The sequence below is a fragment of the Lelliottia nimipressuralis genome, assembly GCF_004115925.1.
Lineage (GTDB): Bacteria > Pseudomonadota > Gammaproteobacteria > Enterobacterales > Enterobacteriaceae > Enterobacter > Enterobacter nimipressuralis.
Window position 1 is genome coordinate 112,745 of record NZ_SDDX01000004.1, and the last position, 57,671, is coordinate 170,415.

Annotated in this window: 46 protein-coding genes and 2 pseudogenes (2 of these 48 running past the window's edge); 29 read left to right on the top strand and 19 right to left on the bottom strand. The window is 56.6% G+C overall.

Features of this window, described 5'->3' with window-relative positions:
• Positions 1 to 79: the 3' portion of a sn-glycerol-3-phosphate import ATP-binding protein UgpC gene (locus ETG88_RS04380; RefSeq protein ID WP_123429800.1), read on the top strand. The gene continues 992 nt to the left of window position 1, outside the view; 79 of the gene's 1,071 nt are visible here — the last part of the coding sequence; its start codon lies beyond the left edge, outside the window; the stop codon is at positions 77 to 79.
• The gene (gene ugpQ / locus ETG88_RS04385) at positions 76 to 825 is read left to right on the top strand and encodes a glycerophosphodiester phosphodiesterase (RefSeq protein WP_129034769.1); all 750 of its coding nucleotides are present in this window, start codon (positions 76 to 78) and stop codon (positions 823 to 825) included. Before ETG88_RS04380 ends, ugpQ begins: the two co-directional genes overlap by 4 nt.
• On the opposite strand, the gene ETG88_RS04390 is transcribed toward ugpQ, so the two are convergent.
• Complete coding sequence (locus tag ETG88_RS04390) at positions 806 to 1,186, bottom strand: DUF2756 family protein (RefSeq protein WP_102105319.1); 381 nt, start codon at positions 1,184 to 1,186, stop codon at positions 806 to 808. The genes ugpQ and ETG88_RS04390 overlap by 20 nt on opposite strands.
• A gap of 121 nt (positions 1,187 to 1,307) precedes the next feature.
• Between ETG88_RS04390 and ggt the strand changes: the two genes are divergently transcribed.
• A complete protein-coding gene (gene ggt / locus ETG88_RS04395; protein WP_187469901.1) occupies positions 1,308 to 3,053 on the top strand; it encodes a gamma-glutamyltransferase in 1,746 nt (581 codons plus the stop codon).
• Positions 3,054 to 3,093: 40 nt separating this feature from the next.
• Here the strand turns inward: ggt and yhhY are convergent, their stop codons facing one another.
• Positions 3,094 to 3,582 carry an N-acetyltransferase gene (yhhY, locus tag ETG88_RS04400; RefSeq protein ID WP_129034770.1) on the bottom strand — a complete coding sequence of 163 codons (489 nt, stop codon included), beginning with the start codon at positions 3,580 to 3,582 and terminating at the stop codon, positions 3,094 to 3,096.
• Positions 3,583 to 3,938: 356 nt separating this feature from the next.
• Here yhhY and ETG88_RS04405 point away from each other — a divergent pair, with 356 nt between their 5' ends.
• The 5 genes from ETG88_RS04405 to gntU all read left to right on the top strand — a co-directional run bounded on the left by ETG88_RS04405 (position 3,939) and on the right by gntU (position 8,893).
• On the top strand, positions 3,939 to 4,976 hold the full coding sequence (locus tag ETG88_RS04405) for an oxidoreductase (RefSeq protein ID WP_129034771.1): 1,038 nt from the start codon (positions 3,939 to 3,941) through the stop codon (positions 4,974 to 4,976).
• Positions 4,977 to 5,099: 123 nt separating this feature from the next.
• On the top strand, positions 5,100 to 5,795 hold the full coding sequence (locus tag ETG88_RS04410) for a pirin family protein (protein ID WP_129034772.1): 696 nt from the start codon (positions 5,100 to 5,102) through the stop codon (positions 5,793 to 5,795).
• 104 nt (positions 5,796 to 5,899) lie between these two features.
• Positions 5,900 to 6,895 (top strand): gluconate operon transcriptional repressor GntR, encoded by a 996-nt coding sequence (gene gntR, locus ETG88_RS04415; protein ID WP_129034773.1) that lies wholly within the window; start codon positions 5,900 to 5,902, stop codon positions 6,893 to 6,895.
• A 126-nt stretch (positions 6,896 to 7,021) separates the two neighbouring features.
• Positions 7,022 to 7,549, top strand: coding sequence for a gluconokinase (gene gntK / locus ETG88_RS04420; RefSeq protein ID WP_100778572.1), 528 nt, complete (start codon positions 7,022 to 7,024; stop codon positions 7,547 to 7,549).
• 3 nt (positions 7,550 to 7,552) lie between these two features.
• Positions 7,553 to 8,893 (top strand): gluconate transporter, encoded by a 1,341-nt coding sequence (gene gntU / locus ETG88_RS04425; protein WP_129034774.1) that lies wholly within the window; start codon positions 7,553 to 7,555, stop codon positions 8,891 to 8,893.
• 166 nt (positions 8,894 to 9,059) lie between these two features.
• Here gntU and yhgN read toward each other — a convergent pair whose 3' ends face one another.
• Positions 9,060 to 9,653, bottom strand: coding sequence for an NAAT family transporter YhgN (gene yhgN / locus ETG88_RS04430; RefSeq protein WP_015960802.1), 594 nt, complete (start codon positions 9,651 to 9,653; stop codon positions 9,060 to 9,062).
• 176 nt (positions 9,654 to 9,829) lie between these two features.
• Between yhgN and asd the strand changes: the two genes are divergently transcribed.
• The 6 genes and pseudogenes from asd (at position 9,830) to glgP (ending at position 20,550) form a co-directional block, all read left to right on the top strand.
• Positions 9,830 to 10,936 (top strand): aspartate-semialdehyde dehydrogenase, encoded by a 1,107-nt coding sequence (asd, locus tag ETG88_RS04435; RefSeq protein ID WP_129034775.1) that lies wholly within the window; start codon positions 9,830 to 9,832, stop codon positions 10,934 to 10,936.
• 246 nt (positions 10,937 to 11,182) lie between these two features.
• Positions 11,183 to 13,369, top strand: coding sequence for a 1,4-alpha-glucan branching enzyme (glgB, locus tag ETG88_RS04440; RefSeq protein WP_100778575.1), 2,187 nt, complete (start codon positions 11,183 to 11,185; stop codon positions 13,367 to 13,369).
• A pseudogene (gene glgX / locus ETG88_RS04445) lies at positions 13,366 to 15,338 on the top strand (glycogen debranching protein GlgX). Before glgB ends, glgX begins: the two are co-directional and overlap by 4 nt.
• Before the next feature lie 17 nt (positions 15,339 to 15,355).
• On the top strand, positions 15,356 to 16,651 hold the full coding sequence (gene glgC / locus ETG88_RS04450; protein WP_102105323.1) for a glucose-1-phosphate adenylyltransferase: 1,296 nt from the start codon (positions 15,356 to 15,358) through the stop codon (positions 16,649 to 16,651).
• Positions 16,651 to 18,087, top strand: coding sequence for a glycogen synthase GlgA (gene glgA / locus ETG88_RS04455; protein WP_100778578.1), 1,437 nt, complete (start codon positions 16,651 to 16,653; stop codon positions 18,085 to 18,087). The genes glgC and glgA overlap by 1 nt, the downstream gene beginning before the upstream one ends.
• A 15-nt stretch (positions 18,088 to 18,102) precedes the next feature.
• A complete protein-coding gene (gene glgP / locus ETG88_RS04460; RefSeq protein WP_100778579.1) occupies positions 18,103 to 20,550 on the top strand; it encodes a glycogen phosphorylase in 2,448 nt (815 codons plus the stop codon).
• A 69-nt stretch (positions 20,551 to 20,619) separates the two neighbouring features.
• On the opposite strand, the gene glpD is transcribed toward glgP, so the two are convergent.
• On the bottom strand, positions 20,620 to 22,128 hold the full coding sequence (glpD, locus tag ETG88_RS04465; RefSeq protein WP_129034776.1) for a glycerol-3-phosphate dehydrogenase: 1,509 nt from the start codon (positions 22,126 to 22,128) through the stop codon (positions 20,620 to 20,622).
• Between the two features lie 215 nt (positions 22,129 to 22,343).
• On the opposite strand from glpD, the gene glpE reads away from it, so the two are divergent.
• Genes glpE through ETG88_RS04480 form a run of 3 tightly spaced genes read left to right on the top strand, consistent with a single transcriptional unit; the run spans position 22,344 to position 24,329 of the window.
• A complete protein-coding gene (gene glpE / locus ETG88_RS04470; RefSeq protein ID WP_100778581.1) occupies positions 22,344 to 22,676 on the top strand; it encodes a thiosulfate sulfurtransferase GlpE in 333 nt (110 codons plus the stop codon).
• A gap of 47 nt (positions 22,677 to 22,723) precedes the next feature.
• A complete protein-coding gene (glpG, locus tag ETG88_RS04475) occupies positions 22,724 to 23,554 on the top strand; it encodes a rhomboid family intramembrane serine protease GlpG (protein ID WP_100778582.1) in 831 nt (276 codons plus the stop codon).
• A gap of 16 nt (positions 23,555 to 23,570) precedes the next feature.
• Entirely contained in the window at positions 23,571 to 24,329 is a 759-nt protein-coding gene (locus ETG88_RS04480) for a DeoR/GlpR family transcriptional regulator (protein WP_100778583.1), read from the top strand.
• Positions 24,330 to 24,404: 75 nt separating this feature from the next.
• Here the strand turns inward: ETG88_RS04480 and malT are convergent, their stop codons facing one another.
• Positions 24,405 to 27,110, bottom strand: a complete 2,706-nt coding sequence (malT, locus tag ETG88_RS04485; protein WP_100778584.1) for an HTH-type transcriptional regulator MalT — start codon at positions 27,108 to 27,110, stop codon at positions 24,405 to 24,407.
• Positions 27,111 to 27,699: 589 nt separating this feature from the next.
• Between malT and malP the strand changes: the two genes are divergently transcribed.
• Complete coding sequence (gene malP / locus ETG88_RS04490; protein WP_129034777.1) at positions 27,700 to 30,093, top strand: maltodextrin phosphorylase; 2,394 nt, start codon at positions 27,700 to 27,702, stop codon at positions 30,091 to 30,093.
• Between the two features lie 9 nt (positions 30,094 to 30,102).
• Entirely contained in the window at positions 30,103 to 32,181 is a 2,079-nt protein-coding gene (gene malQ / locus ETG88_RS04495) for a 4-alpha-glucanotransferase (protein WP_129034778.1), read from the top strand.
• An 89-nt stretch (positions 32,182 to 32,270) separates the two neighbouring features.
• On the opposite strand, the pseudogene gntT reads toward malQ, so the two are convergent.
• The 3 genes and pseudogenes from gntT to gntX form a co-directional block, all read right to left on the bottom strand.
• A pseudogene (gene gntT, locus ETG88_RS04500) lies at positions 32,271 to 33,586 on the bottom strand (gluconate transporter).
• A gap of 352 nt (positions 33,587 to 33,938) precedes the next feature.
• On the bottom strand, positions 33,939 to 34,514 hold the full coding sequence (gene nfuA / locus ETG88_RS04505) for a Fe-S biogenesis protein NfuA (RefSeq protein ID WP_100778588.1): 576 nt from the start codon (positions 34,512 to 34,514) through the stop codon (positions 33,939 to 33,941).
• 61 nt (positions 34,515 to 34,575) lie between these two features.
• Positions 34,576 to 35,259, bottom strand: coding sequence for a DNA utilization protein GntX (gene gntX, locus ETG88_RS04510; protein ID WP_129034779.1), 684 nt, complete (start codon positions 35,257 to 35,259; stop codon positions 34,576 to 34,578).
• Between the two features lie 36 nt (positions 35,260 to 35,295).
• On the opposite strand from gntX, the gene bioH reads away from it, so the two are divergent.
• Together bioH and ETG88_RS04520 are read left to right on the top strand one after the other, a co-directional pair.
• Positions 35,296 to 36,069 carry a pimeloyl-ACP methyl ester esterase BioH gene (gene bioH / locus ETG88_RS04515; protein ID WP_129034780.1) on the top strand — a complete coding sequence of 258 codons (774 nt, stop codon included), beginning with the start codon at positions 35,296 to 35,298 and terminating at the stop codon, positions 36,067 to 36,069.
• Between the two features lie 112 nt (positions 36,070 to 36,181).
• Positions 36,182 to 36,451 carry a YdgH/BhsA/McbA-like domain containing protein gene (locus ETG88_RS04520; protein WP_100780800.1) on the top strand — a complete coding sequence of 90 codons (270 nt, stop codon included), beginning with the start codon at positions 36,182 to 36,184 and terminating at the stop codon, positions 36,449 to 36,451.
• Between the two features lie 39 nt (positions 36,452 to 36,490).
• On the opposite strand, the gene feoC is transcribed toward ETG88_RS04520, so the two are convergent.
• The 5 genes from feoC to greB all read right to left on the bottom strand — a co-directional run bounded on the left by feoC (position 36,491) and on the right by greB (position 42,546).
• Positions 36,491 to 36,727, bottom strand: coding sequence for a [Fe-S]-dependent transcriptional repressor FeoC (gene feoC / locus ETG88_RS04525; protein WP_100778591.1), 237 nt, complete (start codon positions 36,725 to 36,727; stop codon positions 36,491 to 36,493).
• Between the two features lie 11 nt (positions 36,728 to 36,738).
• Positions 36,739 to 39,057: a Fe(2+) transporter permease subunit FeoB gene (gene feoB, locus ETG88_RS04530; protein WP_129034781.1), complete on the bottom strand. Its 2,319-nt coding sequence runs from the start codon at positions 39,055 to 39,057 to the stop codon at positions 36,739 to 36,741.
• Between the two features lie 30 nt (positions 39,058 to 39,087).
• Positions 39,088 to 39,315: a ferrous iron transporter A gene (gene feoA / locus ETG88_RS04535; protein ID WP_100778593.1), complete on the bottom strand. Its 228-nt coding sequence runs from the start codon at positions 39,313 to 39,315 to the stop codon at positions 39,088 to 39,090.
• Positions 39,316 to 39,658: 343 nt separating this feature from the next.
• Positions 39,659 to 41,986 (bottom strand): Tex family protein, encoded by a 2,328-nt coding sequence (locus ETG88_RS04540; RefSeq protein WP_129034782.1) that lies wholly within the window; start codon positions 41,984 to 41,986, stop codon positions 39,659 to 39,661.
• A gap of 86 nt (positions 41,987 to 42,072) precedes the next feature.
• Positions 42,073 to 42,546 carry a transcription elongation factor GreB gene (greB, locus tag ETG88_RS04545; RefSeq protein ID WP_100778595.1) on the bottom strand — a complete coding sequence of 158 codons (474 nt, stop codon included), beginning with the start codon at positions 42,544 to 42,546 and terminating at the stop codon, positions 42,073 to 42,075.
• A 232-nt stretch (positions 42,547 to 42,778) separates the two neighbouring features.
• Here greB and ompR point away from each other — a divergent pair, with 232 nt between their 5' ends.
• Positions 42,779 to 43,498 (top strand): osmolarity response regulator transcription factor OmpR, encoded by a 720-nt coding sequence (gene ompR / locus ETG88_RS04550; RefSeq protein ID WP_001157751.1) that lies wholly within the window; start codon positions 42,779 to 42,781, stop codon positions 43,496 to 43,498.
• Entirely contained in the window at positions 43,495 to 44,841 is a 1,347-nt protein-coding gene (envZ, locus tag ETG88_RS04555; protein ID WP_129034783.1) for a two-component system sensor histidine kinase EnvZ, read from the top strand. The genes ompR and envZ overlap by 4 nt, the downstream gene beginning before the upstream one ends.
• Positions 44,842 to 44,929: 88 nt before the next feature.
• On the opposite strand, the gene pckA is transcribed toward envZ, so the two are convergent.
• The 5 genes from pckA to ETG88_RS04580 all read right to left on the bottom strand — a co-directional run bounded on the left by pckA (position 44,930) and on the right by ETG88_RS04580 (position 51,067).
• On the bottom strand, positions 44,930 to 46,549 hold the full coding sequence (pckA, locus tag ETG88_RS04560; RefSeq protein ID WP_129034784.1) for a phosphoenolpyruvate carboxykinase (ATP): 1,620 nt from the start codon (positions 46,547 to 46,549) through the stop codon (positions 44,930 to 44,932).
• Positions 46,550 to 46,880: 331 nt separating this feature from the next.
• Positions 46,881 to 47,759: an Hsp33 family molecular chaperone HslO gene (hslO, locus tag ETG88_RS04565; RefSeq protein WP_100778598.1), complete on the bottom strand. Its 879-nt coding sequence runs from the start codon at positions 47,757 to 47,759 to the stop codon at positions 46,881 to 46,883.
• 23 nt (positions 47,760 to 47,782) lie between these two features.
• On the bottom strand, positions 47,783 to 48,184 hold the full coding sequence (gene hslR, locus ETG88_RS04570) for a ribosome-associated heat shock protein Hsp15 (protein ID WP_100778599.1): 402 nt from the start codon (positions 48,182 to 48,184) through the stop codon (positions 47,783 to 47,785).
• Positions 48,181 to 48,864: a GMP/IMP nucleotidase gene (gene yrfG / locus ETG88_RS04575; protein WP_102105332.1), complete on the bottom strand. Its 684-nt coding sequence runs from the start codon at positions 48,862 to 48,864 to the stop codon at positions 48,181 to 48,183. Before yrfG ends, hslR begins: the two co-directional genes overlap by 4 nt.
• A 64-nt stretch (positions 48,865 to 48,928) precedes the next feature.
• Positions 48,929 to 51,067, bottom strand: coding sequence for an intracellular growth attenuator family protein (locus tag ETG88_RS04580; protein ID WP_100778601.1), 2,139 nt, complete (start codon positions 51,065 to 51,067; stop codon positions 48,929 to 48,931).
• 321 nt (positions 51,068 to 51,388) lie between these two features.
• Between ETG88_RS04580 and nudE the strand changes: the two genes are divergently transcribed.
• Positions 51,389 to 51,949, top strand: a complete 561-nt coding sequence (gene nudE / locus ETG88_RS04590) for an ADP compounds hydrolase NudE (RefSeq protein ID WP_100778602.1) — start codon at positions 51,389 to 51,391, stop codon at positions 51,947 to 51,949.
• Between the two features lie 88 nt (positions 51,950 to 52,037).
• Here the strand turns inward: nudE and mrcA are convergent, their stop codons facing one another.
• On the bottom strand, positions 52,038 to 54,590 hold the full coding sequence (gene mrcA / locus ETG88_RS04595) for a peptidoglycan glycosyltransferase/peptidoglycan DD-transpeptidase MrcA (protein WP_102105333.1): 2,553 nt from the start codon (positions 54,588 to 54,590) through the stop codon (positions 52,038 to 52,040).
• Positions 54,591 to 54,709: 119 nt separating this feature from the next.
• Here mrcA and ETG88_RS04600 point away from each other — a divergent pair, with 119 nt between their 5' ends.
• The 5 genes in view from ETG88_RS04600 to hofQ are tightly spaced (at most 3 nt apart) and all read left to right on the top strand, a layout consistent with a single transcriptional unit that may run on beyond the window.
• Positions 54,710 to 55,492: a type IV pilus biogenesis protein PilM gene (locus tag ETG88_RS04600; protein WP_129034786.1), complete on the top strand. Its 783-nt coding sequence runs from the start codon at positions 54,710 to 54,712 to the stop codon at positions 55,490 to 55,492.
• Entirely contained in the window at positions 55,489 to 56,007 is a 519-nt protein-coding gene (locus ETG88_RS04605) for a PilN domain-containing protein (protein ID WP_129034787.1), read from the top strand. Before ETG88_RS04600 ends, ETG88_RS04605 begins: the two co-directional genes overlap by 4 nt.
• 3 nt (positions 56,008 to 56,010) lie before the next feature.
• Complete coding sequence (locus tag ETG88_RS04610) at positions 56,011 to 56,472, top strand: HofO family protein (protein WP_129034788.1); 462 nt, start codon at positions 56,011 to 56,013, stop codon at positions 56,470 to 56,472.
• Complete coding sequence (locus ETG88_RS04615; protein ID WP_129034789.1) at positions 56,462 to 56,866, top strand: HofP DNA utilization family protein; 405 nt, start codon at positions 56,462 to 56,464, stop codon at positions 56,864 to 56,866. The genes ETG88_RS04610 and ETG88_RS04615 overlap by 11 nt, the downstream gene beginning before the upstream one ends.
• On the top strand, positions 56,775 to 57,671 hold the 5' portion of the coding sequence (gene hofQ, locus ETG88_RS04620; protein ID WP_100778608.1) for a DNA uptake porin HofQ. The gene runs 345 nt beyond the window's last position; 897 of the gene's 1,242 nt are visible here — the first part of the coding sequence; its start codon is at positions 56,775 to 56,777; the stop codon falls past the right edge of the window. The genes ETG88_RS04615 and hofQ overlap by 92 nt, the downstream gene beginning before the upstream one ends.

A 57,671-nucleotide genomic window follows, 5' to 3' on the forward strand; every position in this document is an offset into this window, starting at 1 on the left:
GGCGGGCAGCACGCTGTGGCTGCATCTGCCGGAAAATCATCTGCACTTATTTGATGGTGAAACAGGACAACGCGTATGAGTAACTGGCCATATCCTCACATCGTCGCCCACCGAGGCGGCGGGAAACGGGCACCAGAAAACACCCTGGCGGCCATTGATAAGGGCGCGTATTACGGTCATTCAATGATCGAATTCGACGCCAAGCTGTCGAAAGATGGCGAAATTTTCCTGCTGCATGACGATAACCTCGAGCGCACCAGCAACGGCTGGGGCGTGGCGGGCGACTTGCCGTGGCGCGATCTGCTGAACGTAGACGCCGGAAGCTGGTTCAGCAGCGAATTCAAAGGCGAGCCGTTGCCGCTGCTGGCGGAAGTGGCCGATCGCTGTCGCCAGCACGGGATGATGGCCAATATCGAAATTAAACCGACGACCGGCACCGGGCCGCTCACCGGAAAAGTGATTGCCCTCGCCGCGCGTGAACTGTGGGAAGGAATGACCGCTCCGCTGCTGTCGTCGTTTGACATTGACGCGCTGGAAGCCGCACAAGCCGCCGCACCGGAACTGCCTCGGGGATTATTGCTGGACGAGTGGCGTGACGACTGGCGCGAGCTGACCACTGACTTAGGGTGTGTGTCGATCCATCTCAATCATCGCCTGCTGGATGAGGCGCGCGTGAGGATGCTCAAAGACGCCGGGCTGCACATCCTGGTTTATACGGTCAACAAACCCCAGCGAGCGGCAGAGCTGCTGCGCTGGGGCGTGGACTGCATCTGTACCGATGCGATTGACGTGATTGGCCCGAACTTTAATTCTGTGGATTATTAAGCATATCGCCATTCGAACGCGGCGGCAGCATATGCTGCTGACCGCTGCTCGGGCTTGTTCCCCCGCTTAACATGCCGCCGCTGGTATTCGGCAGCGGCTGCTCCCGCACCTGGCCCTGCTGAATCATCTGCGTATTGTTGTTCATCTGCGTTTGCAGGTGCTGCTGCTGAATCTGCGTCTGGGTGTGCAGCTGTTGATTGAGCATCCCTTTTTGCTGCTGCTGTTGGCCCATCATCTGGGTCTGCATCCGCTGCTGGCTGGGGATTTCATAGCCCGGCTGGTTCGGGTTATTCAGGGTATTCAGTGGCTGTGCGAGCACGGCGAACGGGAGCAGTGCCGTTAAGATTAGTAGTCGTTTCATTCTCATTTCCTCCTTCTGAGGCCTCTCTTAAGTTTACCCCGAATCTGCCACAACGATGATTTTTTAGGAGTTGTGAACCAGGCTTAAACGGGAATCTGGATCCCTCACCTGGAGAACAACAATGATAAAACCAACGTTTTTGCGCTGGGTAGCGATCGCTGCGCTGATGGCCGGCGGGACATTTACCGTGGCGGCGAACCCGCCTGCTGCACCGCCAGTCTCCTACGGCGTGGAAGAGGATGTCTTCCATCCCGTCAGGGCGAAGCAGGGGATGGTGGCGTCCGTGGACGCGATGGCCACCCAGGTCGGCGTGGATATCCTCAAGCAGGGCGGTAATGCAGTTGATGCGGCGGTGGCCGTGGGTTATGCCCTGGCGGTAACCCATCCGCAGGCGGGGAATCTTGGCGGCGGGGGCTTTATGCTGCTGCGCACCAAAGACGGCAATACCACGGCCATCGACTTCCGCGAAATGGCGCCAAATCAGGCATCGCGCGATATGTTCCTCGACGATCAGGGGAATCCGGACAGTAAAAAATCCCTCACATCCCATCTGGCAAGCGGCACGCCGGGCACCGTCGCCGGGTTCTCTCTGGCGCTGGAAAAATACGGGACCTTACCGCTGAACAAAGTGGTGCAGCCAGCCATCAAACTGGCGCGCGACGGGTTTGTGGTCAATGACGCGCTGGCGGACGATCTCAAAACCTACGGCAGCGAAGTGATTCCGAACCATGAGAACAGTAAAGCGATCTTCTGGAAGGACGGCGAGCCGCTGAAAAAAGGCGACAAGCTGGTGCAGACAAATCTTGCGAAAAGCCTGGAGCTGATTGCGGAAAACGGCCCGGATGCCTTCTACAAAGGGGCGATTGCCGATCAGATTGCCGACGAGATGCAAAAGAACGGCGGGCTGATTACCAAGGCGGATTTGGCGGAGTACAAAGCGGTTGAGCGCACACCGATAAGCGGTGACTATCGCGGGTATCAGGTGTTCTCAATGCCTCCACCGTCCTCCGGCGGGATCCACATCGTGCAGATCCTCAACATTCTTGAAAACTTCGATATGCACAAATTTGGCTTCGGTAGCGCCGATGCGATGCAGGTGATGGCGGAGGCAGAAAAATTTGCCTATGCCGACCGCTCGGAGTATCTCGGCGATCCGGATTTTGTCAAAGTGCCCTGGCAGGCGCTAACCAACAAAGCCTATGCCAAATCGCTGGCGGATCAGATTGATATCAACAAAGCGAAACCGTCCAGCCAGATCCGCCCCGGCAAACTGGCGCCGTACGAGAGCAATCAGACCACCCATTTCTCGGTGGTGGATAAGGACGGCAACGCAGTGGCGGTGACGTACACGCTGAACACGGTGTTTGGCACCGGGATTGTGGCGGGTAACAGCGGCATTCTGCTAAACAACGAAATGGATGACTTCTCCGCCAAACCGGGCGTGCCGAACGTTTACGGGCTGGTGGGCGGCGATGCCAACGCCGTTGGGCCGAAGAAACGCCCGCTGTCCTCCATGTCTCCGACCATCGTGGTGAAAGACGGCAAAACCTGGCTGGTGACGGGTAGCCCAGGCGGAAGCCGAATTATCACCACCGTGCTGCAAATGGTGGTCAACAGTATCGATTTCGGGATGAACGTGGCCGAAGCGACCAACGCGCCGCGCTTCCACCATCAGTGGCTGCCGGACGAACTGCGCGTGGAAAAAGGCTTTAGCCCGGACACTATCAAACTGCTGGAACAGCGCGGGCAGAAAGTGGTGGTGAAAGAGGCGATGGGGAGCACGCAGAGCATTGTGGTGGCGCCCGACGGTTCCCTTTCCGGGGCATCCGATCCACGGTCGGTGGATGATTTGACGGCAGGGTACTGATACGTTGTCGCCCGGCAGCGCAGCGCTACCGGGCAATTTTTCACTTCATCCGCGCCATATAATAGGCATCCACAAACTCGCCATTACGCAGGGCGAATCTCTTTCCGGTGCCTTCGATTTCAAAGCCAAACTTCTTGTACAGCGCCAGCGCAGGAGGATTATCGGCAAAAACCGTGAGTTCGATACGTTCGATGCGCATCCAGTTGTCGCACAGGTTGATCATCTCACGCATGAGTGCACTTCCGACGCCTCGCCCCTGAGCATGCGCCGCAACGCTGATACCAAAGGTTGCCACATGGCTGCGTCGCGGGCTGGCTTCGACCTGCAGCGCCAGATCACCGACAATAATCTCATCCATGCAGGCGACAAGACGTTTTTGCCCAGCTTTAGGTTTAAGGCGTTCCTGCCACATCTCAAGGGAAGGATGAGGGAGTTGTAGCGTGTCGTGATACACCTCTGGATGCATATAATTTTGGCGCAGGGCTTCGGCATCTTTCGGTTCAGCGTGGCGTATCACTATCTCACTCATTCTTTTGTCCTCGGTGGGTTGATATCCCTTTCAACATCATTGACTTTGAAATTCGAGTCAACTCCCTTTTTTTTGCAAAAAGTATTGGACAAGTGCGAATGAGAATGATTATTATTGTCTCGCGTTCAGGAAGACCTCTACGGAAACCTGAAAGCACGACATTGCTCACATTGCTTCCAGTATTACTTTAGCCAGCCTCGCGCTGGCTTTTTTTTTCTCCTGTTTTAGCCAGACAGACCTGCCCGTTCCCCTCGGGAAGCGTTCTCCATCCCACATACGTGAAGCTCGCACCGGCGGATGCGCGCGCATTTAACTTGCGCTATGGTTGTCCCAACAACCTTAACAAGGACTGAGCCATGACATTACATTGCGCATTTATTGGATTTGGTAAAAGCACCACTCGCTATCACCTTCCGTATGTTCTCAACCGTAAAGACAGCTGGCACGTGGCGCATATCTTCCGCCGTCACGCGAAACCTGAAGAGCAGTCCCCACAGTATTCCCATATTCATTTCACCAGCGATCTGGATGAGGTGTTAAGCGATCCGCAGGTCAAACTGGTGATCGTTTGTACCCATGCCGACAGCCACTTTGACTACGCGAAACGCGCGCTGGAAGCGGGCAAAAACGTGCTGGTGGAAAAACCCTTCACCCCGACGCTTGCGGAGGCCAAAGAGCTCTTCGCGCTGGCAAAAAGCAAAGGGCTGACCGTCACGCCGTACCAAAACCGTCGCTTTGATACCTGCTTCCTGATGGCGAAACAGGCCATTGAGAGCGGCAAGCTGGGCGATATCGTTGAAATCGAAAGCCATTTCGACCTCTATCGTCCGGTGGCGGAAACCAAACCCGGCCTGCCGCAGGACGGCGCGTTTTATGGTCTGGGCGTGCATACCATGGACCAGGTAATCTCTCTGTTGGGCCGCCCGGATCACGTGACCTACGATATCCGCAGCCTGCGCAACAAAGCCAATCCGGACGATACCTTTGAAGCACAGCTGTTTTACGGCGATTTAAAGGCGATCGTCAAAACCAGTCATCTGGTGAAAACGGACTACCCGAAATTTATCGTGCACGGCACCCGCGGCTCGTTTATCAAATACGGTATCGACCAGCAGGAGACCAGTCTGAAGGCCAATATCATGCCGGGCGAGCCGGGATTCGCGGCGGATGAATCGGTCGGCGTGCTGGAGTATGTCAATGACGAAGGCGTGACGGTAAAAGAACAGCTCACCCCGGAAACCGGCGATTATGGCCGCGTCTACGATGCGCTGTATGACACCCTCACCAAAGGCGCGCCGAATTACGTCAAGGAATCTGAAGTTCTCACTAATCTGGAGATTCTCGAGCGCGGGTTCGAGCAGGCTTCTCCTGCCACGATTACCCTCACGAAGTAAGCTCTGTCGACTCCTCTGTGCTTGTTCATAATTTTTGAACAGAGGAGTCAATTTTCACCCTCTATGATCCCAGGCCAATTGCGTCCACACTTACTTCATCGAAACGAACTGGGGTGAAAAACAATGATCTTTTTACGTAAAGCAGGCGATCGTGGTCACGCAAATCATGGCTGGCTGGACTCATGGCATACCTTCTCGTTCGCGGACTATTACGACCCGAACTTCATGGGCTTCTCGGCACTGCGCGTGATTAACGATGACGTGATTGACGCGGGCCAGGGCTTCGGTACCCATCCGCATAAAGACATGGAAATCCTGACCTATGTGCTGGAAGGCGCCGTAGCGCACAAAGACAGCATGGGTAACGAAGAGCAGGTTCCGGCCGGTGAGTTCCAGATTATGAGCGCCGGTACCGGGGTTCGTCACTCGGAGTACAACCCGAGCAACACAGAAAAACTGCACCTGTACCAAATCTGGATCATTCCAGAAGAAACCGGCATCACGCCGCGCTACGAGCAGCGCCGCTTCGATGCCCTGCAGGGCAAACAGCTGGTGCTTTCCCCGGATGCGCGTGATGGCTCCCTGAAAGTGCATCAGGATATGGAACTGTACCGTTGGGCACTGGCGAAAGACGAACAGTCTGTGCAACAGATTGCCGCGAACCGCCGCGTGTGGATTCAGGTGGTCAAAGGTGACGTGACAATCAACGGCACCAAAGCCACCACCGCTGACGGTCTGGCGATTTGGGATGAGCAGGCGCTGTCCGTTCATGCTGACAGCGCGAGCGAAATTCTGCTCTTCGATCTGCCGCCCGTGTGATTAATCGTAAATAAAAGGCCAACCTTCCCCATTTGACAGGGGAAGGTTGGCCTTTGTCCGTGATAAACTGAGAGAATGTCTCATTACAGGTTTCTCTCAGGACGATGAAAAAGAAACGACCCGTACTTCAGGATGTGGCCGATCGCGTCGGTGTGACCAAAATGACGGTCAGCCGCTTTTTGCGTAACCCGGAACAGGTTTCCATGGCGTTGCGTGGCAAGATTGCCGCTGCTCTCGATGAACTGGGTTATATCCCCAACCGCGCGCCCGATATTCTCTCCAATGCCACCAGCCGTGCGGTCGGTGTTCTGCTTCCTTCCTTAACCAACCAGGTCTTCGCCGAAGTGCTGCGTGGAATCGAAAGCGTTACTGACGCCTACGGTTATCAAACCATGCTCGCGCACTACGGGTACAAACCGGAACTGGAAGAGGAACGTCTTGAATCGATGCTTTCCTGGAACATAGACGGCCTGATCCTAACGGAACGTACTCACACGCCGCGTACACTCAAGATGATAGAAGTCGCCGGCATTCCGGTGGTGGAGCTGATGGACAGTCAGTCCCCTTGTCTGGATATTGCCGTCGGGTTCGATAACTTCGAAGCCGCGCGTCAGATGACCGCCGCCATTCTCGCCCGCGGTCACCGCCACGTGGCCTATCTGGGCGCACGTCTCGACGAACGTACTATCATCAAACAGAAGGGATACGAGCAGGCAATGCTCGACGCAAACTTAACGCCGTACAGCGTGATGGTGGAGCAATCCTCTTCCTATTCGTCCGGTATTGAGCTGATGCGCCAGGCCCGCCGTGAGTATCCGCAGCTTGATGGTATATTCTGTACCAACGATGACCTTGCGGTCGGCGCAGCCTTTGAATGTCAGCGTCTTGGCCTGAAAATCCCTGACGATATGGCGATTGCCGGTTTCCACGGCCACGATATCGGACAGGTGATGGAGCCACGTCTGGCGAGCGTTCTGACGCCGCGCGAACGCATGGGCCGCATCGGTGCGGAACGCCTGCTGGCGCGCATTCGTGGTGAAGTGGTCACGCCTAAAATGTTAGATTTAGGTTTCACCTTGTCACCGGGTGGATCAATTTAGTCTGACAAATTTGAAGTAGCTCACACTTATTCACTTCTCGCACGAATGGATATTGCTTCTCCATAGCCCCGGCAGGACAATGTTACCGATAACTGTTACCCGTAACAATTGACTGAGGGGCACCCTTTGAGCACGACAAATCTCGATCACCACGTTTACGTCCTGATGGGCGTTTCCGGTAGCGGTAAATCTGCCGTCGCCAGCGAAGTGGCGCATCAACTTCAGGCAGCGTTTCTTGATGGCGACTTCCTCCACCCGCGCAGCAACATCACTAAAATGGCCGCTGGCGAACCGCTGAACGACGACGATCGTAAGCCCTGGTTGCAGGCGCTGAACGATGCCGCGTTTGCGATGCAGCGCACCAACAAAGTGTCGCTGATTGTCTGCTCCGCGCTGAAAAAGACCTATCGCGATCTGCTGCGTGACGGTAACCCAAACCTCTCCTTTATCTATCTGAAAGGCGATTTCGACGTGATCGAAAGCCGTCTTAAAGCCCGTAAAGGCCACTTCTTCAAAACTCAGATGCTGGTCACGCAGTTTGAAGCGCTGCAGGAACCGGGTGCAGACGAAAGCGATGTTCTGATCGTCGATATCGATCAGCCGCTGGACGGTGTTGTTGCCAGCACCATTGAGGTCATTAAAAAAAGGCAGTAAGTTTTGAGTACATTAACGCTAGTTTTGACAGCAGTTGGCTCCGTTTTGCTGCTGCTGTTTTTAGTGATGAAGGCGCGTATGCATGCCTTCGTTGCTTTGATGGTGGTTTCTATTGGTGCAGGTCTCTTTTCCGGTATGCCGCTCGATAAAATCGCAGCGACGATGGAAAAAGGGATGGGAGGCACGCTGGGCTTCCTGGCGATTGTGGTCGCGCTCGGCGCGATGTTTGGCAAGATTTTGCATGAGACGGGCGCGGTCGATCAGATTGCCGTCAAGATGCTCAAATCCTTCGGCCACAGCCGCGCGCACTACGCGATTGGTCTGGCCGGTCTGATTTGCGCGCTGCCGCTGTTCTTTGAAGTGGCCGTGGTGCTGCTGATTAGTGTGGCGTTCTCCATGGCGCGTCACACGGGCACCAACCTTGTTAAGCTGGTCATTCCGCTGTTTGCGGGCGTGGCGGCGGCCGCAGCGTTCCTGCTGCCTGGCCCTGCGCCGATGCTGCTGGCGTCTCAGATGCACGCCGATTTTGGCTGGATGATTCTGATTGGCCTGTGCGCCGCGATCCCGGGGATGATTATTGCCGGGCCGCTGTGGGGCAACTTTATCAGCCGCTACGTTGAGCTGCACATTCCTGATGACATCACCGAGCCGCACCTTGGCGAAGGCAAAATGCCGTCCTTCGGCTTCAGCCTGTCGCTGATTCTGCTGCCGCTGGTGCTGGTTGGCCTCAAAACCATCGCCGCGCGCTTTGTGCTGGTCGGTTCCAGTGCTTACGAATGGTTCGAGTTTATCGGTCATCCGTTCACCGCGATTCTGGTGGCGTGTCTGGTGGCGATTTACGGCCTGGCGATGCGTCAGGGGATGCCGAAAGACCGCGTGATGGAGATCTGCGGCGCGGCGCTGCAACCGGCGGGTATTATTCTGCTGGTGATTGGCGCAGGCGGTGTGTTCAAGCAGGTGCTGGTTGATTCCGGCGTGGGCCCGGCCCTGGGCGAAGCGCTGACCGGGATGGGCTTACCGATTGCCGTGACCTGTTTCGTGCTGGCAGCCGCGGTGCGTATTATTCAGGGTTCTGCCACGGTAGCTTGTCTGACTGCGGTCGGCCTGGTGATGCCGGTGATTGAACAGCTGAACTACTCCGGTGCGCAAATGGCGGCCCTGTCTATCTGTATCGCGGGCGGCTCTATCGTGGTCTCCCACGTAAACGACGCAGGCTTCTGGCTGTTCGGTAAATTTACCGGCGCGACCGAAGCGCAAACCCTGAAAACCTGGACGCTGATGGAAACCATCCTCGGCACGACAGGGGCGATTGTTGGGATGATTGCGTTTTCGCTGCTGAGTTAAGTGCGATGTTTGTCGGGAAGGCGGCGACGCCTTACCCGACCGATAAAACGGTGATATGAAGGCCGGGCAAGCGCAAGCACTACCCGGCTTTTTTACAGCGGCTCTACACCTTCTTCAGTCCTGAAGGTGAACGGAACAACGCCTTTACCCGATATACTCCTCAACCTTATCCCTTCATCCACGCCCGAATTCCATCCAGGAACATCTGCGTCGCCATCATCACCAGAATCAACCCCATCAGGCGTTCCAGCGCGTTCACCCCTTTTTCGCCCAGCAGGCGCAGGAACAGCGACGACTGTAGCAGGATGATGAAGGTCCCGCCCCATGCGATCAGCAGAGCAATCACCAGATGGCTCATCTGATTCGGATACTGATGGGAGAGCAGCATCAGCGTCGCCAGAATGGTCGGTCCGGCGACCAGCGGGATCGCGAGCGGTACGATAAACGGCTCTTCGCCCGCAGGCAGGCCGCTGCTGCTTCCTTCGGCGCTCGGGAAAATCATTTTAATGGCGATCAGGAACAGAATAATGCCGCCAGAGATCGAAACCGTCTCAGCGCGTAAATTCAGGAACGCGAGGATCTTTTCACCCGCGAACAGGAAGATAAACATCACCAGCAGCGCGATGAGCAGCTCGCGGATCATGATCGCCCGGCGGCGCTTCGGCTCGGTGTGTTTCAGCACCGACATAAAGATGGGCAGGTTCCCAAGCGGATCCATAATCAGGATCAAAAGCACCGCTGCGGAAATGATTTCAGTCATTGTTATTTATCCCTGATAAACCCTGTGGTTTCTATTGTAATTAGTGGTATTACTGATCGCAGCGCAATCATTGATTAATTTCACTTGCGACTTTGGCAGCATTTTGTAATGTGAAGGCTATGCCCGTTGGATACGGGTTGACACACACAGCACACACCTCTGCAGGAACATACGCTATGAAAAACGTTGGTTTTATCGGCTGGCGCGGTATGGTCGGCTCTGTCCTCATGCAACGCATGATCGAAGAGCGCGATTTTGACGCCATCCGCCCGGTCTTCTTCTCCACTTCCCAGTTCGGGCAAGCAGCGCCCGCGTTCGGCGGTGCCTCTACGGGCACGCTTCAGGACGCCTTTAATCTGGAAGCGCTGAAGGCACTTGATATTATAGTGACCTGCCAGGGCGGCGATTATACCAACGAAATCTATCCAAAGCTTCGTGAAAGCGGCTGGCAGGGTTACTGGATTGACGCCGCGTCTTCTCTGCGTATGAAAGACGACGCGATCATTATTCTCGACCCGGTGAACCAGGGCGTGATCACCGATGGCCTGAACAACGGCGTGAAAACCTTTGTCGGCGGTAACTGTACCGTCAGCCTGATGCTGATGTCCCTGGGCGGCCTGTTCGCGCAGGATCTGGTGGAGTGGGTCTCCGTTGCCACCTATCAGGCCGCATCCGGCGGCGGCGCGCGTCATATGCGCGAACTGCTGGCACAGATGGGTCAACTGCACAGTCACGTTGCTGACGAGCTGGCGAACCCGGCCTCGGCGATTCTGGATATCGAACGCAAAGTCACTCAGCTTTCCCGCTCCGGCGAACTGCCGGTCGATCACTTCGGCGTTCCGCTGGCAGGCAGCCTGATCCCGTGGATCGACAAACAGCTCGATAACGGCCAGAGCCGCGAAGAGTGGAAAGGTCAGGCCGAGACCAACAAAATTCTCAGCACCTCTTCCGTGATCCCGGTTGACGGTCTGTGCGTGCGCGTTGGCGCGCTGCGCTGCCACAGCCAGGCCTTCACCCTTAAACTGAAAAAAGATGTGTCTATTCCGACCGTGGAAGAGCTGCTGGCTGCGCACAATCCGTGGGCGAAAGTGGTGCCAAACGATCGCGATATCACCATGCGTGAACTGACCCCAGCCGCCGTTACCGGCACGCTGACCACGCCGGTCGGTCGTCTGCGTAAGCTGAACATGGGGCCGGAGTATCTCTCGGCCTTCACCGTCGGAGACCAGCTCCTGTGGGGCGCCGCCGAGCCGCTTCGCCGCATGTTGCGACAACTGGCCTAATAATTTGCTAATACCGGGGGTGATATTCACCCCCTTTTTTTTGCGCGTAACACGGAGTCATGCGCAGAGCGTCAATTTTTATCAGGAGTCATTTCGTCGTTGGCTATGCTTTAAGGAAGAGTCATTTCTTACCTGAGGGTGGGATGGCGCAGAGAGGATGAACAATATCTGCGTCGTTCAGGTCACATTAAAAGTCGCACCGGAGCGCTTAAATAGGGCGACATTAGAAAAAACAGGATGAATACCATGTCCGATCGTATTGATAGAGACGTGATAAATGCGCTAATTGCGGGTCATTTCGCTGACCCATTTTCTGTGCTGGGTATGCACAGGACGGAGGATGGACTGGAGGTCCGCGCACTGTTGCCCGACGCCACCGAAGTGTGGGTCATTGAACCTAAAACCGGCCGCAAGGTAGGCAAGCTGGAGTGCCTTGATTCGCGCGGTTTCTTCTCAGGCGCGATCCCGCGTCGCAAAAACCTGTTCCGTTATCAGCTCGCCGTGCTCTGGCATGGTCATGAAAACCTGATTGACGATCCCTACAGTTTTGGCCCGCTGTTACAAGAGATGGACGCATGGCTGCTCTCCGAAGGCACGCACCTTCGCCCGTACGAAACGCTGGGCGCGCATGCCGATACGATGGATGGCATCACCGGCACCCGTTTTTCCGTCTGGGCACCGAATGCGCAGCGCGTGTCGGTGGTCGGGCAGTTCAACTATTGGGATGGTCGCCGCCACCCGATGCGCCTGCGGCGTGAATCGGGGATCTGGGAGCTGTTTATCCCCGGCGCGCATAATGGCCAGCTCTACAAATTCGAAATGATCGATGCCCACGGTCAGCTGCGGGTCAAAGCCGATCCTTACGCCTTCGAAGCGCAAATGCGCCCGGATACCGCGTCGCTGATTTGCGGTCTGCCGGAGAAAATCGTGCAGACCGAAGAGCGTAAACAGGCCAACCGCTTCGATGCGCCAATCTCTATTTATGAAGTTCACCTCGGCTCATGGCGTCGCCACACGGACAACAATTTCTGGCTGAGCTATCGCGAACTGGCGGATCAGCTGGTGCCCTACGCCAAATGGATGGGCTTTACCCATCTGGAGCTGCTGCCAATTAACGAGCACCCGTTCGACGGCAGCTGGGGCTATCAGCCGACCGGCCTTTACGCACCGACGCGCCGATTCGGCACCCGCGACGACTTCCGCTATTTCATCAACGCCGCCCATGCCGCCGGACTCAGCGTGATCCTCGACTGGGTGCCAGGCCATTTCCCGACGGATGATTTTGGTCTCTCTCAGTTTGATGGCACCAATCTGTACGAGCACAGCGATCCGCGCGAAGGCTTCCATCAGGACTGGAACACCCTGATTTACAACTATGGCCGTCGCGAAGTGGCGAACTATCTGGTGGGCAACGCCCTGTACTGGATTGAACGTTTTGGTATCGACGCTCTGCGCGTGGACGCCGTGGCGTCGATGATCTATCGCGACTACAGCCGCAAAGAGGGCGAGTGGATCCCGAACGAATACGGGGGCCGCGAAAACCTCGAAGCCATTGAATTCCTGCGCAGCACTAACCGCATTCTCGGCGAGCAGGTCGAAGGCGCGGTGACGATGGCCGAAGAGTCGACCGACTTCCCCGGCGTATCGCGTCCGCCTGCCATGGGCGGGCTGGGCTTCTGGTACAAGTGGAACCTGGGCTGGATGCACGACACCCTCGACTACTTCAAACTCGATCCGGTCTATCGTCAGTATCACCACGACAAACTGACCTTCGGGATGCTCTACAACAACACCGAAAACTTTGTTCTGCCGCTCTCTCACGACGAAGTGGTGCACGGCAAAAAATCGATTCTCGACCGCATGCCGGGCGACGCGTGGCAGCGCTTTGCCAACCTGCGCGCCTACTACGGCTGGCTATTTGCCTTCCCGGGCAAAAAGCTGCTGTTTATGGGCAACGAATTCGCCCAGGGCCGTGAGTGGAACCATGATGCGAGCCTCGACTGGCATCTGCTGGAAGGCGGCGACAACTGGCATCACGGCGTTCAGCGCCTGGTGCGCGACCTCAACCTGACCTATCGCCATCACAAAGCCCTGCACGAGCTGGACTTTGACTCCTACGGCTTTGAGTGGCTGGTGGTGGATGACCACGAGCGCTCGGTGTTTATCTTCGTGCGCCGCGATCGGGAAGGGAATGAAATCATCGTCGCCAGCAACTTTACGCCGGTGCCGCGTCAGAACTATCGCTTCGGCATCAACCAGCCGGGCAGATGGCGCGAAATTCTCAACACCGACTCCAGCCACTACCACGGCAGTAACGCCGGTAACGGCGGCAGCGTTCATAGCGATGAGTGGGAAAGCCACGGGCGTCCGAACTCTCTGAGCCTCACGCTGCCACCGCTGTCCACAATCTGGCTGGTTCGGGAGGGCGAATGACGCAACTCACGGCAGGCAAACCCGCTCCGCTTGGGGCAACGTTTGACGGCAAAGGGGTGAATTTCACCCTCTTTACCGCCCACGCAGAACGGGTGGAACTCTGTGTGTTTGACGGCGAGGGTAATGAGTACCGCTACGATCTGCCGGAACGCAGCGGGGACATCTGGCATGGCTATCTGGCCGACGGACGGCCCGGACTGCGCTACGGTTTTCGCGTGCACGGCCCGTGGGAGCCGGGGCAGGGACTACGATTTAATCCGGCCAAACTACTCGTCGACCCTTGCGCCCTGCGCGTCGAGGGAGAGGTCACCGATAACCCGCTCTATTTTGATGGCGACCACGAACCCGAGCCTCGCGATAGCGCGGCGATTGCGCCAAAAAGTGTGGTGGTGAGCGATGCTTACGACTGGGAAGATGACGCCCCGCCCGCGACGCCGTGGGGCAGAACGGTTATCTACGAAGCCACGTCAAAGGGCTGACGTATCTGCATCCGGCAATTCCGCAGGAGATCCGCGGCACCTACAAGGCGCTCGCTCATCCGGTGATGATTGCCTATCTCAAACACCTGGGCGTCACCGCGCTGGAGCTGCTGCCGGTGGCCCACTTTGCCTCCGAGCCGCGCCTGCTGCGCCTGGGGCTGACCAACTACTGGGGCTACAACCCGCTGGCGATGTTTGCTCTCGATCCGCGCTATGCCTCACATCCGGAACGCGCCAGAGATGAGTTTCGCGATGCGGTAAAAGCGCTGCACCAGGCCGGTATCGAAGTGATTCTGGATGTGGTGTTGAACCACAGTGCGGAGCTGGATCTCGACGGACCGACGCTCTCAATGCGCGGAATCGATAACCGTAGCTATTATTGGATTAGGGAGGATGGTGATTATCACAACTGGACCGGTTGCGGTAACACGCTCAACCTCAGTCATCCGGCGGTGGCGGACTTTGCTTATCACTGCCTGAAATCCTGGGTCGAGACCTTCCATATCGACGGTTTCCGCTTCGATCTGGCGTCTGTGATGGGCCGAACGCCTGCGTTCAGCCAGCAGGCTCCCTTGTTTGAAGCCATTAAAAACTGTCCGGTGCTGTCGCGCGTCAAACTGATTGCTGAGCCGTGGGATATCGGTGACGGAGGTTATCAGGTGGGGAACTTCCCGCCGCTGTTTGCCGAGTGGAACGATCGTTTCCGCGATGCCACGCGCCGTTTTTGGCTGGAAAAAAATCTCTCTCTTGGCGACTTCGCCGGGCGGTTTGCGGCGTCCAGTGATGTGTTCAGGAAGAGTGGTAGAGCACCGTCGGCCAGCGTCAATCTGGTGACGGCGCACGACGGGTTTACCCTTCGCGACTGTGTTTGTTTCAATCAGAAACACAATGAGGCAAACGGCGAAGAAAACCGCGATGGGACTAACAATAACCATAGCTTTAATCATGGTATAGAAGGGTTAGGCGGCAGTCAGGATGTTATCGAGCGGCGTCGCGCCAGCGTACATGCGTTGCTGACTTCGCTGTTGCTCTCGCAAGGGACGCCAATGCTGCTGGCGGGTGATGAGTTTGGTCATAGCCAGCACGGCAATAACAATGCGTATTGCCAGGATAACGCGCTGACCTGGCTCGACTGGGAACAGGCAAACACGGGGTTAACGCACTTTGCAGCGGCCTTGATCCACCTTCGGCAACAGATCCCGGCACTCACGGCGGATCGCTGGTGGGAAGAGGGAGACGGCAACGTCAGCTGGCTGAATAAAGAGGCGCAACCGCTGAGTGCGCACGAGTGGCAGTACGGTATTCCCTGCCTGCAAATCCTGCTTTCGGATAACTGGCTAATCACGTTAAACGCGACGAACGATGTCGCAGAGATTGTTTTACCTCACGGGGAATGGCGCGCCATTTCCCCCTTTGCCGGAGTGGATAATCCGGTGGTAATGGCTGTCTGGCACGGGCCTGCACACGGAGTGTGCGTATTCCAAAGATGATAAAAAAGGAGTTAGTCATGGTGAGATTAGAGAAGAACGATCCCTTGATGTTGGCGCGCCAGTTACCCTTAAAAACGGTCGCGCTGATACTTGCTGGTGGACGTGGTACCCGTCTGAAAGATTTGACAATCAAGCGTGCTAAGCCTGCGGTTCACTTTGGTGGTAAGTTCCGTATTATCGATTTTGCATTATCCAACTGCCTGAACTCCGGTATTCGTCGCATCGGCGTGATTACTCAGTATCAGTCGCACACCCTGGTGCAGCACATCCAGCGCGGCTGGTCATTTTTCAGCGAAGAGATGAACGAGTTTGTCGATCTGCTTCCGGCGCAGCAGCGCGTACACGGTGAAAACTGGTATCGCGGCACGGCCGATGCGGTGACGCAAAACCTCGACATCATTCGCCGCTACGGCGCGGAATACATCGTGATCCTCGCGGGCGACCATATTTATAAGCAAGACTACTCGCACATGCTCATCGACCACGTCGAAAAAGGGGCGCGTTGCACCGTGGCGTGTCTGCCGGTGCCCGTTGCTGAAGCGACGGCGTTCGGCGTCATGGATGTGGACGAGAACGACAAGATTATCGATTTCGTCGAGAAACCGGCCAACCCGCCGACCATGCCGACGGACGCCACCAAATCCCTCGCCAGCATGGGCATCTATATCTTTGATGCCGATTACCTTTATGAACTGCTGGAAGAGGACGACAAGGACGAGAATTCGAGCCACGACTTCGGCAAAGATATCATCCCGAAAATCACCAAAGCTGGCATGGCTTATGCACATCCCTTCCCGCTGTCCTGCGTGCAGTCTGACCCGGATGCCGAGCCGTACTGGCGCGACGTGGGTACGCTTGAAGCGTACTGGAAGGCGAACCTCGATTTAGCCTCCGTCACCCCGGAACTGGATATGTACGACCAGAACTGGCCGATTCGCACGCACATGGAATCGCTGCCGCCGGCCAAATTTGTGCAGGACCGTTCCGGTAGCCACGGCATGACGCTGAACTCGCTAGTGTCGGGCGGGTGCATTATTTCTGGCTCAGTGGTGGTGCAGTCGGTGCTCTTCCCGCGCGTTCGGGTGAACTCCTTCTGCAATATCGATTCGTCGGTACTGCTGCCGGATGTGTGGGTGGGGCGCTCGTGTCGTTTGCGTCGCTGTGTTATCGACCGTGCCTGTGTGATCCCGGAAGGGATGGTGATTGGAGAGAATGCGGAGGAAGACGCTCGCCGCTTCTACCGCTCAGAAGAAGGCATCGTGCTGGTCACGCGCGAAATGCTGCGCAAACTGCAGGTCAAACAGGAGCGATAATGCAGGTTTTACATGTATGTTCTGAGATGTTCCCGCTGCTGAAAACGGGCGGGCTGGCGGATGTACTGGGCGCACTCCCGGCGGCGCAAATTGCGGAAGGTATCGACACCCGCGTGCTGCTGCCGGCTTTTCCTGATCTCCGCCGTGGCATTCCCGACGCGCAGGTGGTGAGCCGTCGCGACACGTTCGCCGGGCGCATCACCCTGCTGTTTGGCCATTACAATGGCGTCGGCATTTATCTGATTGATGCGCCGCATTTGTACGATCGTCCAGGGAGCCCGTACCACGATACGAACTTATTCGCCTATACGGACAACGTGCTGCGTTTTGCGTTGCTCGGATGGGTGGGTGCTGAAATGGCGGTCGGACTCGATCCCTTCTGGCGCCCGGAGATCGTCCACGCGCACGACTGGCACGCAGGGCTGGCTCCCGCCTATCTGGCGGCGCGCGGCCACCCGGCAAAGTCGGTCTTTACGGTGCACAACCTGGCGTATCAGGGCATGTATTACGCCCATCATATGAATGACATCGATCTGCCATGGTCGTTCTATAACATGCACGGGCTGGAGTTTAACGGTCAGATTTCGTTCCTGAAAGCGGGGCTGTACTACGCCGACCACATCACGGCGGTCAGCCCGACTTACGCACGCGAAATCACCGAGCCGGAGTTTGGCTACGGCATGGAAGGGCTGTTGCGCCAGCGACATCGTGAAGGACGCCTGTCGGGGATCCTCAACGGCGTCGATGAAAAAATCTGGAGTCCGGAAACGGACCTTTTGCTGGCCTCGCGCTACAACCGTGATTCGGTGGAAGACAAAGCGGAAAACAAGCGCCAGCTGCAGATTGCGATGGGGCTGAAGGTGAACGACAAAGTGCCGCTGTTCGCCGTGGTCAGCCGCCTGACCAGCCAGAAAGGGCTGGATCTGGTGCTGGAAGCGCTGCCGGGGCTGCTGGAGCAGGGCGGTCAACTGGCGCTGCTGGGGGCAGGCGATCCGGTGTTGCAGGAAGGTTTCCTTGCCGCTGCCGCCGAACATCCGGGGCAGGTTGGCGTGCAGATTGGTTATCACGAGGCGTTCTCGCACCGCATTATGGGCGGCGCGGATGTCATCCTGGTGCCAAGCCGCTTTGAGCCGTGCGGCTTAACCCAACTGTATGGACTCAAGTACGGCACGCTGCCGCTGGTGCGCCGCACCGGTGGGCTGGCCGATACCGTATCGGATACGTCGCTGGAGAATCTGGCGGACGGCATCGCCACCGGTTTTGCCTTTGAAGACAGCAATGCCTGGTCGCTGCTGCGGGCGATTCGGCGGGCATTTGTTCTGTGGTCGCGTCCCTCTTTGTGGCGTTTCGTGCAACGCCAGGCGATGGCGATGGACTTTAGCTGGCACGTTGCGGCGCAGTCATACCGCGATCTTTATCAACGCTTGATGTCATAAGGCGGAGTCACTGATATGAATGCACCTTTTAGTTATGCATCCCCGACACTTAGCGTAGAGGCGTTAAAGCATTCCATCGCCTATAAGCTGATGTTTACCATCGGGAAAGATCCGGTGATCGCCAACAAGCACGAGTGGCTGAACGCCACGCTGTTTGCCGTGCGTGACCGTCTGGTCGAACGCTGGCTGCGCTCGAACCGCGCCCAGCTCTCGCAGGAAACCCGTCAGGTTTATTACCTGTCGATGGAGTTTTTGATTGGCCGCACCCTTTCCAACGCGCTGTTATCGCTCGGGATTTACGACGATGTCAAAAACGCACTGGAAGAGATGGGGTTAGATTTAGAAGAGCTGATCGATGAAGAGAACGACCCCGGTTTAGGCAACGGTGGTCTGGGCCGTCTGGCGGCGTGCTTCCTCGATTCGCTGGCGACGCTGGCCCTGCCGGGGCGTGGGTACGGGATTCGCTACGATTACGGCATGTTCAAGCAGAACATCGTCGACGGGCGGCAGAAAGAGTCGCCGGATTACTGGCTGGAGTACGGCAATCCGTGGGAATTTAAACGCCACAATACGCGCTACAAAGTGCGCTTTGGTGGCCGCGTGCAGCTCGAAGGCAAAAAAAGCCGCTGGCTGGAGACCGAAGAGATCCTGGCGGTCGCTTACGATCAGATTATCCCCGGCTATGATACCGACGCCACCAATACATTGCGTCTGTGGAACGCCCAGGCCAGTAGCGAAATCAACCTCGGTAAATTCAACCAGGGCGACTACTTCGCGGCGGTGGAAGACAAAAACCACTCCGAAAACGTGTCGCGCGTGCTGTATCCGGATGACTCCACCTACTCCGGGCGCGAACTGCGTCTGCGTCAGGAGTATTTCCTGGTGTCGTCGACTATCCAGGACATTTTGAGCCGCCACTATCAGCTGCACAAAACCTACAACAACCTGGCCGAAAAGACCGCGATTCACCTCAACGACACCCACCCGGTGCTGTCGATTCCCGAACTGATGCGCCTGCTGATGGATGAGCACAAGTTCAGCTGGGACGAGGCGTTCGAAGTGACCTGTCAGGTGTTCTCTTACACCAACCATACGCTGATGAGCGAAGCGCTGGAGACCTGGCCGGTCGACATGCTCGGCAAGATCCTGCCGCGCCATCTGCAGATCATCTTTGAAATTAACGACTACTTCCTGAAAACGCTCCAGGAACAATATCCGAACGACACCGGGCTGTTGAGTCGCACGTCGATTATCGATGAGTCCAACGGTCGTCGCGTGCGTATGGCGTGGCTGGCGGTGGTGATCAGCCACAAGGTGAACGGGGTGTCCGAGCTGCACTCGAACCTGATGGTGCAGTCGCTGTTTGCTGATTTCGCGAAAATCTTCCCGATGCGCTTCTGCAACGTCACTAACGGCGTCACGCCTCGCCGTTGGCTGGCGCTGGCGAACCAGCCGCTCTCGGAAGTGCTGGACGAAAACATCGGTCGCACCTGGCGTACCGATCTCAGTCAACTGAGCGAACTGGAGCAGCACGCCGATTTCCCGACGGTGAACAAAGCGGTACGCGACGCCAAGCTGCTGAACAAAAAACGCCTCGCGGTGTACATGGCTCAGCACCTGAACGTCATCGCAAATCCGAAAGCGCTGTTTGACGTGCAGATTAAACGTATTCACGAGTACAAACGTCAGCTGATGAACGTGCTGCATGTGATCACCCGCTACAACCGCATCAAAGCCGATCCGACGGCGGAGTGGGTGCCGCGTGTGAACATTTTTGCCGGTAAGGCCGCCTCGGCGTACTACATGGCGAAGCACATCATTCACCTCATCAACGACGTGGCGAAGGTGATCAACAACGATCCGCAGATTGGCGACAAACTGAAGATCGTCTTCATTCCCAACTACAGCGTGAGCCTGGCGCAGCTGATCATTCCGGCGGCGGATCTCTCCGAGCAGATTTCGCTCGCGGGGACCGAGGCGTCCGGGACCAGTAACATGAAGTTTGCCCTGAACGGCGCGCTGACTATCGGCACGCTGGACGGTGCTAACGTCGAGATGCTGGAGCACGTCGGCGCGGACAATATCTTTATCTTCGGGAATACGGCGGAAGAGGTGGAGGAGCTGCGCAAGCAGGGCTACAAACCACGCGAGTATTACGAGCAGGATGAAGAGCTGCGCGAAGTGCTGACGCAGATTGCCACCGGCCTGTTTAACCCGGAAGAGCCTGGCCGCTATCGCGATCTGGTGGATTCCCTGATTAACTTCGGCGATCACTATCAGGTGCTGGCGGATTATCGCAGCTATGTGGATTGTCAGGACAAGGTGGACGAGCTATATCGCCATCAGGAGGAGTGGGCCACCAAAGCGATGCTCAATATCGCCAACATGGGCTATTTCTCATCCGACAGGACCATCAAAGAGTATGCCGAGACCATTTGGCATATCGATCCGGTACGGTTGTAAATGCAAAACGGCAACGTAAGTTGCCGTTTTTTATGTCTTCGCCCTCACGCTGTGTGGGAGGGCGGGGCATTACGATGCCAGTGACAATTTACGCTTTCCCGCATGTTGGGCCAGCCACTGCGCCACGCGCGATTGCTGCTCCGCATCCAGCCACATCCCCTCTTTGGTACGACGCCAGATGGCATCGTCCAGACGGCGCACCCACTCGTGCTCGACCAGGTAACGCAGCTCCGCTTCATACAACTCATGACCAAAATGTTCACCGAGATCGGCGAGCGTTTTCGCTTCCCCCAGAATCCACTCGGTATTGCTACCGTAAGTGCGCGCGTAATGGCGTGCCATGGATTCAGTAATAAACGGATAACGGCGGCGCAGTTTTGCCGCAAAGTCATCGCGGTCGCTGCCGATATCACCGCCAGGCAGCGTCGCGCCTTTGGTCCACGCCGGGCCGATACCTTTGTAGTACGGCGTCAGTTTTTCCAGCGCATGTTCCGCCAGCTTACGGTAGGTCGTCAGCTTGCCGCCAAAGACTGACAGCAGCGGCGCCTGGCCGTCAACGTCATGAATATCGAGCGTATAGTCACGGGTGATCGCCTGCGGGGAATCAGATTCGTCATCGCACAGCGGACGCACGCCGGAGTAAGTCCAGACCACGTCATCGCGGCCCAGCTGTTTCTTAAAGTGGGCGTTATAGACTTTCAGCAGGTAGCCGATTTCGCTCTCGTCGATTTCGACGTTCTTCGGATCGCCTTTGTACTCCACGTCGGTGGTGCCGATGATTGAAAACTCGTCCATCCACGGGATCACAAACACGATACGCTTATCTTCGTTTTGCAGGATGTAGGCCTGCTTCTGGGTGTGTACGCGCGGAACAACGATATGGCTGCCCTTGATCAGGCGGATGCCGTACGGCGAGGGCAATTTCATGCCGTCGTCAAAGAACTGTTTCACCCACGGGCCAGTGGCGTTCACCAGGCCGCGCGCCTGCCAGCTGAATTTCTCGCCGGTATCGATATCTTCGGCTTCCACAATCCACAGCCCGTTTTCACGGCGTGCAGCGGTGGCGCGAGTGCGGGTTTTCACCTCGCCGTCTTTCTTCACGACCATCTGGGCGTTCGCCAGCACCAGACGCGCATCGTCTACCCAGCAGTCGGAATATTCGAATCCGCGCACGATTTCCTGTTTCAGAACCGATTCTGAGCCAAAACGCAAACCGGTCGATCCCGGCAGACTGGTACGTTTACCCAGATGATCGTACATAAACAGACCAATTCGGATCATCCATGCCGGACGAAGATGCGGGCGATGAGGCAGACGGAAACGCATCGGAATCGCCAGGTGAGGGGCCATTTTCAGCAGCACTTCACGCTCCGCCAGCGCTTCGCTGACCAGGCGGAACTCATAGTGCTCCAGGTAGCGCAGGCCACCGTGGATAAGTTTGGAGCTGGCGGACGACGTCGCGCAGGCGAGATCGTTGGCTTCCAGCATCAGTACAGATAACCCGCGTCCTGCAGCATCCGCCGCAATACCGGCACCGTTAATGCCACCGCCTATCACAATCAGATCTTTGGTTTCCATATCACCCTCACGCACTTTCGTTAAAGCTCAGAAATGTTCGATATCGCTCATAATAGCAAAGGAACGCTCTTTTGGTAACATCAAAAAAACAATTTTGAGTGATAGAGATAACATAATGGCGTTTCGCCGCCGCCAGGACGTACACTACGGGGTAAAATAGTTTTCCCCTCTTCCTGCGGGAGAGCGCACCAAACCTGAAAAACGAAGAGAATCGAATGGAACAGTTTGAATGCATTAATGTAGAAGAAGCCCATCAAAAGATGCACCAGGGAAAGGCGGTGCTGGTGGATATCCGCGATCCGCAAAGTTTTGCGATGGGCCACACGCCGGGCGCGTTTCATCTGACGAACGACAGCCTGGGCGCGTTTATGCGCGATAACGACTTTGAAACGCCAGTGATGGTGATGTGCTACCACGGCAACAGCAGTAAAGGTGCCGCGCAATACCTGCTCCAGCAGGGTTATGACGCGGTATACAGCGTCGATGGCGGCTTCGACGCCTGGCATCGTCATTTTCCGGCGGAAGTAGAACACGCCTTTGGCGGCTGACGCAGTTATACTGTCCTCTTTTGTACGGAAATAAGCGACTGCCGCCCATGTTGATGATTACCTCTTTTACGAACCCGCGCGTCGCTCAGGCGTTTGTCGATTATATGGCGACGCAGGGTGTGATCCTGACAATTCAACAGCATACGCAAACCGATGTCTGGCTTGCTGATGAAAGCCAGGCGAATTTTGTTAACACCGAGCTGGCGCGCTTTCTTGAAAACCCTGCGGACCCGCGCTATCTGGCGGCCAGCTGGACCTCTGGCCACACGGACAGCGGGCTGCACTATCAGCGTTTCCCTTTCTTAGCCACCGTGCGCGAGCGCGCCGGGCCGTTTACCCTGCTGCTGATGGCGGCCTGTATTCTGGTGTTTATCATCATGAACGTGGTGGGCGACCAGCAGGTGATGATTGCTCTGGCCTGGCCGTATGACGCTTCGGTGCAGTTTGACGTCTGGCGCTACTTCAGCCATGCCCTGATGCACTTCTCGGTGCTGCATATCCTCTTTAACCTGCTGTGGTGGTGGTATCTCGGTGGTGCCGTTGAGAAGCGCCTCGGCACCGGTAAACTCGTCGTCATCACCGTGATCAGCGCCCTGCTGAGCGGCTATGTGCAGCACAAGTTTAGCGGCCCGTGGTTCGGCGGTTTGTCCGGCGTGGTGTATGCGTTAATGGGCTATGTCTGGCTGCGCGGCGAGCGCGACCCACAAAGCGGCATCTATCTGCAACGCGGGTTAATCACCTTTGCTTTAATATGGCTCATTGCCGGATGGTTTGATCTGTTTGGTATGTCTATCGCCAATGGCGCACACGTTGCCGGGCTGGGCGTGGGGCTGGTGATGGCCTTTGCTGATACGCTGAATGCGCGAAAACGAACATAATTCCCAGGGATATTTCATGAAACAAACGCAACGTCATGACGCCATTATCGAACTGGTTAAAAAGCAGGGATACGTCAGCACCGAAGAGCTGGTGGAGCAATTCGCCGTCAGCCCGCAAACAATTCGTCGTGATTTAAACGACCTGGCCGATCAGAACCGTATTCTGCGCCACCACGGCGGCGCGGCCCTGCCGTCAAGCTCGGTGAATACCTCATGGCATGACCGTAAGGCGACGCAAACCGCAGAGAAAGAGCGTATTGCCGCCAAAGTGGCGAGCCAGATCCCCAACGGCGCGACGCTGTTTATTGATATCGGCACGACGCCGGAAGCGGTGGCCCATGCGTTGCTCAACCATGAAAATCTGCGTGTGGTCACCAACAACCTTAACGTCGCCAATACCCTGATGCAGAAAGAAGATTTCCGCATCATCCTGGCGGGTGGCGAACTGCGCAGCCGCGACGGCGGAATCATTGGTGAAGCGACGCTCGATTTTATCTCCCAGTTCCGCCTCGATTTCGGCATCCTTGGGATCAGCGGCATCGACAGCGATGGTTCTCTGCTGGAGTTTGATTACCATGAAGTGCGCACCAAACGGGCGATTATCGACAACTCGCGCCACGTAATGCTGGTGGTGGATCACTCGAAATTTGGCCGTAACGCGATGGTAAATATGGGCAGCATCAGCATGGTCAATGCCGTGTACACCGACGTAATGCCGCCAGCGGGGGTGTTGCAGGTGATTAAGGACAATAACGTTCAGTTAGAGCTGTGCTAATCCCAGTCCGGGCGGCGGCGCCTCCCGACTGACTTAATCGCAGGCCCGGCAAACGTCCCGCCGCCGGGCATTGCATTACACGCCGTAACCCATCATCTTCAGCAATTGCTGCGCATGCTGCACCGCATCCTGACGATGCGCCACGCCGAGTTTCTGATACAAATTGCGAATATGGGTTTTGATGGTGGTCGCCGCGACCGCCAGCTCGCCCGCAATCTGTTCGTTGCTGTAACCCGAATAAATCAGCCCCAGAACCTGCCATTCACGCTGGGTGAGCGGGCTGGTGCGAATCAGCTCCGGCACCTCCGGGTGGTTCAACAGACGTTCGACAAAGTTCTCATCAAAATGCGCGAACTTGTGGCGATGATGCTGGTTTATCTCCCGCAGAATACGCTGGGCGCGGTGCTGATCCAGCTCCGGCAGGGTGTTGAGTTGAATCAGCTGACGCAGTTGCTGCGCCATCGTTTCGCCTTCAATCACAAAGTGGCTGATAAACCCGGTGCGGTTCGCCAGCTGTAATGCTTCCAGCAAGACGCGCTGTGCGTCATTTTTCCGCCCTGCCTGCCAATAAAGCTGATTGAGCAGCAGCAGGTTGCGGTTCAGATCGCTCATCAGACGCAGACTGCGGGCGTTTTCGTTCAGCTCTTCGAGCACAATTTCCGCAGGCTCAAACTCACCGAGCAGGATCTGCGCGCGGGCGATGTTGCGCCACTGGCTTTGCAGGAAGTGGTTATTGGCAAATTCCGGTTTCGGCGTCTGACGCAGCCAGTTGGCGGCTGATTTCTTATCGCCGATCATTTGCCAGTAAATCACCCGGACTTTATCGGCGTTGGAAACCCAGTCGCTATGGTACTGACCATTGCCCAGCAGGTTTTCCAGACGGTTCAGATGGTTGCGGGCGTTATCCAGATCGCCGCGCGCCAGCGAGCACTGCACCAGCAGCGCCAGACATTGCAGCTGCTGCTGCGGCTGGAAGGTGGAAAGGACGTCAACGCCATGACGGGCAGAGGCTTCGGCCTCATCGAGACGCGCCCAGGCCCACAGCAGCTGCGCGCGAATACGCAGCAGGAACTCGTGCATCGGCAGCTGTTCCAGATGTTGATCCTGAATCAGCTGGAACGCTTTTTCCTGTGTCTCCCAGGCGGCTTGCAAGAACCCCTGAGCAAATAAGATTTCGCTCTGCTGGATCATGCTCCACAGAGCGTAATGCCAGACGTCATGGCGGCGGGACATCTGCTCCGTCTGCTGCATCAGCGACAGAGAACGGGTGAGGTCCCCTTTGCAGTGCAGCACTTCCCCGTGGACCGAGGTGGCGACAATGCGGCTGTAATAGTTCGCCAGCGGCAGCTCGTCGAGGGCGATCATCGCCAGACGTTCGGCCTCTTCCTGGTCACCATCGTTGATGGCCACCTGTGCGCGCAGGGCGTTAAATTCGCCGTGCAGCGTACCGTCCATCTCGCCTTTCATCTCTTGTTCGGCGCGGGCCAGCAAGGTATTCACTTCGCTGTAGCGGTGCTGACTCTGCATCAGCCACGCCTGCAACAGGACAAGACGCGGATTTTCCAGCAGGCTTTCCCACGGCAGGGCGCGGAGTGACTCTTCGAGCAGCGTCAGCTCGCTGTGATTGAACAGGCCCCAGGCGTGGTTGAGCAAGATATCGCGCAGCATGTTGGCGTCACCGGCGGCAAGCGCGTGGTGGATCGCTTCGCTCGGGAACCCTTGTGCCATCCAGCTTTCCGCTGCGGAGCGGTGGACGTCAGGTAATTCGGTGGCCATTTCCCACTGACAGCGCTGGCGCAGGAAATTGCCAAACAGCGGGTGGAAGCTGAACCATTCGCCGGAGTCGTCCATGCGTTGCAGGAACAGCCCCTGACGTTCAATCTCTTCGAGGCGCATCTGGCCGTTGTCTTCGCCAGTGACGCGCACAATCAGCGCATCGTTCATGGAGCGCAGCAGCGAGCTTTTCAGCAGGAACTGACGGGTCGCCGGGTCAACGCTGTTCAGCACTTCGTCGACCAGATAATCGGACAGGTGGCTGGCATTAATGCCCGCCAGACGGCGCGCAGACTGATGCGTCGGGCTGTTATTCTGACGCGCTGAGAGGGCGATGAGTTGCAACGCGGTTGCCCAGCCGGCAACGTCGTCGCACAGGCGGCTGCTTTCAGAGGCTTCAATCGGCGAGCTGAGGCGGCAGTCAAAGAACTGTTTCGCTTCCTGATGGTTAAAGGCCAGCTGTTGGCTGCCCACTTCGAGCAGCTGATCGCGCACGCGCAGGTTGGCAATTCCCAACTGCGGCAGATTACGTGACAGTACCACCAGGGTCAGGTTTTCCGGCTGATGGCGCAGGAAGAAACGCATGGATTCGTGGATCACCGGATTGGTGATCAGGTGGTAATCGTCAATCACCAGGAACAGCGGGCGATGCCATTCGGCCAGCTCAATGAACAGCTGGGCGAACAGGGAGGAGAGGCTGGCGTACTGGCGTTTTTGCACCATCACTTCGCTGGTGACGCAGTGCCCGTTAGTCGCCTGCTGTATGGCGGCGATCAAGTAGCTGGCAAAGCGCTCCTGCTGGTTATCGCCCTCATCAAGGGAGTACCAGCCTAAATCGCTTTTGCCTGCGGCCCACTGTGAGATGAGCGTTGTTTTTCCATAACCTGCAGGACTCGTAACCAGCGCCAGTCGGAAATTATTCGCGCCGGAAAGTTTCGCCAGCAGACGTTCGCGGACCACAGTATGGTCAAGACGAACCGGGCGACTTAATTTGGACGGAATCAACATAAGTTTTTCACTTCACTGTGGGGAAACGAGGAAAATCGATTTTTTTTGCGCTTCGTAATTAATAGATATAAGGTCGGCCAGAAAAGGAACTATTGCAAGTTATGTCCGTCTTTTCTATCCCTTAATTTGCACTCTGTCACAAAATTATTTCTCATTGACCGGGAACTTTCTTAGATGCCCTATATCCCGCATGGATGCTGGCTTGTATGCATTTAGTGCGCTTATCCTGAAACTGGTTTCATTAGGCGATTCTCATCACGAAGTTAATAAATAACCGGTATAGTTATTCCTGGAAAATAACCCTCTGAGAAAGGCCTAAAAGCAAGAAATATTATTCCTGGTAAGCAATCATTTCTGCTGTTATTAATTTCATCCGAAACTGCATTTCATTTTTTTGACACTCTTCCCGTTTATCCTCGCGCCGTATTGGCACACTCGTTCTATGCTCACAGAGTGGCCTTGATCACACTTTTGCGCTCATCCCCGCTACTCCTCCCTGTCTAATCCCTGGCAGGAGGAGGAAGAGCCGGAATGAGCCTGGCACACTAGCGCCATTATCTTTTCTTTCTCTACAGGATGCCGATTCCCTATGTCTCAGCCTACCTTCAACAAAGCTCAATTTCAGGCTGCCCTGACGCGTCAGTGGCAGCGATTTGGTTTGTCTGCAGCCGAAGACATGACGTCTCATCAGTGGTGGCAGGCCGTGAGCGGTGCGCTGGCCGAACTGCTCAGTGCTCAGCCTGCGGCGAAGCCGGTGAAAAACCAGCGTCATGTGAACTACATCTCCATGGAGTTCCTGATCGGTCGTCTGACCGGCAACAACCTGCTGAACCTCGGCTGGTATCAGGAGGTGAGCGACGTACTCAGCGAGCACAGCGTTAACCTGACCGATCTGCTGGAAGAAGAGACCGACCCCGGTTTAGGTAACGGCGGGTTAGGGCGTCTGGCGGCCTGTTTCCTGGATTCCATGGCAACCGTGGGGCAATCCGCTATCGGGTATGGTCTGAACTACCAGTACGGCCTGTTCCGTCAGTCCTTTAACGACGGGAATCAGATTGAAGCGCCGGACGACTGGCATCGCGGCAGCTATCCGTGGTTCCGCCACAACGCACAGCTCGATGTGCAGGTAGGTATCGGCGGGAAAGTGTCTAAACAGGGCCACTGGGAGCCGGGTTTTGTGATCACCGGTGAAGCCTGGGATTTGCCGGTGCTGGGCTACCGCAACGGCGTGGCGCAGCCGTTACGTCTGTGGCAGGCGAAACACGCCCATCCATTCAACCTGACCAAATTTAACGACGGCGATTTCCTGCGTGCCGAGCAGCAGGGTATCGACGCCGAAAAACTGACTAAAGTGCTCTACCCGAACGACAACCATCTGGCGGGCAAAAAGCTGCGCCTGATGCAGCAGTATTTCCAGTGCGCCTGCTCTGTGGCGGATATCCTGCGTCGCCATCATCTGGCGGGGCGTAAGCTGTCGGAGCTGGCAGATTACGAAGTGATTCAGCTCAACGATACCCACCCAACCATCGCGATTCCGGAACTGCTGCGCGTGCTGCTTGATGAGCACCAGCTGAGCTGGGACGCGGCCTGGGCAATCACCAGCAAAACCTTCGCCTACACCAACCACACCCTGATGCCAGAAGCGCTGGAGTGCTGGGATGAGAAACTGGTGAAAGCGCTGCTGCCGCGCCATATGCAGATCATTAATCAGATCAACGATCGGTTCAAAGTGCTGGTGACGAAAACCTGGCCGGGTGATAAAGCGGTCTGGGCGAAACTGGCGGTGGTGCACGACAAACAGGTCCGCATGGCGAACATGTGCGTGGTCAGCGGTTTTGCGGTGAACGGCGTAGCGGCGCTGCACTCGGATCTGGTGGTTAAAGATCTGTTCCCGGAATATCACCAGCTCTGGCCGAACAAATTCCATAACGTTACCAACGGCATTACGCCGCGTCGCTGGATCAAACAGTGCAACCCGGCTCTCGCCGCGCTGCTGGATAAAACGCTGAAGAAAGAGTGGGCCAACGATCTCGACCAGTTGATCAACCTGGAAAAACAGGCTGACGATGCCAGGTTCCGCCAGAAATACCAGGCTATCAAACAAGAGAACAAAGTGCGCCTCGCGGCGTTCGTGAAAGTGCGCACGGGGATTGAAATCAACCCGAACGCGATTTTTGATATCCAGATCAAACGCCTGCACGAGTACAAACGTCAGCACCTGAACCTGCTGCACATTCTGGCGCTGTACAAAGAGATCCGCGAAAACCCGAACGCGAACCGCGTGCCGCGCGTGTTCCTCTTCGGTGCCAAAGCGGCACCGGGCTACTACCTGGCGAAGAACATTATCCTCGCCATTAACAAAGTGGCTGAAGCGGTGAACAACGATCCGCAGGTGGGCGACAAGTTGAAAGTGGTGTTCCTGCCGGATTACTGCGTGTCCGCAGCGGAAATGCTGATCCCGGCGGCGGATATCTCCGAGCAGATTTCGACTGCGGGCAAAGAGGCGTCCGGCACCGGTAACATGAAGCTGGCCCTGAACGGAGCCTTAACCGTCGGCACGCTGGACGGCGCGAACGTCGAAATCGCCGAGCAGGTGGGTGAAGAGAATATCTTTATCTTCGGTCACACGGTCGAGGAGGTGAAAGCCCTTAAAGCCAAAGGCTACGATCCGGTGAAATGGCGCAAGAAAGACAAGGTTCTGGATGCAGTGCTGAAGGAGCTGGAAAGCGGCAAATACAGCGACGGCGACAAACACGCCTTCGACCAAATGCTGCACAGCATCGGCAAACAGGGCGGCGATCCGTATCTGGTAATGGCTGATTTCGCGGCCTACGTTGAAGCGCAGAAGCAGGTGGATGTGCTGTACCGCGATCAGGACGCCTGGACGCGCGCATGTATTCTGAATACCGCGCGCTGTGGGATGTTCAGCTCTGACCGTTCAATCCGTGATTATCAGGCCCGTATCTGGCAGGCAAAACGCTAAGGAAGCGCGATGGACAGCAAACGTCTGGATAATGCCGCCCTGGCGGCGGGGATCAGCCCCAGTTACATCAATGCTCACGGCAAACCACAGTCAATTGGCGCTGAAACCAAACGACGTTTGCTGGACGCCATGCACAAAACAACGCCCGCCGCGAAAGCGGCGATAGCGCCGGTGCCGGTGGTGAAAGTGTTCACAGCCGGTAAGAAGATGGCGTTGCTGGTGGAAGGCCGCGGCGAATTCAGCTGGCTGTTAACCACCGAAGAGGGCCAGCAGCATAAGGGCCATGCGACGGGCGGGAAAAATCTCACCCTTCCGGCAAAACTGCCGCACGGTTATCACACCCTGACGCTGACGCAGGATGATAAGCGCTATCACTGCCGGGTGATCATCGCGCCGAAACGCTGCTACGAGCCGCAGGCGCTGCTCGACGGGAAAAAGCTGTGGGGCGCCTGCGTGCAGCTTTACACGCTACGTTCGAATGAGAACTGGGGGATCGGCGATTTCGGCGATCTGAAAAATATGCTGGCGGAGGTGGGCAAGCGCGGCGGGGCGTTTATCGGCCTCAACCCAATCCATGCCCTCTATCCGGCGAACCCGGAAAGCGCCAGCCCGTATAGCCCGTCGTCCCGCCGTTGGCTGAATGTGATTTATATCGACGTCAACGCGCTGGAGGATTTCAGGAAAAGCAAAGAGGCCCAGGCGTGGTGGAATCTCACCACCACCCAGCAGACGCTGAAACAGGTGCGTGAAGCCGACTGGGTCGACTATGCGACGGTAACGGCCCTGAAAATGGCTGCCCTGCGTATGACCTGGAAAGGCTTTGCAAAGCGCACGGACGACCAGATGAAAGCGTTCCGTCAGTTCGTCGCCCAGGAAGGCGAAAGCCTCTACTGGCAGGCGGCGTTTGACGCGCTGCATGCGTATCAGGTGAAAGAGGACGAAATGCGCTGGGGCTGGCCGGTGTGGCCGGAAGCCTATCAGTCGGTGGACTCGCCGGAGGTGAAAGCCTTCTGCAAGCAACACGCCAATGAAGTGGACTTTTTCCTGTGGCTGCAGTGGCTGGCGTACAGTCAGTTTGCCGCCTGCTGGCAGGAGAGCCAGGGCTACGACATGCCGATTGGTCTGTATCGCGATCTGGCCGTTGGCGTGGCGGAAGGCGGAGCCGAAACCTGGTGCGACCGCGAGCTTTATTGCCTGAAAGCCTCCGTCGGCGCCCCGCCGGATATCCTCGGCCCGCTGGGACAGAACTGGGGATTGCCGCCGATGGACCCGCATGTGATGGTCGCGCGCGGGTACGAGCCGTTTATCGATCTGCTGCGCGCCAATATGCAAAACTGCGGCGCGCTGCGTATCGACCACGTGATGTCCGTGCTGCGCCTGTGGTGGATCCCTTACGGTGAAACGGCGGATCACGGTGCCTATGTGCATTATCCGGTGGACGATCTGCTGTCGATCCTCGCGCTGGAAAGTCAGCGTCACAACTGCATGGTCATTGGCGAAGATCTCGGCACCGTGCCGGTTGAAATCGTCAGTAAATTACGCGAGAGTGGCGTTTATTCATACAAAGTACTCTATTTCGAAAGTGACCATGAGAAGACGTTCCGTTCGCCGCAAGCGTACCCTCAACAATCAATGGCTGTCGCGACAACGCATGATCTTCCTACGCTGCGAGGCTACTGGGAGAGCGGTGATCTCACGCTCGGCAAAACGTTAGGGTTATATCCAGACGAAGTGGTGTTGCGCGGGTTGTATCAGGACCGCGAGCTGGCCAAACAGGGGCTGCTGGATGCGCTGCACAAGCACGGCTGCCTGCCAAAACGCGCCGGGCATAAAGCCTCGCTGATGGCGATGACGGCAACCCTGAATCGCGGCATGCAGCGCTATATCGCCGACAGCAATAGCGCCCTGCTGGGCCTGCAACCCGAGGACTGGCTGGGAATGGCGGAGCCGGTGAACATTCCGGGCACCAGCTATCAGTACAAAAACTGGCGGCGCAAGCTCTCCACCACCCTTGAAAAGATGTTTGCCGATGAGGGTGTGAACAAGCTGATTAAGGATTTGGATAAGCGCAGAAAAGCAAAGAAGTGATAAAAAAAGCCCGGCAAACATCATCAGTTTGCCGGGCTTTTAACGGTCCAGGCCGGGTTAGGTGCAACCACCACCCGGCTTTTTTGTGCTTAAACCACCATCGCCAGCAGCAGACACCCAATCAGGCCGCACACTGAGATAATCGTTTCCAGCATCGACCAGGACTTGATGGTCTCGCCGATCGTCAGGTTGAAGTACTCCTTGAACAGCCAGAAGCCTGGATCGTTCACGTGGGAGAAGATGACGCTACCGGAACCCACCGCGATAACCATCAGCTCAGGCTAACGCCCGTGGTGGCAATCAGTGGCGCAACAATACCGCCAGCAGTGATTGCCGCAACAGTTGCAGAACCCAGCGCGATACGTAGCACTGCAGCAATCGACCAGGCCATCAGGATTGGCGAGATGTTGGTTTCATGCATCATCGAGGCGATGTATTTGTCTACGCCGCTGTCGACCAGAACCTGCTTGAACGCACCGCCACCGCCGATAATCAGCAGCATCATGGCGATGATTTTGATGGAAGAGCCAAGCGTCTCGTTGATCTGATCCATGCTACGGCCACGGTTAAGACCGAAGGTGAAGAGGGCAATCAGAACCGCAATCAGCGTCGCCATCACCGGGTCACCGAGGAACTCAGCGACGGAGAGGAACGCGTGACCTTTTGGCAGCACCATTTCAGCAACTGCGCGCATCGCCATCAGCACAACCGGCACCAGAGAGGTCCAGACGCTGACGCCAAAGCTTGGCATTTCCGCTTCGGTGAAGGTTTTTGCGCTATACAGACCTTCCGGAATTGGCTTGTCGATACCTTTCAGGCAGCGTGCAAACACCGGGCCTGCCAGAATAACGGTTGGGATCGCCAGAATCGTACCGAACAGCAGGGTTTTACCCATATCCGCATGGAAGATGGTCGCGATAGCGGTTGGACCCGGGTGCGGCGGCAGGAAGCCGTGCGTCACGGACAGGGCAGCCGCCATCGGCACACCGACGAACAGCAGCGGAATGTTGGCGGCAGCCGCGATGGTGAAGACTAGCGGCAGCATCAGCACGAAGCCGACTTCATAGAACAGCGCGAAACCGACGGTAAAACCGGTTAACACCACCGCCCACTGAATGTGTTGTTTACCAAATTTGGCAATCAGCGTGGTCGCGATGCGCTGTGCGCCACCGCAGTCTGCCAGCATTTTACCGAGCATGGCACCGAAGCCCATGATCAGCGCCAGGCTGCCGAGCGTTCCGCCCACACCTGCTTTAATTGAGCTGATGACTTTCACCAGCGGCATCCCTTGCATCAGACCCACTGCAAGTGCCACCAGAACCAGAGCGATGAAGCCGTTCAGTTTGAAACGGATCATCAAGAGCAGTAATAAGACAACACCGATAGCGACAATAACTAATGGCATGATTAACCTGGCCTTTCAATTGTTATGGGTAACGTCATTGTTTCAACGACAATTTCCGATTGTCCCAACCGGGAACAGAGAATTAACGGCACTAATACTGATTGCCTGCGAAACTAATAAGTTTAGTCGGCTGTTATGAGGATGCTTAGTGCCCACGCGAATGATACGGGTAACATGTGCAGATTGAGAATCACCCAGGCAGGCAAAATTTGAATTATGAGACGCAGGTCAACATATGGGGCGGGGAGCGACAGGCAAACAAAAGCCGGGGGGCGAAATCGCCTTACCCGGCCTGGGATCTGATTTAATGGCCCGGCTCGCTGCGCGGCACCGGGTAAAAACAGACGGGAACTTAGTAGTAAGAGTGCTCGCCGCGCTGGTGTTCGGTGAGATCGCGCACGCCTTTCAGTTCCGGGAACTCGTTCAGCATCTGCTTCTCGATCCCTTCTTTCAGGGTCACGTCGACCATGGAACAGCCGTTACAGCCGCCGCCGAACTGCAGGATCGCCAGACCGTCTTCGGTGATCTCCATCAGCGTGACTTTACCGCCGTGGCCCGCCAGCTGCGGGTTGATCTGGGATTGCAGCAAATACTCTACGCGCTCCATCAGCGGCGCATCATCAGACACTTTACGCATTTTGGCGTTCGGTGCTTTCAGCGTCAGCTGAGAACCCAGCTGATCGGTGACGAAATCGATCTCGGCGTCATCAAGGTATGGCGCGCTTAACTCATCGACATAGGCGGTGAGCTGCTCAAATTTAAGGGCAGTGTCAGATGCTTCCACAGCGTCCGGAGGACAATAAGAGACACCGCATTCTGCATTCGGAGTGCCTGGATTAATCACAAACACGCGGATCTGCGTCCCTTCTTCCTGATTTGCCAGCAGTTTGGCAAAGTGTGATTGTGCAGAATCGGAAATACGGATCATAGCTTTGGCCTAATAGTTGACTAAATTACCTGGGTATAATAATACGCCCATCGGAAAAGGGCTACAAGGTACGACACAAACACCATACCTGAACCGTCGCTGCACCGCTTTGCAAAAGCAGTCGGGAAAGCTCCGCCACGGTGCTGCCGGTTGTGACGACATCATCCACAATCGCGATATGGCGCCCCTTGACCGCTAAATCAAGGCGAAAGGCATTTTTTAGATTTCTTTTGCGCAACCGCGCGCTTAACCGGTGCTGAACGGCCGTTGCGTGTGTGCGTTTTAACGCGTCCGGTTGCCAGTCACAGCGTAGCCAGCGGGAAAGTGTGCGACACAACAGATCGCTCTGATTGTAGCCGCGACGCCAGTGGCGTCGATGGTGCAACGGCACGCTGATAAGAAGATCCACGGCTGGTAACCCCCGTGAGCGCCGGGCCTGCAAAACGGCGAGTATCAGCAGGCGCGCCAGCGGCCCCGCCAGCTGCGTCTGACGAGAAAACTTAAACTGGTGGATCAGGCTGCTCAGGGGCTGAACGTAATTATCGACGGCCACCAGATCGCCCCACGGCGGCGGTTTTTGCAGGCATCGCCCGCAGGGGATATCGACGCGCGTTGCGGATAAACCGCACTGGGGGCAGCAGGGAGGGCGGCGCTCGAAGGCGCGCGTGCAGACGGAGCAGATCCCCCAGCGGCTCATCCTGAGCGGCATTCGGCATAGCCAGCACAAGCCGGGCACTGATAGCATGGGCAACTTCCTTGTTAAAAAAGAGAATCCTAACCGATGAACAATCTTTGGTGGCAGACCATGGGCACGGGAAATGTTGATCTTGTGCTGCTGCACGGATGGGGGCTGAACGCTGAAGTCTGGCATTGCATTCAGGAGGAACTGGCCTCGCAGTTTACGCTGCATCTGGTGGATCTGCCGGGATTTGGCCGCAGCCACGGGTTTGGCGCGATGCCCCTCGATGAGATGGCCCGGCATGTTCTGGAACGCGCGCCGCAAAAAGCGATCTGGCTCGGCTGGAGCCTGGGCGGGCTGGTGGCGAGCCAGATAGCCCTGACGCACCCGGAGCGCGTTCAGGCGCTGGTGACGGTCGCATCATCGCCTTGCTTTGCGGCACGGGATGAGTGGCCGGGTATCAGGCCGGAGGTGTTGGCCGGTTTCCAGCAGCAGCTGAGCGAAGATTTCAAGCGGACGGTTGAGCGCTTTCTGGCGCTGCAAACTCTGGGAACCGAAACGGCGCGTCAGGATGCGCGAATGCTCAAAAACGCGGTGCTGGCACTTCCCATGCCGGAGGTTGAGGTGCTTAACGGTGGGCTGGAAATTCTGAAAACCGTCGACCTGCGTGAACCGCTGGCTGCGCTTTCAGTGCCGCATCTGCGAATCTACGGTTATCTGGATGGCCTGGTGCCGCGCAAAGTGGTGCCGATACTGGATGCGTTATGGCCGAACAGCGAATCGAAGGTCATTGCCAAAGCCGCACATGCGCCTTTCGTCTCGCATCCCGAGGCGTTTTGCGACGCGCTAACGGCGTTAAGTCAGCGTTTAAACTGATTATTTACTGATCCACCTGGAAAAAGTTTCATACCGCAACAATACTTCAAATATCGTTGCGGAAGTTGAGCCTACGATAATCAAAACTACAAACCTATGGAGAGTAATGGTTATGAAACTTGTTACGGGAATTGTTACATCACTGGTTATTGGGTCTCTGTCATTTGGCGTATTTGCAGCGAAAGAGCTGGAAAAAGACAAAGTTAAAGAGATGAATCTGACCAAAATTGGCGAGATTACGACCTCAAAAACGACTGCGCCAATGGATGCACGTAAAGAATTATCGAAAAAAGCTGATGAGCTGGGCGGTACGTATTATGTAGTGACCAGCGCGAACAAAGGCGAGAAAACCGTTCATGCAACGGCGGAAGTCTATAAATAACAGTATTGCCGGGCGGCATAGGCTGCCCGGCAAATCGTATTAGCGCAGCGCCCACCACTCCCGCAGGCAGGCTTTGCCTTCCGGACAGCTTTTGCAGCTACCGGTCAAACAACCCTCCGCATCTTCCTGAATCCGCACGGCTTTACCCATCGCTTCCATTCGTTCGAGCATAGCATCGATCATCGGCTGCGGCGTATGCAGGGAAAGGCTCAACTGTCTGGCCTCCATTCGCCCCTGAAGAGCCAGTAAATCCCGAACCTGAATCATCGATGCCATCATCTCACCTCTTAGTGGCAGTCGCCCGCAGGGCTGTTACAGCAGTTCGCCGCAGTTTTATTCGTGGCCAGCAGGTTGACGTTCACGCGGCTACGGGCGCGGCGCAACAGGCCAATCAGCACGACGTTGAACAGCACCACCGCCAGAATGCACACCAGACTGTAGCGCGGATGCTGGCTGAAGTTAGCCGCCTGGTAGAAGACGGTTGCCAGCGAGTAAGCGATGTTCAGCCCCCACAGGACCGAGAAGCCCATCCAACCGCGGCTGGATTCGCGGGCAATGGCCCCCATTACCGAAATGCACGGGATGTAGAGCAGGACGAAAATCAGATAGCTGTACGCCGCTGAAGGGCTGCCAAATTTCTGGCTCATCACACCCATCGCACCGGTGGCCATTTCGCCGTCACCTTTGCTGGCTTCGATAGGGTTTGCCAGTACGCTCAGGCTGATGGTGTCTTTCAGGCTCTGCCAGGTTTCGTCAACGGCGCTGAGCAGCTCGTCCCCGAGATGGAACTCAGCCGGGTTAAACTCCTCTTCCTGAATATTTTCCGCCGTATAGAGCGTGTTGAGCGTGCCGACGACCACCTCTTTCGCCATCGCACCGGTAAACAGCCCGACGGTGGCCTGCCAGTTATCTTCGTGAACGCCAATCGGCTTGAACAGCGGGGTGATGACGCGACTCACGGAAGCCAGCGCCGAGTCGTTGATGTTATCTGCCGCCTGGCCGCTGAGGGTAAAACTGTTCAGCGCGCTCAGGAAAATACTGACGATGACGATCACTTTACCGGCGCGCAGAACGAAGCCTTTCAGGCGCTGCCAGGTCTGGATCAGCAGACTTTTGATATGCGGCACGTGGTAAACCGGCAGCTCCATCACAAACGGCGACGCTTCGCCGCGCATGATGGTGTGCTTGAGCATCAGGCCGGTGAGAATCGCCATCACAATGCCCAGCAGATAGAGGGAGAAGACCGCCAGTGCACCTTCCTGCCCAAAGAACGCCGCCGCAAAGACCGCGAAGATCGCCAGACGCGCCCCGCAGGACATAAACGGCGCCATCATGATGGTCATCAGACGCTCACGCGGAGCATCCAGAGTACGTGCGCCCATCACCGACGGCACGTTACAGCCAAAGCCGACAATCAGCGGGACGAAGGACTTGCCCGGCAAACCGAGCGCCTGCATCAGGCGGTCCATCACGAACGCCGCGCGGGCCATATAACCGGAATCTTCAAGGAAGGAGAGGAACAGGTACATCATGCCGATCTGCGGCACCAGCGGCAGAACGGTGTTAATCCCGCCGCCCAGCCCCTGGGCGAGGAAAATCGTCAGCCACTCCGGGAAATGCAGGGTGTAGCCCAGCCATTGCAGGCCGTGAATGAAGATCGCAACCGAGCCGACATCGAACAGTGGCTGCAGCGCGCCGCCAATGTTGATGGCGAGCAGGAACATCACATACATCACCAGCAGGAAGATCGGCAAACCGAGGAAACGGTTCAGAATGATTTTATCCACCGCCGCGGTGAAACGGCTCGGCTCGGCGGTCAGGGTATTGCTGACCACTTCGCAAATGGCCGCGATACTTTGATAGCGCGCATCGGCGATATGCAGCGCCGGATCGTCCAGCTCGTCGCTCAGGCGTGCCAGTGACATCTCCAGACTCTCTGCGGCGTCGCCAGCGTAGCCCCGGCTATAGATATCGCCTTCCAGCATTTGTAGCCCAAGCCAGTTGCGCTGTTTTTGTGGCATCGCGTTGTTCATCTCTCCGGCCAGAATGCTGGCCTCGCGCACCAGCGGCTGCGGATAGTGAACCAGCTCCAGATCGGTATTGCCCGTATGGCGATCGACCGCCAGTTTCAGGGCATCAATCCCGCGCGCACGGGTCGAGACCAGCGGAATGACCGGGCAGCCGAGACGAGCGGAAAGCGCATCGATATCAATACGAATTTTTTGCTTCTCGGCGATATCGAGCATATTAAGCGCCACGATGCACGGAATGCCCAGCTCCAGCAGCTGTAGCGTCAGGTAGAGGTTACGCTCAAGATTGGAAGCATCGACAACGTTAATCAGTAAATCCGCATCGCCGCTCAGAATATAGTGACAGGCAATCTGCTCATCGAGAGAGGTCTGGGACGAAATGGTGGTGAGTGAATAGGTGCCAGGCAGGTCAACGAGGGTGACCTGATGATCGATTGTTGAAAACTGGCCTTCTTTACGTTCTACCGTGACGCCCGCCCAGTTACCGACACGCTGACGCGCCCCCGTTAACTGATTAAATAAGGTTGTCTTGCCGGAATTAGGATTACCAATTAAGCCAATGGTTAATTTTTTCATTGTTTTAGACTCGGTATAACTGCTGGCGGTTTATCGGGCTAAAGCTTCGACTTCTAATAAGGCGAGGTCTTTCTTACGCAATACCAGATTGACGCGACGGGTTTCGATATGAATGGGATCGCCCAAGGGTGCAATGCGAACCACCTGGAATGATGATCCAGGCAGCATGCCTAACGACAGCAGTTTTTGACGATACGCCGGGCTAATTTCGCGGGCAAAACCGGTAATTTTCCAGGCACTGTCTGGTGTGAATTGCATAGAGACCACTTTTACCGAAGGTTAAATAATCAACAGGTTCATGATAATGAGAATGGTTTCTATCAGCAATATTTAAAATGTGACGGGATGTTCATATGAGGGGTAAATCGAGGACTGTTTGACCTTGCTCAATATTTATTGAAATGGAGCGTCAGGGATGAATAATTAATTTGTTAACTAAGTGATAATCGATGGTTTAAATATGGATATGCAATCGGTTCCATATTTAATAAATAATGAGTGAGTACATTCTTATTTATTTTAACTTTGTGGGGTCTGATTGCCGGGCGGGAACGTGTTTGCCCGGCCAGGGGATACACAGGCCGGGCAAATGTATTTAACGTTAGCGCTTCTTGCCCATCGCGGCGGCCAGCGCATCCATCATCGCGCTGTTACCGGCAGGCTGCGCCTGAGGGTGAGGTTTCGCGGCTTTCGCGTTTGGACGCGATTGCTCACGCGCACCACCTCCGTTGCTGCGGCGGGCGTTAGTTTCGCCTGGCTGCTCGTCGAGACGCATCGTGAGCGCGATACGCTTACGCTGCATATCCACTTCCAGCACTTTCACCTTCACGATATCGCCCGCTTTGACCACAGTGTGCGGGTCTTCCACGAACTTATCCGCCAGCGACGAGATATGCACCAGGCCATCCTGATGGACGCCGATGTCGACAAAGGCACCAAAGTTGGTGACGTTGGTGACCGCGCCTTCCAGCACCATGCCCGGCTGCAGATCCTTCATCGTCTCCACGCCTTCGGCGAATTTCGCCGTTTTAAACTCAGGGCGCGGGTCGCGGCCTGGTTTTTCCAGCTCTTTGATGATGTCGGTTACGGTCGGCACACCGAATTTGTCGTCGGTGAAATCGACAGCTTTCAGATCGCGCAGGTTGGTGCTGTTGCCCATCAGATCTTTCAGGGCCTGCTGCGTGGCGGCCAGAATACGCTCCACGACCGGATAGGCTTCCGGGTGAACCGTAGAGGCGTCCAGCGGGTTATCGCCGTGGTTGATACGCAGGAAGCCCGCGCACTGTTCGAAGGCTTTCGGCCCCAGACGGCTCACTTTCAGCAGTTGCTGACGATTCTGGAACTGGCCATTTTCATCGCGCCAGGCAACGATGTTCTGCGCCATCATGCGGGTTAAGCCCGCCACGCGGGTGAGCAGGGCGACGGAGGCGGTATTCAGGTCCACGCCGACGGCGTTCACGCAGTCTTCCACCACCGCATCCAGACGACGCGCCAGCTGAGTCTGGCTGACGTCGTGCTGATACTGGCCCACACCGATGGATTTCGGATCGATTTTCACCAGCTCGGCCAGCGGGTCCTGCAGTCGACGGGCAATAGAAACCGCGCCGCGCAGGGAAACGTCCAGATCCGGGAACTCGAGCGCCGCCAGTTCGGACGCGGAATAGACCGACGCACCGGCTTCGCTGACGATCACCTTCTGCGCGGTCACTTTCGGGAACTGCTGCTGCACATCGAGGAAGAAACGTTCAGTTTCACGGGAGGCGGTGCCGTTACCAATCGCCACCAGCTCAACGTTGTATTTTTCACACAGGGCGGCAACCACAACGGCGGCTTTCGCGGCCTGGCCGGTGTGTGGATAGATGGTGTCGGTCGCGACCAGTTTGCCGGTGCCATCAACGACGGCCACTTTCACGCCGGTACGCAGGCCCGGATCGAGACCCATCGTTGCGCGCAGGCCCGCCGGGGCGGCCATCAGCAGGTCATGCAGGTTACGGGCAAAAACATTGATCGCTTCGTCTTCTGCGCGCTCGCGTACGGTGCCCATCAGTTCGGTTTCGAGGTGCATCAGCACTTTGATGCGCCAGGTCCAGCTCACCACGCCTTTGCGCCAGCTGTCTGCCGGGGCGTTATTCAGGCGCAGGCCGAGATGGTCAGTAATAATCTGCTCGCAGTAGCTCTCTTTCGGCGGCTCGTCGAACTGCGGATCGGCATTGAGAGAGAGTTGCAGAACGCCTTCGTTGCGGCCACGGAACATGGCCAGCGCGCGGTGCGATGGGGCGGTTGAAATCGGTTCATGGTGATCGAAGTAGTCGCGGAATTTCGCGCCTTCCTCTTCTTTACCGCTCACGACGGTAGAGACGATGTGGGCATTTTTCCACAGGTAATCACGCACTTTGGAGAGCAGCGCGGCGTCTTCGGCAAAACGCTCCATCAGAATGTAGCGCGCGCCATCAAGGGCGGCTTTGGTGTCGGCTACGCCTTTATCTGCGTCGATAAATTTCGCGGCTTCCGTTTCAGGATCGTGCGACGGCGTAGTCCACAGCAGATCGGCCAGCGGCTCGAGGCCTGCTTCAATCGCAATCTGCCCGCGGGTGCGGCGCTTAGGTTTGTACGGCAGATAGAGGTCTTCCAGCTCGGTTTTGCTCATTGTGCCGTTGATGGCACCTGCCAGCGCATCGGTCAGTTTGCCCTGTTCGCCAATGGATTTGAGAATAGCCTGGCGACGGTCTTCCAGCTCACGCAGGTAGCCCAGACGGGTCTCCAGGTTGCGCAGCTGCGTGTCATCCAGACCGCCGGTGACTTCCTTACGATAACGTGCAATAAACGGCACGGTGTTCCCTTCATCAAGCAGGCGAACGGCAGCTTCTACCTGTTCGGCTCTGGCCTGAAGTTCACCCGCAATAATGCGGCAGAGCGAATCTTTCATCATGGCTTTGTCATCTGGTTTGTCGAAAAACAGGGGATAGTTATACGGACTGGCACGGCAAAATGCCAGTCGTGGAGGGCGCTCTCGGACTATTTAACGTACTCAATTTCGTTGACGTACCAGCTGGCTTCCCCGGCAGGTGTCTGGACGACGGCTAAATCGCCGACCTCCTTTTTCAGCAGCGCGCGGGCCATCGGCGAGTCGATCGAGATGTAATCCTTACGACCAAAAATTTCATCGTAGCCGACAATGCGAAAACGTCGGGTCGCGCCGTCATCGTTCTCGATCTCTACCCATGCGCCGAAAAAGACTTTGCCTTCCTGCTGCGGCGAATAGTCAACGATTCGCAGGTTCTCGAGGCATTTAGTCAGATAACGGACCCGGCGATCAATCTCGCGCAGGCGTTTTTTATTATACTGATAGTCAGCGTTCTCGCTGCGGTCGCCAAGACTGGCTGCCCAGGTCACTTTTTTGGTCACTTCCGGGCGCTCTTCCCGCCAGAGGTAATCCATCTCTTTTTTGAGTTTTTCGTACCCTTCGCGGGTGATCAGCGGCGTTTTCATGGGATGACCTTTAAGACTCTACTCAATGACAGGCATTACGCACATTACGTACCACATAGCTTACCAGACAGGATTAATAATGATTTATGTGATGAAATGTGCAGATAAGCTCCTGTTAAATATGCTTTGTAACAATTTCGACTAGAATTTATACCAGATTTAGCTGGTCGTAGACGTGCACTTTTTTAGAATACGTACTGAAACACTATCCGGGCCTTTGGGAGTACATACAATGCAAGAGAACTATAAAATTCTGGTCGTGGATGACGACATGCGCCTGCGTGCGCTGCTGGAGCGTTATCTGACCGAGCAGGGCTTCCAGGTTCGAAGCGTGGCGAACGCCGAGCAAATGGATCGCCTGCTTACCCGTGAATCGTTCCACCTGATGGTGCTCGATTTAATGCTTCCTGGCGAAGACGGGCTCTCCATCTGCCGTCGTCTGCGTAGCCAGAGTAACCCGATGCCGATCATTATGGTCACGGCGAAAGGGGAAGAAGTTGACCGTATCGTGGGCCTGGAAATTGGCGCCGACGACTACATTCCTAAACCGTTTAACCCGCGTGAGCTGCTGGCGCGTATCCGTGCTGTGCTTCGTCGTCAGGCGAACGAACTGCCGGGCGCACCGTCTCAGGAAGAAGCGGTGATTGCCTTCGGTAAGTTCAAGCTGAACCTCGGTACCCGCGAAATGTTCCGTGAAGATGAGCCGATGCCGCTCACCAGCGGTGAATTTGCGGTGCTGAAAGCGCTGGTCAGCCATCCACGTGAGCCACTGTCTCGCGACAAACTGATGAACCTGGCACGCGGTCGCGAATACTCCGCCATGGAGCGTTCCATCGACGTACAGATCTCCCGTCTGCGCCGCATGGTCGAAGAAGATCCTGCGCATCCTCGTTATATTCAGACCGTCTGGGGTCTGGGCTACGTCTTCGTGCCGGACGGTTCTAAGGCATGAAGCGAATGCGCTTTTCACCGCGCAGCTCGTTTGCCCGTACCCTGTTACTGATCGTCACCCTGCTGTTCGTCAGCCTGGTGACGACGTATCTGGTGGTGCTGAACTTCGCGATTCTGCCAAGCCTGCAGCAGTTTAATAAGGTGTTAGCCTACGAAGTCCGTATGCTGATGACCGATAAACTGCAGCTGGAGGACGGCACGCAGCTGGTGGTGCCTCCGGCGTTCCGCCGTGAGATTTATCGTGAGCTGGGCATTTCGCTGTACTCAAACGAGGCGGCGGAAGACGCAGGCCTGCGCTGGGCGCAACACTACGAATTCTTAAGCCAGCAGATGGCGCAGCAGCTGGGCGGCCCAACGGAAGTGCGCGTTGAGGTCAACAAAAGCTCGCCGGTCGTCTGGCTGAAAACCTGGCTGTCACCCAATATCTGGGTGCGCGTCCCGTTGACCGAAATCCATCAGGGCGATTTCTCGCCGCTGTTCCGCTACACCCTGGCGATCATGCTGATGGCGATAGGTGGCGCGTGGCTGTTTATCCGAATACAAAACCGACCCTTGGTCGATCTTGAGCATGCGGCCCTGCAGGTGGGGAAAGGTATTATTCCGCCGCCGCTGCGCGAATACGGTGCTTCTGAGGTGCGTTCGGTGACGCGCGCGTTCAACCATATGGCGGCAGGGGTGAAGCAGCTGGCAGACGATCGTACGCTGCTGATGGCGGGCGTGAGTCACGATCTGCGCACACCGCTGACGCGCATTCGCCTGGCGACAGAGATGATGGGCGAAGAGGACGGTTATCTCGCGGAGTCCATCAACAAGGACATCGAAGAGTGTAACGCCATCATCGAGCAGTTCATCGATTACCTGCGTACCGGTCAGGAGATGCCGATGGAAATGGCAGATCTCAACGGGGTACTGGGCGAAGTGGTGGCCGCAGAGAGTGGTTACGAGCGTGAAATCGATACGGCTCTGCAGCCGGGCGAAATTCAGGTGCGTATGCACCCGCTCTCCATCAAGCGCGCGGTCGCCAATATGGTGGTCAACGCGGCGCGCTACGGCAACGGCTGGATCAAAGTCAGCAGCGGCTCCGAAATGAATCGCGCCTGGTTCCAGGTGGAAGATGACGGTCCGGGGATCAAGCCTGAACAGCGTAAACATCTGTTCCAGCCGTTTGTACGCGGCGACAGCGCGCGCAGTACCAGCGGCACCGGATTAGGGCTGGCGATTGTGCAGCGTATTGTGGATAACCATAACGGGTTGCTGGAGATTGGTACCAGCGAACGGGGTGGGTTGAGCATCCGCGCGTGGCTGCCGGTTCCGGTGACGCGGGGGCAGGTGAAAGAGAGTTAAAAAAAGCCGGGTGGCGTTACCCTTACCCGGCCTTCTCATGCTCTATAGTTCGGGTGAGCGCAGCGCCACCCGACACTATTTAAGCTTCTTACAGCTTCGGTCCCGCACTCACCAACGCCGCACCTGCTGGCGTATCGGTGTACTTCTCAAAGTTCTCAATAAACAGCTTCGCAAGGGCTTCTGCCTTCTCCTGCCACTGTTCCGGTGAGCCGTAGGTATTACGCGGGTCGAGGATATGGGTATCCACGCCCGGCAACGCCGTTGGGATTGCCAGATCGAACATCGGCAGGGTGAAGGTTTCCGCATCGTCCAGCGAGCCATCGATAATCGCGTCGATAATGGCGCGGGTATCTTTGATGGAAATACGTTTCCCCGTTCCGTTCCAGCCGGTATTCACCAGATAAGCCTTCGCGCCTGCAGCCTGCATGCGTTTCACCAGCACTTCTGCGTACTGTGTCGGGTGCAGCGACAGGAACGCCGCGCCGAAACAGGCGGAGAAGGTTGGGGTTGGCTCCGTCACACCGCGCTCAGTGCCCGCCAGTTTCGCGGTAAAGCCCGACAGGAAGTGATACTGCGTCTGGCTGGCCGTCAGACGAGAGACCGGTGGCAGCACGCCAAAAGCATCGGCGGTCAGGAAGATCACCTTCGAGGCGTGGCCCGCTTTGGAAACCGGCTTGACGATGTTATCGATGTGATAGATCGGATACGACACACGGGTGTTTTCGGTCTTCGAAGCATCGTCAAAATCAACGGTGCCATCGGCGAGCACGGTGACGTTTTCCAGCAGCGCATCGCGGCGGATGGCGCCGTAAATGTCCGGCTCGGCTTCGGCCGACAGACGGATCGTTTTGGCGTAGCAGCCGCCTTCGAAGTTGAACACGCCGTCGTCGTCCCAGCCGTGTTCATCGTCGCCAATCAACCGGCGCTTAGGATCGGTGGAGAGGGTGGTTTTCCCGGTCCCGGAGAGACCAAAGAACACGGCCACGTCACCGTCTTCGCCCACGTTAGCGGAGCAGTGCATGGAGGCAATGCCCTGCAGCGGCAGCAGGTAGTTCATCACCGAGAACATCCCTTTCTTCATTTCGCCACCGTACCAGGTGCCGCCAATCAGCTGGACGCGCTCGGTCAGGTTGAAGGCAATGAAGTTTTCCGAGTTCAGGCCCTGCTCTTTCCACTGCGGGTTGGTGCATTTCGCGCCGTTCATGACGATGAAATCAGGCTCGAAATCCTGTAACTCTTCATTGGTCGGGCGAATAAACATGTTCTTCACGAAATGCGCCTGCCAGGCGACTTCGGTGATAAAGCGAACGGAGAGGCGAGTGTCGGCATTGGCGCCACAGAAGGCATCAACAATAAACAATCGCTTGCCGGAGAGTTGATTCGTGACGAGTCCTTTCAGATGCTGCCAGGTTTCCTGGGAGAGCGGCTTGTTGTCGTTCTTCCCTTTGCCCTTATCTGCCCACCACAGCGTATCGCGGGTAGTGTCGTCACGGACGATATACTTATCTTTCGGCGAACGGCCGGTAAAAATCCCGGTGTCCACGGCGATAGCACCAGTGTTCGTCAACACACCTCGCTCGTATCCTTCCAGTGCTGGATTGAGCTCTTCCTGATACAGCGTATCGTAATCGGGGTTGTAGACGATTTCCTGGACGTCGTTGATACCATAAGCCTTGAGATCTTGCGGGGTTAAGTCTTTAACGCGCATGTCACTGCTCCTTAGCCAATATGTACTGCCTGAAATTGTAGGGTTTTTCTTAGGATGTTAACCGCGACGGGGCTCATAGATTTACGTATCTGGACAAAACCCTTCCTGACGGAAAACGCTGTGACTCCTGTCACGAAGCAGGGCGGATTATCGCAGGATTCGCTTTTTTGTGGGGGGAAATGTTCTCAAAAGGTTAAAACATGGAGTATTTAACCGGAAGAATGTGAATGTAATCGCATACATGTAAGAAAGTTACGTAAGGATTACATTACGAAAAACGATTCAGCTTAAAAGGGAGTTTTCCCCCTCACCGGGCGTGAGGGGGAGGGCATCAATGAACCTGCGGATCCGCCGGGGAGGCGTTGTTGCGGATCTCGGCGATATCCATCGAGTTGAACACGTAGTGAGAACCACAGTAATCACAGTTCATATCGATTTCGCCATCTTCAGCCATGATGCTGTCGATCTCTTCGTCCGGCAGAGTACGCAGCGCGCCTGCGCAACGTTCACGGGAACAGGTGCATTTGAACTCCACGTCCTGCGGATCGTAAAGCGTCACCTCTTCTTCGTGATACAGACGCCACAGCACTTCATTCGCAGGCAGCGTAAACAGCTCTTCTGCTTTGATGGTTTCGGTCAGCGTCGCCAGATGCTCGAAATCGTTGCCCTGCGCATTTTGAGCAGGCAGAACCTGCAGGAGCATACCGCCCGCCGCCAGTTGACCGTCCACTTCACCGGTGCGGATAAACAGGCGTGTTGGCAGCTGTTCGGAACGCAGGAAGTAATCTTCCAGGCACGCGGCCAGCGTATCGCCTTCCAGACCCACTACGCCCTGATAGCGCTCGCCTTCTTCTGGCGTAATAGTAATCACCAGGAAACCGTTGCCCACCAGCGTTTTCAAATCAGCACCTTCCGGCACCTCACCCTGCACGCGCGCCACACCGCGCATCTGCTGCTGGTTATTGCCGTTGATCACCGCCAGGGTCATCGGGCCGTCGCCCTGCAGCTGCACGGTGATATCCCCTGCAAACTTCAGCGTCGCTGTCAGCAGGCTGGTCGCCACCAGCAGTTCGCCAAGGATGTTTTTCACCGGCTGAGGATAGCTGTGGTTTTCGAGGATCTGTTTCCAGGTTTCGGATACCGTCACCAGCTCGCCGCGAACGGCAAATTGTTCAAACAGATAGCGATGTAATTGGTCGTGTTGGGACATAATTTTCTCTCTTTAAACGGCGATTACTCGTGTTCGCCGTGTTTAAATTTCATCAGATCGCGACGTTCTTTTTTATCCGGTCGCCTGTCCGGATGCGGCATGGTGAGGGCATTCATCTTGCGAGCCAGCGCCACTTTCTCGCGCTTTTCAACGCTTTCCGCCGTCTCTTCATACATCAGAACTGCTTCGGCAGCCGGGCGACGATGCTCGGTAACGGCTTTGACGATCACCGTGCGTTCATCGTTTCCCTGGCGCAGGGTCAGGGTGGCATTCAGTTCGACAAGTTTACTTGGCTTGCTGCGCTGCCCGTTGTAGTGCACCTTTCCCCCGTCGACCATTTCACGGGCCAGCGCGCGCGTTTTATAAAAACGGGCGGCCCACAGCCACTTATCCAGTCTTACCCCTTCGGAGGGTTTTTCTTTCATGGCGTCTCCTTCACGGTGAGTGAGGGGATCATTCGGCGATAGTCGTTCAGCGCCGGATGCCGCAGATAGCTTTTATCCGCCAGGCCGGAATCAGGATTCGTCACGCCCAGACAATAGCGAATACCAAATTTTGCCGCCGAATCCAGAATCGGTTCACTGTCATCAATGAACAAGGTTCTTTCGGGCTGCAAACCGGTCTCTTCCGCCACGGCCTGCCACAATCGCTGATCCTCTTTCGGATAACCAAATGTGTGGGTGGAAAGTAATAAATCAAGGTGTGACGCTAACCCGGTATGTTCGAGCTTTACCGCCAGATTGTGCGGATGCGCGTTGGTCAGCAAAATGCGTCGCTTGCCGCTCGCTTTTAGTGCGTCCAGAAATGGCACCGTATCGTCGCGCAGCACCGCGTTCGGTCCCTGGGCGGTGGTCATGGCGCAGATATCCAGCCCGAGCTTTTCGCTCCAGTAATCCAGGCAGTACCAGTTTAGCGTATGCTGCACGGCGTGATACTGCTGGCGAATATAATCCTGCGCTTCTGCCGGAGTGATGCCCTGCTGCGCGCCATAAGTTTCAGGCACCAGCTTTTGCCAGAAGTGGGTATCAAATGCGAGATCGAGCAGCGTGCCGTCCATATCCAGCAGGACGGTATCAACGTCCTGCCAGGCAATATCAAGATGCATGAGGGGAACTCTCCAGCCAGAAGAAACGTGCGCGACAGGGTAGCATAACTGTCGCGCAGCGGTATTATCCGATCAGGCTGTCAGGCGCGGGGATGAGCTGCGGGTTGAGGCAGTTCTCGTAGTACTGCTGGATCTCTGCAAGACGCGTGCGCGAGCGCTGATAGCGGCGCAGGGCGGCAATCCCGTTCCAGATAATGCACACCAGCATTGCCAGCATCAGCAGGGTGGTGCCGATATAACGCCACAATCCGGCGCTGTCCGGCATACGGTGCAGGTCAACGTGGCGCGTGCCGTTGGCGTCCGTGAAAATGCCCGTCACAATCCCTTCGGCACTGAACGGCGTTTGCATCAGCATCTGCGCCAGGCGCTGGAATTCACCCCACTGATCCTGGGCCGGATAATCATACAGGGCCACCGGCGGATAAGGCTGGTCGACCAAATCGCTGCCCTCGTCACTGACAATCACAAACCCACCCGGTGCCGGGCTGTTTAACGCCTGGGCCGCGCGGGTGGTTTCCCGCATCACAAACGGTGCGGTGGAGGTGGTCACCAGATTCTCAAGCGATTCGGCACTCACCGGGCGCAGCAGAACGTTCACGCCATCGAGACGCCCTGCGTCAGCGCGTTTCACCAGCGCTTCCCAGTCTTTGCTGTTCCCGAGATTCACCAGCGCGTTTTTGAGACGTACACACTCATCTTCCGCAGAGCATAAATCCTGGGTTTTCATCACGATGTCGCCAAAATCATCCAGCAGCACCATTCCGGATTTCTGAATCGCGGCGCGCAGGGACTGGCTTACACGGGAGTTGTCTTCCGGCTTTGGATGAAGCTGGCGGCTCAGCGCCTGCGTCAGGGCTGTCGCTTTGCTGACGGTGTCTGATTCCGGCAGCGGTAGCGGTGGGGCGTCGTTCCAGATGATTTGTGAGCAATCAAACGGCGTAAACGGTGAATTCTGCCGCGTGTTCCAGGTGCCAGGCGCATGGATATTACACATGCCCGTTCCTTTCAGCTTCAGCGTATCACCCACGCGCACACCGGCCTCTTCCAGCTGATTAACGCTGGTGGCTTCAATGGTTTGTGCGCCTTTGATCCAGGAAAGAGTGAATTTGATCGGCATATCGAGCGGTACCAGCAAAATCAGCATCGCCAGCACCAGCGCAGCGCCACCGGCGATGACGGTACTGCGCAGCCAGTGCTGCAGCGGGAAGTTTTTCACTTCATCATGAAGCGATAAGAAACGGCCCTGACGCACGACGTGGCGGTCGAGGTAAATATCGATATCGGTTTTCTGCCCTAAATCCTGAGCGATCCACGGCTGCCAGTGGCGGGGATAGATCAGGTCGATAATCCCGAGCGAAATGTTGTTGATATGCTCCTGATCGTTCTCGCCGAACAGCCCCCACCGCTTTGGCGTACCGCGCAGGCAGTGGATTTCCCGCAGTGCGGTTTTGGCCGGTTTCGCGAACAATCCCCACAGGCCTGCGGCCAGCAGCAGAACGGCGCCGCCTGCGAGCCACGGCGCAAAAACGTCGGGCGTCATCAGGCAGAAGAAAAAGAGCAGGAAGGCGGCGACAATAAGGACCGCTTCACGAATGCCGTCCGGGCGGCTGAGGGCGTACTCTTCGTGGGTTTCCTGGCGAATATTCAGCAGTTCGATCTGCTCGGTCTCTTCGCCGCGAATGGAGGCCTGCGTGCCGCTGGTGCGTTCCAGCGCAAAGCGCGGCGCTTCCTGAACATATTCGCTCAGCGTATGGCCATTCAGGGCAATCACCAGCGGGATGGAATCTGTATGGATCAGCTCAACGCTATTTTCGTCATTAATATATTGTTCCCAGAACGGCGGCAGATGCACCTCGACGGAGTCGAGATAGTAGCGCCATTTATTGGGATCGTCGGTGTTAATGCCGTAGCGGGTGATCGAGCGCGTCACGCAGAGCACAGTATCGCTTTGCGCGTTCAGCGTCAGGGAGATGGGCGCGGTGCTGGCGCCGGTCGGGCCTGGCGTCTGCAGGACACGGTTCAACGTATCGAGGTAATTTTCAATCGCGCTGCGCTCTTCAGGTGCGAGTTTGCGCGTGGTGGCTCCGGCAAAGGCGTTTAAAAAAGGCAGACGGTATTGCCGTTGTGCCCGACGCCTGAATAACCACCCTGCGAGCAATGCGCAGGCCAGCATAGCAACGAAAATTATTAGAATGGTGCTCATGCTTTCCCCATCTTACTTATCTTCAGGTGTTGTCAGTTGCACCCTTTACCGTGAATGAGTCTCTGTGGTTGGCTATCGGCAAGTATGGAGTCGAACTTGAGCGTTTTGAAGCGCATCCCAGTGACCGGAGATAATAGCAAAGGCAGCGAAGGCGGGATATCAGCAAATTCCTGGAGTTATTTCAACCTCTTGACTTTTGTTGTGAAATGAGGATTAACTCACGACACGTTGCAAAAATGTAAATAAAGAGCGATTGACATTGCCGAAACCGTGCGGCGTATCGCACAATGCACTCAGTTCACACAGCAAAGACCCATCAAGATGAGCAAACCCTTACAAAAGCCCACCATTCTGAATGTTGAAACCGTCGCCAAATCACGCCTGTTTACGGTGGAAAGTGTCGACCTGGAGTTCAGCAACGGCGTGCGTCGCGTATATGAACGTATGCGGCCCTCCACGCGCGAGGCGGTGATGATCATCCCCATTGTGGACGATCACCTGATCCTGATCCACGAATATGCGGTGGGCACAGAATCCTATGAGCTGGGTTTCTCGAAAGGGCTTATCGATCCCGGTGAAACCGTTTTTGAAGCGGCGAATCGCGAGCTGAAAGAAGAAGTGGGTTTTGGCGCGAAAGATCTGACGTTTTTGAAAAAGCTGAGCATGGCGCCGTCCTATTTCTCCAGCAAAATGAATATCGTGCTGGCAGAAGATCTCTATCCGGAGAAGCTGGAAGGGGATGAGCCTGAGCCGCTGCCGCAGGTGCGCTGGCCACTGGCGCATCTGATGGATCTGCTGGAAGAACCCGATTTTAACGAAGCGCGTAACGTGAGTGCGCTGTTCCTGGTGAGGGAATGGCTGAAAGGACAGGGTCGGCTGTAGCGCTTAAAAAACCGGGGGGTGTATTACCTTACCCGGCCTGGATTGTTAAAAACGGCAGCCTTAGGGCAGCCGTTTTGCATTTTACTTCTTAGAACAACTCGTGCGTCTCGCCGTTATCGATAAGCTCGGTTCCCACCTCATGCACTGCCTGTGTGGTCGGCTGCGTGCCTTCGATGAAATACTCTGCCCGGCTGTTACCACCGTTCGCTAACTGACCGGTGCTGCGATCGATATTCACCGTCACGATACCTGGCGGAGGGGTAAGCGGCTGCTCCGGTACGCCCTCAAGAACCGCTTTCATGTAAGCGTCCCAGGCTGGCTGCGCACTCTTCGCTCCACCTTCGTAACCCGAAATCTGATCTTTAATCGCGCCGGATGCCGTTGTGCGGCCCAAATCGCGGCGGTGATCGTCAAAACCGATCCACACGGATGTCACCACGCCCGGGCCGTAACCCGAGAACCAGGCGTCTTTTGAGCTGTTGGTAGTCCCGGTTTTACCGCCGATGTCGTGGCGCTGCAAATCACGCCCCGCACGCCAGCCCGTACCCTGCCAGCCCGGTTCCCCAAAGATGTTGGTGTTCAGTGCGCTCTTGATCAGGAACGACAGCGGCGTGTTGATCACGTGCGGTGCATACTCCTGCGCGCCGCTTTGGGCGACCAGCGCCTGGTTTGCCTGCTCAAGCTGCGGCTGCGGAACGACGGCGTTTTGCTGCTCCTGCGACTGAGCAACGTCTTCCATATCTTTGTTATCCAGCACGTTTGATTTTGGCGTATCGCCATAAATCACCGGAATATCGCACTCCGGGCAGGCGATTTTCGGTTTCGCCTCAAACAGCACGCCGCCCTGATCGTTTTCAATCTTGCTGATGAAATACGGGTCGACCAGGAAGCCGCCGTTAGCCATCACCGAGTAACCGCGTGCCACCTGCAATGGCGTAAAGGAGGCGGAGCCGAGAGCCAGCGATTCCGTATGCACAATATTTTGCGCCGGGAAGCCGAAGCGCTGCAGGTACTCTGCCGCGTAATCGACGCCCATTGCGCGCATCGCGCGAACCATCACCACGTTTTTGGACTGCCCCAGACCCTGGCGTAAACGGATAGGGCCAGAATATTCCGGCGGGGAGTTTTTCGGCTGCCAGTCGGAACCGGCACCCGCATCCCAGCGTGAAATCGGTACGTCGTTGAGAATACTCGCCAGCGTCAGACCTTTATCCATCGCCGCGGTGTACAGGAACGGTTTGATGTTCGAGCCGACCTGGCGCAGCGCCTGCGTCGCACGGTTAAATTTGCTCTGGTTGAAATCAAAGCCGCCAACCAGCGCCATCACGGCACCGTTTTGCGGATTGATCGACACCAGCGCGGAGTTCACGTCGGGAACCTGCGCCAGCCACCAGGCGTCGTTCACCTGACGCACCCAGATTTGCTGTCCGGTTTGCACCGCATCGGTCACTTTACGCGGCGTCGGGCCTTGCGCTGTATCAGAGCGATACGGACGCGCCCAGCGGATACCGTCCATGCGCAGCGACACGGAGGTGCCGTCGGCCATCATCGCGGTGGCTTCCTGCGGATCGGCACTGGTGACCACAGCCGGTAACAGCGGCCCGTAGGTCGGCAGCGTTTTCAGGGAGTCGATGATTTTTTTGCTGTCCCATGCGCTTTCGCCCACTTTCCACAGCACGTTCGACGGGCCACGGTAGCCGTGGCGCATGTCGTAATCCATCACGTTGTTACGCACCGCCTGCTGTGCCGCCTGCTGCACTTTGCGGGTGATGGTAGTGGTGATCCGGTAGCCATCTTCATACGCCTGCTCGCCGTAACGGCTGACCATCTCCTGTCGAACCATTTCGGTCAGATAGGGGGCGGAGAAGGCGATTTCCGGCGCGTGATAGTTGGCGTCGATGGCGTCGTTGCGTGCCTGATCGTACTCAGTCTGGCTGATGTAGCCTTCGCTCAGCATGCGCGACAACACCACGTTACGACGCGCAGTGGCGCGGTTGAGGGAGTAGAGCGGGTTGAACGTTGACGGCGCTTTCGGCAGACCGGCAATGGTCGCCATCTCGCTTAAGGTCAGCTGATCGACAGGTTTACCGAAATAGACCTGCGCCGCCGCACCTACGCCATAGGCGCGATAGCCCAGATAGATCTTGTTGAGGTAAAGCTCAAGGATCTCGTCTTTGCTCAGCAGTTGCTCGATGCGAATGGCAAGGAACACCTCTTTGATCTTACGCGTCAGGGTTTTTTCCGGGCTCAGGAAGAAGTTACGCGCCAGCTGCTGCGTGATGGTACTCGCCCCCTGAGAGGCACGACCAGAGAACAGCGCGACGCTGGCGGCACGGAAAATCCCCACCGGATCGACGCCATGGTGTTCGTAAAAACGGCTGTCTTCCGTGGCGATAAAGGCTTTCACCATCACCGGCGGAATCTGGTTAAGGGTCAGCGGGATACGTCGTTTTTCGCCGTACTGGGCGATCAACTCGCCATCGGCGCTATAGACCTGCATTGGGATCTGGAGTCGCACATCACGCAGTGTGGCGACATCGGGTAGTTGCGGCTCAATATATTTGTACAAACCATAAATCGAGCCTGCTCCCAGCAGAATGCAACAGACTGCAAGGATCAATAAATACTTTACGAACTTCACTGGAGATTTCCCATTTAGTTTCACTTGGGCAGTTTCTAAACAATCGCGCGGTAGTATAAAGGCAAGCCTGAAGCATTGATAGAGCCGTCACCTGACGGGCGATAAGGAGATCGTGAAGTATGGCTTTCAAAACGTGGCGAACAGGTTTTCATCTTCATCAAGATAGCGTTCTGGCTGTCTCAGTCACCCAGGAGCGCACCGGGTGGTGTCTGCGCCGCTGGTGGCATATCCCGCTACCGGCGGGAATTATCCGCGATGGGAAAATTATCCAGCCGGAACAACTGGTTGCGGCGCTGAGGGACTGGAGTCAGGCACTGCCCCATCACCACCGCCTGTTTATCGCATTTCCGGCCGCCCGCACGCTGCAAAAGACGCTGCCTGCTCCGGCGCTGACGTTACGCGACAGTGAACAGGCGTCGTGGATTGCCTCAGCGATCTCCCGTGAACTGGAAATGCCGCCAGAAGCGCTGTGCTTTGACTATACGCAAGACACCTTTAGCCGTGCCTTTCACGTCACAGCCGCACAAAACCAGGAGGTGGCGGCGCTGTTAACGCTCGGGGAGTCGTTGCGTCTGCATGTGGCGGCGATCACGCCCGACGCTGCGGCGCTGGCGAATCTCCTGCCGCTTCTTGACCCTCCCGCGCAATGCGTGGCGTGGTGCGACGGCCAGCACTGGCTATGGTCGATGCGTCACCAGTGGGGGCGAAAACGCGCGGATGAGGCGAAAGATGTGGCCGAGCTGGCGGCCCTGTTAGCGCTCAGCCCTGAGGATATCGCGCTCTTCGACGCCGCAGCGCGTGATCCTTTTAGCCTGCTGGCGCGTTCTCAGCCGCCGCTGCCTGAATGTGGCGCGGAATTTACCGTTGCTCTGGCCCTCGCGATGGGAGAACTCTTCGAGTGACAACGACTAACTTTTTGCCGTGGCGCCATCAAAAACAGCAAGCCTGCTGGCGTTTTTGGGTATGGCTTTTTGCAGGCTCCGGTCTGGTTTCTCTTGCCGTGATGATAAACCTGCGAACTGGCGATGGGCTTAAGGTGCGGGCGCTGGAGGCGCATCTGGCGGGTGAGCGCGTGATTCAACAAAAGCTGCACGCCCACCGCGCGCAGTGGCAGGCGCTGCAGAAAGCGCACCCGCAAACCCTGCAAACTGGAGTACAGCGCGCGAAAACACAGGCCTGGCAATCATCGTTGGTTTCACTGGCGTCAGCGATGCCGGAGCAGGCGTGGCTGACACAGCTTCAGTACCAGAAGCCTCGGCTAATGTTGACGGGGTTTGCCGCGACACCCGTCGCCCTTTCTGCACTGGCGGCGTCGCTCAGGCAACTGCCGGGTTTTATTCTCGGGCCTGCGGGTGAAATGCAGCAGGACACTGAGGGACGCTGGACGTTCAGTTTTACCCTCACGAGCCAGGGGTGAACCGTGCGCCTCTTTTATGAACGCTGGTATGGGTTTCTACCGCGCACGCGCCTGTTCTGCTGGAGCCTTTTTACAGTTGCTGTTCTGCTGGGTGCCTGGCTGCTGTTGGCGCGTCCGGTCATTCAGCAGCTCTCGCAGCTTGAGGTAAAGCGAAGTCAGGCTGGCGCAGAGCGCGCTGAATTATGGTTGAGTGAAGCGCAGCCACATCCGGTTTTGGCTGCGCCTGTGATCCCCGCGTCGCTGCCGTTTTCTCCACTGGATTTTCAAACCGACGGCGTGCGGCTGGTGCGCTGGCTGCCTGGTGCGAACGGAGGTGAATTAACGCTGAAAGTAGACTGGGCGCAGATTCCGGCCTTGTTTGAGCGGCTCGCGCAGCGTGGGATGGCCGTGAGTGGGTTTTCCGTCAAGCCGGAGGAGACGCGGTTACAGCTGGTTTTGCAGGTGGAGAACACCGATGCGAACTGAGCTGCGCTGTCTGATTTTGTGTTCACTGGCACTGCTCACCGGCATGCGTGACCCCTTCCGCCCGCCGGACGATCGCTGTGCCACAGGGACATTAGCGCGCTGGCGCTATCAGGGGATGATCCAGAGCGGAAGTGCTGTGGGTATCGTCAAGGATGAGCAGGAGCGCTGGCATCGCATACGGCAGGGCGAACGACTGCCAGCGGGCTGGCAGGTGCTGACATTCAATGAAACGGAAATGGTCGTCGGGCTTGGCGAGGGATGCGAGCCGAAAGCGTGGCGATGGCAACGAGAGGGAACGAAGAATGAAACGACTCAGGAGAATCATCCTGCTGATGATGCTCAGCATGCCGACATGGGCCGCAGTGCCAAAACCCGTCACTCTGGCGGTGGATGATGTACCCGTGGTGCAGATTTTACAGTCACTGGTGGAGCTTGAGGGCCGCAATCTGATTGTTGCACCGGACGTAAAAGGCGCGCTTTCGCTGCATCTCACCCATGTGCCGTGGCGGCAGGCGCTGCACATCGTCGTGACCAGCGCCGGACTGGTTTTGCGCGAAGAGGGCGGCATTTTCTATGTCAACACCGCCGCAGGGCAACGTGAGCAGCAGACGCGAAAAGAGGAGGAGCTGGCGCAGCAGAAACTGAATGTGCCGCTCTCCTCGCGCGCGCTCTCTTTAGCCTACGCGGATGTCACCGAGCTGCAAAAAGCGGCGGAAAAACAGCTCAGCCCCAAGGGCAGCCTCTCCGTGGATAAACGCACCAACCGCCTGCTGGTGCGGGATATCCCCGTAGTACTCGATTCTCTGGAGCACTGGGTCGAACAGATGGACCTGCCCGTGGCGCAGGTGGAACTCGCCGCCCATATCGTCACCATCAATGAAAAAAGCCTGCGTGAACTGGGGGTGAAGTGGAATCTGGCGGAGGCGCAGAGTGCCGGTTCACCGGGGCAAGTCACCACGCTGGGTGCTGATTTGTCAGTGGCGAGTGCCACAACGCACGTCGGATTTAATATTGGACGGATCGACGGCAGGCTGTTGGATCTGGAGCTGTCGGCACTGGAGCAAAAGCAGCAGCTGGAGATCATCGCCAGCCCACGGCTATTGGCGTCGCATATGCAGCCTGCCAGTATCAAACAGGGCAGTGAAATTCCGTATCAGGTGTCCAGCGGTGAGAGCGGGGCGACATCGGTGGAGTTCAAA

Coding starts and splice junctions, on each gene's coding strand:
- ETG88_RS04600 (WP_129034786.1), top strand. CDS start 54,710: ATGGCTTTCAAAACGTGGCGAACAGGTTTTCATCTTCATCAAGATAGC.
- ETG88_RS04540 (WP_129034782.1), bottom strand. CDS start 41,986: ATGATGAAAGATTCGCTCTGCCGCATTATTGCGGGTGAACTTCAGGCC.
- feoC (WP_100778591.1), bottom strand. CDS start 36,727: ATGGCATCGATGATTCAGGTTCGGGATTTACTGGCTCTTCAGGGGCGA.
- ETG88_RS04580 (WP_100778601.1), bottom strand. CDS start 51,067: ATGAGCACCATTCTAATAATTTTCGTTGCTATGCTGGCCTGCGCATTG.
- gntX (WP_129034779.1), bottom strand. CDS start 35,259: ATGCTATCAGTGCCCGGCTTGTGCTGGCTATGCCGAATGCCGCTCAGG.
- envZ (WP_129034783.1), top strand. CDS start 43,495: ATGAAGCGAATGCGCTTTTCACCGCGCAGCTCGTTTGCCCGTACCCTG.
- ETG88_RS04405 (WP_129034771.1), top strand. CDS start 3,939: ATGACATTACATTGCGCATTTATTGGATTTGGTAAAAGCACCACTCGC.
- ugpQ (WP_129034769.1), top strand. CDS start 76: ATGAGTAACTGGCCATATCCTCACATCGTCGCCCACCGAGGCGGCGGG.
- hslO (WP_100778598.1), bottom strand. CDS start 47,759: ATGTCCCAACACGACCAATTACATCGCTATCTGTTTGAACAATTTGCC.
- bioH (WP_129034780.1), top strand. CDS start 35,296: ATGAACAATCTTTGGTGGCAGACCATGGGCACGGGAAATGTTGATCTT.
- malP (WP_129034777.1), top strand. CDS start 27,700: ATGTCTCAGCCTACCTTCAACAAAGCTCAATTTCAGGCTGCCCTGACG.
- greB (WP_100778595.1), bottom strand. CDS start 42,546: ATGAAAACGCCGCTGATCACCCGCGAAGGGTACGAAAAACTCAAAAAA.
- hslR (WP_100778599.1), bottom strand. CDS start 48,184: ATGAAAGAAAAACCCTCCGAAGGGGTAAGACTGGATAAGTGGCTGTGG.
- yhgN (WP_015960802.1), bottom strand. CDS start 9,653: ATGACTGAAATCATTTCCGCAGCGGTGCTTTTGATCCTGATTATGGAT.
- ggt (WP_187469901.1), top strand. CDS start 1,308: ATGATAAAACCAACGTTTTTGCGCTGGGTAGCGATCGCTGCGCTGATG.
- ETG88_RS04615 (WP_129034789.1), top strand. CDS start 56,462: ATGCGAACTGAGCTGCGCTGTCTGATTTTGTGTTCACTGGCACTGCTC.
- feoB (WP_129034781.1), bottom strand. CDS start 39,057: ATGAAAAAATTAACCATTGGCTTAATTGGTAATCCTAATTCCGGCAAG.
- nudE (WP_100778602.1), top strand. CDS start 51,389: ATGAGCAAACCCTTACAAAAGCCCACCATTCTGAATGTTGAAACCGTC.
- malT (WP_100778584.1), bottom strand. CDS start 27,110: ATGTTGATTCCGTCCAAATTAAGTCGCCCGGTTCGTCTTGACCATACT.
- ETG88_RS04520 (WP_100780800.1), top strand. CDS start 36,182: ATGAAACTTGTTACGGGAATTGTTACATCACTGGTTATTGGGTCTCTG.
- malQ (WP_129034778.1), top strand. CDS start 30,103: ATGGACAGCAAACGTCTGGATAATGCCGCCCTGGCGGCGGGGATCAGC.
- yrfG (WP_102105332.1), bottom strand. CDS start 48,864: ATGCATCTTGATATTGCCTGGCAGGACGTTGATACCGTCCTGCTGGAT.
- ETG88_RS04410 (WP_129034772.1), top strand. CDS start 5,100: ATGATCTTTTTACGTAAAGCAGGCGATCGTGGTCACGCAAATCATGGC.
- glgB (WP_100778575.1), top strand. CDS start 11,183: ATGTCCGATCGTATTGATAGAGACGTGATAAATGCGCTAATTGCGGGT.
- asd (WP_129034775.1), top strand. CDS start 9,830: ATGAAAAACGTTGGTTTTATCGGCTGGCGCGGTATGGTCGGCTCTGTC.
- glgA (WP_100778578.1), top strand. CDS start 16,651: ATGCAGGTTTTACATGTATGTTCTGAGATGTTCCCGCTGCTGAAAACG.
- glgP (WP_100778579.1), top strand. CDS start 18,103: ATGAATGCACCTTTTAGTTATGCATCCCCGACACTTAGCGTAGAGGCG.
- glpE (WP_100778581.1), top strand. CDS start 22,344: ATGGAACAGTTTGAATGCATTAATGTAGAAGAAGCCCATCAAAAGATG.
- glpD (WP_129034776.1), bottom strand. CDS start 22,128: ATGGAAACCAAAGATCTGATTGTGATAGGCGGTGGCATTAACGGTGCC.
- feoA (WP_100778593.1), bottom strand. CDS start 39,315: ATGCAATTCACACCAGACAGTGCCTGGAAAATTACCGGTTTTGCCCGC.
- glpG (WP_100778582.1), top strand. CDS start 22,724: ATGTTGATGATTACCTCTTTTACGAACCCGCGCGTCGCTCAGGCGTTT.
- glgC (WP_102105323.1), top strand. CDS start 15,356: ATGGTGAGATTAGAGAAGAACGATCCCTTGATGTTGGCGCGCCAGTTA.
- ompR (WP_001157751.1), top strand. CDS start 42,779: ATGCAAGAGAACTATAAAATTCTGGTCGTGGATGACGACATGCGCCTG.
- gntR (WP_129034773.1), top strand. CDS start 5,900: ATGAAAAAGAAACGACCCGTACTTCAGGATGTGGCCGATCGCGTCGGT.
- pckA (WP_129034784.1), bottom strand. CDS start 46,549: ATGCGCGTTAAAGACTTAACCCCGCAAGATCTCAAGGCTTATGGTATC.
- ETG88_RS04480 (WP_100778583.1), top strand. CDS start 23,571: ATGAAACAAACGCAACGTCATGACGCCATTATCGAACTGGTTAAAAAG.
- yhhY (WP_129034770.1), bottom strand. CDS start 3,582: ATGAGTGAGATAGTGATACGCCACGCTGAACCGAAAGATGCCGAAGCC.
- ETG88_RS04390 (WP_102105319.1), bottom strand. CDS start 1,186: ATGAAACGACTACTAATCTTAACGGCACTGCTCCCGTTCGCCGTGCTC.
- nfuA (WP_100778588.1), bottom strand. CDS start 34,514: ATGATCCGTATTTCCGATTCTGCACAATCACACTTTGCCAAACTGCTG.